This is a genomic window from Dechloromonas sp. H13, assembly GCF_009469615.1.
Taxonomy (GTDB): domain Bacteria; phylum Pseudomonadota; class Gammaproteobacteria; order Burkholderiales; family Rhodocyclaceae; genus Azonexus.
This window is the reverse complement of sequence record NZ_SSXX01000005.1, coordinates 166,611-222,244: the sequence shown is the minus strand read 5'-3', so window position 1 is coordinate 222,244 and position 55,634 is coordinate 166,611. Positions and strand designations below refer to the sequence as shown.

The 55,634-nt window shown below is 65.8% G+C and carries 58 protein-coding genes and 1 other RNA gene (2 of these 59 cut by a window edge); 29 read left to right on the top strand and 30 right to left on the bottom strand.

Annotated elements, in window-relative coordinates:
* Positions 1–976: the 5' portion of a threonine ammonia-lyase, biosynthetic gene (gene ilvA / locus GH660_RS13045; RefSeq protein WP_194266317.1), read on the bottom strand. It extends 557 nt beyond the left edge of the window; the window shows 976 of its 1,533 coding nt (coding positions 1–976); it begins with the start codon at positions 974–976; its stop codon lies beyond the left edge, outside the window.
* Positions 977–1,014: 38 nt separating this feature from the next.
* Between ilvA and GH660_RS13040 the strand changes: the two genes are divergently transcribed.
* The 7 genes from GH660_RS13040 to GH660_RS13010 all read left to right on the top strand — a co-directional run bounded on the left by GH660_RS13040 (position 1,015) and on the right by GH660_RS13010 (position 9,374).
* Positions 1,015–1,440, top strand: a complete 426-nt coding sequence (locus tag GH660_RS13040) for a YqaA family protein (protein ID WP_153147101.1) — start codon at positions 1,015–1,017, stop codon at positions 1,438–1,440.
* Positions 1,441–1,531: 91 nt separating this feature from the next.
* Positions 1,532–5,407, top strand: a complete 3,876-nt coding sequence (locus tag GH660_RS13035; RefSeq protein ID WP_153147100.1) for a DUF3683 domain-containing protein — start codon at positions 1,532–1,534, stop codon at positions 5,405–5,407.
* 116 nt (positions 5,408–5,523) lie between these two features.
* On the top strand, positions 5,524–5,958 hold the full coding sequence (locus GH660_RS13030) for an HIT family protein (protein WP_153147099.1): 435 nt from the start codon (positions 5,524–5,526) through the stop codon (positions 5,956–5,958).
* Between the two features lie 11 nt (positions 5,959–5,969).
* A complete protein-coding gene (locus GH660_RS13025) occupies positions 5,970–7,562 on the top strand; it encodes a hypothetical protein (protein ID WP_153147098.1) in 1,593 nt (530 codons plus the stop codon).
* A 62-nt stretch (positions 7,563–7,624) separates the two neighbouring features.
* The gene (locus GH660_RS13020; protein ID WP_153147097.1) at positions 7,625–8,044 is read left to right on the top strand and encodes a gamma-butyrobetaine hydroxylase-like domain-containing protein; all 420 of its coding nucleotides are present in this window, start codon (positions 7,625–7,627) and stop codon (positions 8,042–8,044) included.
* Between the two features lie 4 nt (positions 8,045–8,048).
* Complete coding sequence (gene ubiE / locus GH660_RS13015; protein WP_153147096.1) at positions 8,049–8,786, top strand: bifunctional demethylmenaquinone methyltransferase/2-methoxy-6-polyprenyl-1,4-benzoquinol methylase UbiE; 738 nt, start codon at positions 8,049–8,051, stop codon at positions 8,784–8,786.
* A 12-nt stretch (positions 8,787–8,798) separates the two neighbouring features.
* Positions 8,799–9,374: an SCP2 domain-containing protein gene (locus GH660_RS13010; protein WP_153147095.1), complete on the top strand. Its 576-nt coding sequence runs from the start codon at positions 8,799–8,801 to the stop codon at positions 9,372–9,374.
* 71 nt (positions 9,375–9,445) lie between these two features.
* On the opposite strand, the gene GH660_RS13005 is transcribed toward GH660_RS13010, so the two are convergent.
* From GH660_RS13005 to mnmG, 13 genes are all read right to left on the bottom strand, one after another.
* Positions 9,446–9,871, bottom strand: coding sequence for a F0F1 ATP synthase subunit epsilon (locus GH660_RS13005; protein WP_153147094.1), 426 nt, complete (start codon positions 9,869–9,871; stop codon positions 9,446–9,448).
* A 27-nt stretch (positions 9,872–9,898) separates the two neighbouring features.
* Positions 9,899–11,299: a F0F1 ATP synthase subunit beta gene (atpD, locus tag GH660_RS13000; RefSeq protein ID WP_153147093.1), complete on the bottom strand. Its 1,401-nt coding sequence runs from the start codon at positions 11,297–11,299 to the stop codon at positions 9,899–9,901.
* A gap of 31 nt (positions 11,300–11,330) precedes the next feature.
* Complete coding sequence (atpG, locus tag GH660_RS12995; RefSeq protein ID WP_153147092.1) at positions 11,331–12,191, bottom strand: F0F1 ATP synthase subunit gamma; 861 nt, start codon at positions 12,189–12,191, stop codon at positions 11,331–11,333.
* 14 nt (positions 12,192–12,205) lie between these two features.
* A complete protein-coding gene (gene atpA / locus GH660_RS12990; RefSeq protein WP_153147091.1) occupies positions 12,206–13,744 on the bottom strand; it encodes a F0F1 ATP synthase subunit alpha in 1,539 nt (512 codons plus the stop codon).
* A gap of 9 nt (positions 13,745–13,753) precedes the next feature.
* Entirely contained in the window at positions 13,754–14,290 is a 537-nt protein-coding gene (locus GH660_RS12985; RefSeq protein ID WP_153147090.1) for a F0F1 ATP synthase subunit delta, read from the bottom strand.
* 2 nt (positions 14,291–14,292) lie between these two features.
* Positions 14,293–14,763: a F0F1 ATP synthase subunit B gene (locus tag GH660_RS12980; protein ID WP_153147089.1), complete on the bottom strand. Its 471-nt coding sequence runs from the start codon at positions 14,761–14,763 to the stop codon at positions 14,293–14,295.
* A gap of 39 nt (positions 14,764–14,802) precedes the next feature.
* Positions 14,803–15,063 carry a F0F1 ATP synthase subunit C gene (gene atpE, locus GH660_RS12975; RefSeq protein WP_153147088.1) on the bottom strand — a complete coding sequence of 87 codons (261 nt, stop codon included), beginning with the start codon at positions 15,061–15,063 and terminating at the stop codon, positions 14,803–14,805.
* Positions 15,064–15,136: 73 nt separating this feature from the next.
* Positions 15,137–15,937 carry a F0F1 ATP synthase subunit A gene (gene atpB, locus GH660_RS12970; RefSeq protein WP_153147087.1) on the bottom strand — a complete coding sequence of 267 codons (801 nt, stop codon included), beginning with the start codon at positions 15,935–15,937 and terminating at the stop codon, positions 15,137–15,139.
* A gap of 16 nt (positions 15,938–15,953) precedes the next feature.
* Positions 15,954–16,310, bottom strand: a complete 357-nt coding sequence (locus tag GH660_RS12965; RefSeq protein WP_194266316.1) for an ATP synthase subunit I — start codon at positions 16,308–16,310, stop codon at positions 15,954–15,956.
* 119 nt (positions 16,311–16,429) lie between these two features.
* Positions 16,430–17,284 carry a ParB/RepB/Spo0J family partition protein gene (locus GH660_RS12960; protein ID WP_153147085.1) on the bottom strand — a complete coding sequence of 285 codons (855 nt, stop codon included), beginning with the start codon at positions 17,282–17,284 and terminating at the stop codon, positions 16,430–16,432.
* Entirely contained in the window at positions 17,281–18,042 is a 762-nt protein-coding gene (locus GH660_RS12955) for a ParA family protein (RefSeq protein WP_153147084.1), read from the bottom strand. The genes GH660_RS12960 and GH660_RS12955 overlap by 4 nt, the downstream gene beginning before the upstream one ends.
* Positions 18,039–18,656 (bottom strand): 16S rRNA (guanine(527)-N(7))-methyltransferase RsmG, encoded by a 618-nt coding sequence (rsmG, locus tag GH660_RS12950; protein ID WP_153147083.1) that lies wholly within the window; start codon positions 18,654–18,656, stop codon positions 18,039–18,041. The genes GH660_RS12955 and rsmG overlap by 4 nt, the downstream gene beginning before the upstream one ends.
* Complete coding sequence (gene mnmG, locus GH660_RS12945) at positions 18,653–20,551, bottom strand: tRNA uridine-5-carboxymethylaminomethyl(34) synthesis enzyme MnmG (RefSeq protein WP_153147082.1); 1,899 nt, start codon at positions 20,549–20,551, stop codon at positions 18,653–18,655. Before mnmG ends, rsmG begins: the two co-directional genes overlap by 4 nt.
* Before the next feature lie 223 nt (positions 20,552–20,774).
* Between mnmG and GH660_RS12940 the strand changes: the two genes are divergently transcribed.
* On the top strand, positions 20,775–22,661 hold the full coding sequence (locus GH660_RS12940; protein WP_153147081.1) for a DUF6600 domain-containing protein: 1,887 nt from the start codon (positions 20,775–20,777) through the stop codon (positions 22,659–22,661).
* Between the two features lie 47 nt (positions 22,662–22,708).
* Here the strand turns inward: GH660_RS12940 and GH660_RS12935 are convergent, their stop codons facing one another.
* From GH660_RS12935 to GH660_RS12915, 5 genes are all read right to left on the bottom strand, one after another.
* Positions 22,709–23,473, bottom strand: coding sequence for an ABC transporter ATP-binding protein (locus GH660_RS12935; RefSeq protein ID WP_153147080.1), 765 nt, complete (start codon positions 23,471–23,473; stop codon positions 22,709–22,711).
* Positions 23,470–25,230, bottom strand: coding sequence for an ATP-binding cassette domain-containing protein (locus GH660_RS12930; protein ID WP_153147079.1), 1,761 nt, complete (start codon positions 25,228–25,230; stop codon positions 23,470–23,472). The genes GH660_RS12935 and GH660_RS12930 overlap by 4 nt, the downstream gene beginning before the upstream one ends.
* A complete protein-coding gene (locus tag GH660_RS12925) occupies positions 25,227–26,264 on the bottom strand; it encodes a branched-chain amino acid ABC transporter permease (protein WP_153147078.1) in 1,038 nt (345 codons plus the stop codon). Before GH660_RS12925 ends, GH660_RS12930 begins: the two co-directional genes overlap by 4 nt.
* 60 nt (positions 26,265–26,324) lie before the next feature.
* Complete coding sequence (locus GH660_RS12920; RefSeq protein ID WP_153147077.1) at positions 26,325–27,464, bottom strand: ABC transporter substrate-binding protein; 1,140 nt, start codon at positions 27,462–27,464, stop codon at positions 26,325–26,327.
* Between the two features lie 91 nt (positions 27,465–27,555).
* Entirely contained in the window at positions 27,556–28,695 is a 1,140-nt protein-coding gene (locus GH660_RS12915) for an ABC transporter substrate-binding protein (protein WP_153147076.1), read from the bottom strand.
* A 125-nt stretch (positions 28,696–28,820) separates the two neighbouring features.
* Here GH660_RS12915 and GH660_RS12910 point away from each other — a divergent pair, with 125 nt between their 5' ends.
* Both GH660_RS12910 and GH660_RS12905 read left to right on the top strand, forming a co-directional pair.
* A complete protein-coding gene (locus GH660_RS12910; RefSeq protein WP_153147075.1) occupies positions 28,821–29,417 on the top strand; it encodes a riboflavin synthase in 597 nt (198 codons plus the stop codon).
* A gap of 50 nt (positions 29,418–29,467) precedes the next feature.
* Entirely contained in the window at positions 29,468–29,974 is a 507-nt protein-coding gene (locus GH660_RS12905; protein ID WP_153147074.1) for a hypothetical protein, read from the top strand.
* Here the strand turns inward: GH660_RS12905 and GH660_RS12900 are convergent.
* From GH660_RS12900 to GH660_RS12865, 8 genes are all read right to left on the bottom strand, one after another.
* Positions 29,971–30,243: a hypothetical protein gene (locus GH660_RS12900; RefSeq protein WP_153147073.1), complete on the bottom strand. Its 273-nt coding sequence runs from the start codon at positions 30,241–30,243 to the stop codon at positions 29,971–29,973. The genes GH660_RS12905 and GH660_RS12900 overlap by 4 nt on opposite strands.
* Positions 30,244–30,605: 362 nt before the next feature.
* Positions 30,606–30,911, bottom strand: a transfer-messenger RNA (tmRNA) gene (gene ssrA / locus GH660_RS12895).
* A gap of 68 nt (positions 30,912–30,979) precedes the next feature.
* A complete protein-coding gene (locus GH660_RS12890) occupies positions 30,980–31,660 on the bottom strand; it encodes an energy transducer TonB (protein ID WP_153147072.1) in 681 nt (226 codons plus the stop codon).
* Between the two features lie 52 nt (positions 31,661–31,712).
* On the bottom strand, positions 31,713–32,291 hold the full coding sequence (locus tag GH660_RS12885) for a Crp/Fnr family transcriptional regulator (protein ID WP_153147071.1): 579 nt from the start codon (positions 32,289–32,291) through the stop codon (positions 31,713–31,715).
* Between the two features lie 55 nt (positions 32,292–32,346).
* Entirely contained in the window at positions 32,347–34,665 is a 2,319-nt protein-coding gene (locus GH660_RS12880) for a TonB-dependent receptor (RefSeq protein ID WP_153147070.1), read from the bottom strand.
* A gap of 193 nt (positions 34,666–34,858) precedes the next feature.
* Positions 34,859–36,601 carry a phosphoenolpyruvate--protein phosphotransferase gene (gene ptsP, locus GH660_RS12875; protein ID WP_153147069.1) on the bottom strand — a complete coding sequence of 581 codons (1,743 nt, stop codon included), beginning with the start codon at positions 36,599–36,601 and terminating at the stop codon, positions 34,859–34,861.
* Between the two features lie 4 nt (positions 36,602–36,605).
* The gene (locus GH660_RS12870; RefSeq protein WP_153147068.1) at positions 36,606–36,875 is read right to left on the bottom strand and encodes an HPr family phosphocarrier protein; all 270 of its coding nucleotides are present in this window, start codon (positions 36,873–36,875) and stop codon (positions 36,606–36,608) included.
* A 2-nt stretch (positions 36,876–36,877) separates the two neighbouring features.
* Positions 36,878–37,267 carry a PTS sugar transporter subunit IIA gene (locus GH660_RS12865; RefSeq protein ID WP_153147067.1) on the bottom strand — a complete coding sequence of 130 codons (390 nt, stop codon included), beginning with the start codon at positions 37,265–37,267 and terminating at the stop codon, positions 36,878–36,880.
* 121 nt (positions 37,268–37,388) lie between these two features.
* Between GH660_RS12865 and GH660_RS12860 the strand changes: the two genes are divergently transcribed.
* Genes GH660_RS12860 through GH660_RS12845 form a run of 4 tightly spaced genes read left to right on the top strand, consistent with a single transcriptional unit; the run spans position 37,389 to position 41,110 of the window.
* Positions 37,389–38,474 carry an ABC transporter ATP-binding protein gene (locus GH660_RS12860; RefSeq protein ID WP_153147066.1) on the top strand — a complete coding sequence of 362 codons (1,086 nt, stop codon included), beginning with the start codon at positions 37,389–37,391 and terminating at the stop codon, positions 38,472–38,474.
* The gene (locus GH660_RS12855; protein WP_153147065.1) at positions 38,449–39,282 is read left to right on the top strand and encodes an ABC transporter permease; all 834 of its coding nucleotides are present in this window, start codon (positions 38,449–38,451) and stop codon (positions 39,280–39,282) included. Before GH660_RS12860 ends, GH660_RS12855 begins: the two co-directional genes overlap by 26 nt.
* Positions 39,279–40,055, top strand: a complete 777-nt coding sequence (locus GH660_RS12850; protein WP_153147064.1) for an ABC transporter permease — start codon at positions 39,279–39,281, stop codon at positions 40,053–40,055. The genes GH660_RS12855 and GH660_RS12850 overlap by 4 nt, the downstream gene beginning before the upstream one ends.
* Positions 40,052–41,110 (top strand): spermidine/putrescine ABC transporter substrate-binding protein, encoded by a 1,059-nt coding sequence (locus tag GH660_RS12845; RefSeq protein WP_153147063.1) that lies wholly within the window; start codon positions 40,052–40,054, stop codon positions 41,108–41,110. The genes GH660_RS12850 and GH660_RS12845 overlap by 4 nt, the downstream gene beginning before the upstream one ends.
* A 15-nt stretch (positions 41,111–41,125) precedes the next feature.
* Here GH660_RS12845 and GH660_RS12840 read toward each other — a convergent pair whose 3' ends face one another.
* Positions 41,126–42,088, bottom strand: coding sequence for a DMT family transporter (locus GH660_RS12840; protein ID WP_228276490.1), 963 nt, complete (start codon positions 42,086–42,088; stop codon positions 41,126–41,128).
* Positions 42,089–42,212: 124 nt separating this feature from the next.
* On the opposite strand from GH660_RS12840, the gene GH660_RS12835 reads away from it, so the two are divergent.
* Positions 42,213–43,130: a LysR family transcriptional regulator gene (locus GH660_RS12835; RefSeq protein WP_228276489.1), complete on the top strand. Its 918-nt coding sequence runs from the start codon at positions 42,213–42,215 to the stop codon at positions 43,128–43,130.
* Here the strand turns inward: GH660_RS12835 and GH660_RS12830 are convergent.
* A complete protein-coding gene (locus GH660_RS12830) occupies positions 43,114–43,680 on the bottom strand; it encodes a DUF3365 domain-containing protein (protein ID WP_153147062.1) in 567 nt (188 codons plus the stop codon). The genes GH660_RS12835 and GH660_RS12830 overlap by 17 nt on opposite strands.
* 205 nt (positions 43,681–43,885) lie before the next feature.
* The gene (locus tag GH660_RS12825) at positions 43,886–45,499 is read right to left on the bottom strand and encodes a helicase HerA-like domain-containing protein (protein WP_153147061.1); all 1,614 of its coding nucleotides are present in this window, start codon (positions 45,497–45,499) and stop codon (positions 43,886–43,888) included.
* A 67-nt stretch (positions 45,500–45,566) separates the two neighbouring features.
* Here GH660_RS12825 and GH660_RS12820 point away from each other — a divergent pair, with 67 nt between their 5' ends.
* From GH660_RS12820 to ybgF, 14 genes are all read left to right on the top strand, one after another.
* The gene (locus tag GH660_RS12820; protein ID WP_153147060.1) at positions 45,567–46,292 is read left to right on the top strand and encodes a YebC/PmpR family DNA-binding transcriptional regulator; all 726 of its coding nucleotides are present in this window, start codon (positions 45,567–45,569) and stop codon (positions 46,290–46,292) included.
* The gene (locus tag GH660_RS12815) at positions 46,289–46,774 is read left to right on the top strand and encodes a hypothetical protein (protein ID WP_153147059.1); all 486 of its coding nucleotides are present in this window, start codon (positions 46,289–46,291) and stop codon (positions 46,772–46,774) included. The genes GH660_RS12820 and GH660_RS12815 overlap by 4 nt, the downstream gene beginning before the upstream one ends.
* A gap of 31 nt (positions 46,775–46,805) precedes the next feature.
* A complete protein-coding gene (locus GH660_RS12810) occupies positions 46,806–47,660 on the top strand; it encodes a DMT family transporter (protein WP_153147058.1) in 855 nt (284 codons plus the stop codon).
* Positions 47,657–48,190: a crossover junction endodeoxyribonuclease RuvC gene (gene ruvC / locus GH660_RS12805; protein WP_153147057.1), complete on the top strand. Its 534-nt coding sequence runs from the start codon at positions 47,657–47,659 to the stop codon at positions 48,188–48,190. Before GH660_RS12810 ends, ruvC begins: the two co-directional genes overlap by 4 nt.
* Before the next feature lie 9 nt (positions 48,191–48,199).
* A complete protein-coding gene (gene ruvA, locus GH660_RS12800; protein WP_153147056.1) occupies positions 48,200–48,778 on the top strand; it encodes a Holliday junction branch migration protein RuvA in 579 nt (192 codons plus the stop codon).
* A 3-nt stretch (positions 48,779–48,781) separates the two neighbouring features.
* Positions 48,782–49,840: an AI-2E family transporter gene (locus tag GH660_RS12795; RefSeq protein WP_153147055.1), complete on the top strand. Its 1,059-nt coding sequence runs from the start codon at positions 48,782–48,784 to the stop codon at positions 49,838–49,840.
* Positions 49,837–50,895, top strand: a complete 1,059-nt coding sequence (gene ruvB, locus GH660_RS12790) for a Holliday junction branch migration DNA helicase RuvB (RefSeq protein WP_153147054.1) — start codon at positions 49,837–49,839, stop codon at positions 50,893–50,895. The genes GH660_RS12795 and ruvB overlap by 4 nt, the downstream gene beginning before the upstream one ends.
* A 100-nt stretch (positions 50,896–50,995) precedes the next feature.
* Positions 50,996–51,418, top strand: coding sequence for a tol-pal system-associated acyl-CoA thioesterase (ybgC, locus tag GH660_RS12785; protein ID WP_153147053.1), 423 nt, complete (start codon positions 50,996–50,998; stop codon positions 51,416–51,418).
* Positions 51,415–52,092, top strand: coding sequence for a protein TolQ (gene tolQ / locus GH660_RS12780; protein ID WP_153147052.1), 678 nt, complete (start codon positions 51,415–51,417; stop codon positions 52,090–52,092). Before ybgC ends, tolQ begins: the two co-directional genes overlap by 4 nt.
* A 4-nt stretch (positions 52,093–52,096) precedes the next feature.
* Positions 52,097–52,507 (top strand): protein TolR, encoded by a 411-nt coding sequence (tolR, locus tag GH660_RS12775; protein WP_153147051.1) that lies wholly within the window; start codon positions 52,097–52,099, stop codon positions 52,505–52,507.
* On the top strand, positions 52,504–53,352 hold the full coding sequence (locus GH660_RS12770) for an energy transducer TonB (RefSeq protein WP_153147050.1): 849 nt from the start codon (positions 52,504–52,506) through the stop codon (positions 53,350–53,352). Before tolR ends, GH660_RS12770 begins: the two co-directional genes overlap by 4 nt.
* 32 nt (positions 53,353–53,384) lie before the next feature.
* Complete coding sequence (gene tolB, locus GH660_RS12765) at positions 53,385–54,656, top strand: Tol-Pal system beta propeller repeat protein TolB (RefSeq protein ID WP_153147049.1); 1,272 nt, start codon at positions 53,385–53,387, stop codon at positions 54,654–54,656.
* A gap of 18 nt (positions 54,657–54,674) precedes the next feature.
* Positions 54,675–55,211 carry a peptidoglycan-associated lipoprotein Pal gene (pal, locus tag GH660_RS12760; protein WP_153147048.1) on the top strand — a complete coding sequence of 179 codons (537 nt, stop codon included), beginning with the start codon at positions 54,675–54,677 and terminating at the stop codon, positions 55,209–55,211.
* Between the two features lie 2 nt (positions 55,212–55,213).
* Positions 55,214–55,634 carry the 5' portion of a tol-pal system protein YbgF gene (ybgF, locus tag GH660_RS12755; RefSeq protein ID WP_153147047.1) on the top strand. Its footprint extends 323 nt past the window's final position, so the window shows 421 of its 744 coding nt (coding positions 1–421); the start codon lies at positions 55,214–55,216; its stop codon lies beyond the right edge, outside the window.

Below are 55,634 nucleotides of genomic sequence, written 5' to 3'. Positions count from 1 at the left end.
ATTCGGCGCGCTCGGCGACGAAGCGCAGGCGGTCGAAATTCATGTTGGCACCGGAGGTCACGGCGATCAGGTTCTTGTCCTTCAGCCGGTGCTGGCGGGCGTATTCCTTGGCGCCGGCGACAGCCAGCGCACCGGCCGGCTCGAGAATCGAGCGGGTGTCCTCGAAAACATCCTTGATCGCCGCGCAGATGGCGTCGGTGTCGACCAGGATCACTTCGTCGAGATACTCCTTGCACAGGCGGAAGGTTTCCTCGCCGACCAGCTTGACGGCAGTGCCGTCGGCGAACAGGCCGACCTGGTCGAGACGCACGCGATGGCCCTTGGCGATGGATTGCTTCATCGCGTCGGCATCGAAGGTTTCGACGCCGATGACCTTGATTTCCGGGCGCAGGCGCTTGATGTAGGCCGCCACCCCGGCGGCCAGCCCGCCGCCACCGATGGCGCAGAAGACGGCGGTGATCGGGCCGTTGTGGCGCGAGTGCTGGCGCAGGATTTCCATGGCCACCGTCCCCTGGCCGGCGATCACCTCGGGATCGTCGAAGGGATGGACGAAGGTCAGCTTCTCGGACTTTTCCAGCTCGAGCGCATGGGCGTAGGCCTCGTCGAAGGAATCGCCATGCAGCACCACTTCGCCGCCGCGCCGCCTGACCGCCTCGATCTTGATGCCCGGCGTCGAGGTCGGCATGACGATGACCGCCCGGCAGCCGACCTTGGCCGCCGACAACGCGACGCCCTGCGCATGGTTGCCGGCCGAGGCGCAGATGACGCCGCGCTTCAGCTTTTCGGCAGAGAGGCTGGCGATCTTGTTGTAGGCGCCGCGCAACTTGAAGGAGAACACCGGCTGCATGTCCTCGCGCTTCAGGCTGATCTTGTTGCCGACCCGGGCGGAAAGGTTGCCGGCCAGGTCGAGCGGCGTTTCGATCGCCACGTCGTAGACCTGTGCGTTGAGAACTTTTTCGAGATAATCCGGGTGCATTGCGCGCAACTCATTATGGCAAAAGGGGGATTCTACGGGTGGAGTGGCTAAACGTCACGGCAGAAAGCGGGTTGTGGGGGCTTTTGGCGGCCAGTTTCCTCTCGGCGACGATCCTGCCCGGCGGTTCCGAGGCCTTGCTGTGGGGTTTCCTGCAACTGCATCCCGGAGAACAGCAGGCGGCGCTGGCGCTGGCGACCCTCGGCAACACAGCCGGCGGCATGACCTCGTGGTGGTGCGGGCGCGTTCTCCCGAAATGGCAGCGCCTGGAGCGCATTCCGCACAAGGACAAGGTCGAACGCTGGGGCAGCCCGATCCTGCTGCTCGCCTGGGCGCCGCTGCTTGGCGACGCGCTGTGCGTCGCCGCCGGCTGGCTGCGCCTGCACTGGCTGCCGTGCTGTGCCTTCATGGCGATCGGCAAGTTGGCGCGTTACTGGCTGGTGGCGCAGGCCGCGGCAAGCATGTGAAACCTCGCCGGCGGCCGGCGGTCTACCTGAACCCGCGTGTTGCGCTGCAATACGCTAAAATCCACCTTTTGACGGACTTCCGGCCGCTTCCATGACTGCCCGCCTGCGCGAAATCCCCTACAACTACACCTCGTTCTCCGATCGCGAGATCGTCATCCGCCTGCTCGGCGCCGACAACTGGGCAGTGCTCGACGAACTGCGCAGCGAGCGCGTCACCGGCCGCTCGGCGCGCATGCTCTACGAGGTCCTGGGCGATATCTGGGTCGTGCAGCGCAACCCCTATCTCGAGGACGACCTGCTCGACAACCAGGAACGGCGGAACGCGCTGGTCAACGCCCTGCGCCACCGCCTGGCCGAAGTCGAGAAGCGCCGCACGGCGACCGAAAGCGAGGACCCCGAGCGCTCGGCCAAGGTCAGGCGCCTGGTCGAGGCGGCGCGTGGCGCGGTCGACCGCTTCGCCAAACGCTTTTCCGAAACCTACGACCTGCGCCGCAAGACCCTGCGCATTCTCGGCAAGCACACGCGCAAGGACAACATCGCCTTCGACGGCCTCGCCCGCGTCTCGCACGTCACCGACGCCACCGACTGGCGCGTCGAGTACCCCTTCGTCGTCCTCTATCCGGACACCGAGGAGGAAATCGGCCCCCTCGTGCGCGGCTGCATCGAGGCCGGACTGACCATCATCCCGCGCGGCGGCGGTACCGGCTACACCGGCGGCGCCGTGCCGCTGACGCCGTACTCGGCGGTGATCAACACCGAGAAGCTGATCGACATCGGCGCGGTCGAGGAACTGGTGCTGGCCGGCCACGAAACGCCCTACGCGACCATCCGCACCGGCGCCGGCGTCGTCACCGAGCGAGTTTCCGAAGCGGCTGCGGCCGCCGGGCGCGTCTTCGCCGTCGACCCGACGTCGGCCTCGGCCTCGTGCATCGGCGGCAACATCGCCATGAACGCCGGCGGCAAGAAGGCCGTCCTGTGGGGCACCGCGCTCGACAACCTGGCCTGGTGGAAGATGGTCGACCCGGACGGCAACTGGCTGGAAATCGAACGCGTCAACCACAACTACGGCAAGATCCACGAGCAGGAGAACGTCGAGTTCCGCCTCAAGCGCTTCGACCCGTCGGGGAATAAGCTGCTCAAGGAAGAAGTGCTGACCATGCCCGGCGCCGCCTGCCGCAAGATCGGGCTGGGCAAGGACGTCACCGACAAGTTCCTCGGCGGCGTGCCGGGGGTGCAGAAGGAAGGGACCGACGGCATCATCGTCGCCGCGCGCTGGGTGCTGCACAAGATGCCGCCGGTCACGCGCACCGTCTGCCTGGAATTCTTCGGTCAGGTGCGCGAGGCGGTGCCGGCGATCGTCGAGATCACCGACTATTTCAAGCCGGGCGGCGCCGGCCATGCGGCAGGCGTCCAGCTGGCCGGCCTCGAACACATGGACGAGCGTTACGTGAAGGCGGTCGGCTATGCGACCAAGGCCAAGCGCCACGGCCGGCCGAAGATGGTGCTGATCGGCGACCTCGTCGGCCACGACGAAAAGGCGGTGATGACCGCCGCCTCGGAAGTCGTCCGCATGTGCAACCGGCGCGCCGCCGAGGGCTTCATCGCGGTCGACGCCGAAACGCGCAAGAAATTCTGGCTCGACCGCTCGCGCACGGCGGCGATCTCGCGCCATACCAACGCCTTCAAGGTCAACGAGGACGTGGTGATCCCGTTGCCGCGCATGGGCGACTACTGCGACGGCATCGAACGCATCAACATCGAGCTGTCGACGCGCAACAAGCTGGCGCTGTGCGACGCGCTGAGCGAATTCCTCCGCGGTGACCTGCCGCTGCACCGCGGCGACACGACGCTCGACACCGACGTGCTGATCGGCGACCGCCGCCAGGCCGCGCTCGCTTACGTCGAGGCCGTGCGCCTGCGCTGGGAATGGCTGCTGGAAAACCTCGACCTGCCGCTGGCCGAGGCCGAGACGCGCTTCGCGTCCTACGGCGTGGTGGCCGGCGAGCTGACCAACAAGGCCGCCAACCCGACGCTGTTCCACCGCCTGCAGGACTACTCGGTGCGCACGTCGTGGAAGCAGGAACTGCACGCCCGCCTCTCCAAGATTTTCGACGGCGGCGTCTACCGGCCGATCATCGAGCGCATCGAGGCGATCCACAAGGAAGTGCTGCGCGGCCGCGTCTTCGTCGCCCTGCACATGCACGCCGGCGACGGCAACGTGCATACCAACATCCCGGTCAACTCCGACAACTACGAGATGCTGCAGACCGCCCACCAGGCCGTCGAGCGCATCATGCATCTCGCCCGTTCGCTGGACGGCGTCATTTCCGGCGAACACGGCATCGGCATCACCAAGCTCGAATTCCTGACCGAGGACGAGATCGGCCCCTTCCGCGCCTACAAGCAGAAGGTCGACCCGGAAGGGCGCTTCAACAAGGGCAAGCTGATGCCCGGCGGCGACATGGGCAATGCCTACACGCCGTCGTTCAGCCTGCTCGGCACCGAATCGCTGATCATGGAGCAGTCCGAAATCGGCAAGATTTCCGACATGGTCAAGGACTGCCTGCGCTGCGGAAAGTGCAAGCCGGTCTGCTCGACCCACGTGCCGCGCGCCAACCTGCTCTACTCGCCGCGCAACAAGATCCTCGGCACCTCGCTGCTGGTCGAAGCCTTCCTCTACGAGGAGCAGACCCGGCGCGGCATCTCGCTCAAGCATTTCGACGAGTTCAACGACGTCGCCGACCATTGCACGGTCTGCCACCGCTGCGTCAAGCCGTGTCCGGTCGACATCGATTTCGGTGACGTTTCGGTGGCGATGCGCAACTTCCTGCGCAAGCAGGGCAAGAAGCGGACGAGCCCCGGCACGCTGGCGGCGATGACCTACCTGAACCTGAAAGACCCGGCGACGATCAAGCTGATGCGCGGCGTCATGATGGATTTCGGCTTCAAGGCCCAGCGCCTGGCCCACAAGGCGGCCAAGGCCATCGGCCTGGTCCAGGAATCGCGCGCCCACCCGCCGGCGACGCTCGGCGCGCCGTCGGTGAAAACCCAGGTCATCCACTTCCTCAACCGGCCGATGCCGGGCAACCTGCCCAAGCGCACCTCGCGCGCCCTGCTCGACATCGAGGACGACAAGGTCATCCCAGTCATCCGCAACCCGCAGAAGACCACCGAGGACTCGGACGCCGTCTTCTACTTCCCGGGCTGCGGCTCCGAGCGCCTGTTCTCGCAGGTCGGCCTGGCGACCCAGGCGATGCTCTACGAAATCGGCGCCACCACCGTGCTGCCGCCGGGCTACCTGTGCTGCGGCTATCCGCAGACCGCGTCGGGCGACGAGGACAAGGGCGTCAAGATCACGACCGACAACCGCGTGCTCTTCCACCGCGTCGCCAACACGCTGAACTACCTCGACATCAAGACGGTCATCGTTTCCTGCGGCACCTGCATGGACCAGCTGCAGAAATACCAGTTCGAGAAGATCTTCCCCGGCTGCCGCCTGCTCGACATCCACGAATACCTGATGGAGAAGGGCGTCAAGCTGGAAGGTGTCAGCGGTACTCGCTACATGTACCACGACCCCTGCCATACGCCGATGAAAGCCTACGCGCCGCTCGCCGTGACCAAGTCGCTGATGGGCCAGGACGTGCCGCTGTCCGACCGCTGTTGCGGCGATGCCGGCTCCTTCGCCTACTCGCGGGCGGACATCGCGACCCAGGTCAAGTTCCGCAAGCAGCAGGAGATCGAGAAAGGCGCCGAGAAGCTACGCGGCGACGGCTTCGCGGGCGACGTCAAGATCCTGACCTCGTGCCCGGCCTGCCTGCAGGGGCTGTCGCGTTACGACGACGACGCCGGAACCACGGCGGATTACATCGTCGTCGAGATGGCCAGGCACCTGCTCGGCGAGAACTGGGCGGCGCAGTACGTGAACCGCGCCAACCACGGCGGCATCGAGCGCGTGCTGCTCTGATTTCCTGCCGTTTCGGGCAGTCGACCGCAACAGGGCGAAAGACGGCCAAGGAAGCACTTGCAGTATTTTTATGCAAGTGCAATCCTTGCAACCTTGTTTGAACCGGGAATGCAGGAATGGACGGCAAGCGCTGCGAACTGTGCGCCTCGGCAGGCGGAACGACCCTCTGGGAGTCGCCGACCTGCCGCGTGGTGCGCGTCGACGATCCGCATTATCCGGGTTTCTGCCGCGTCATCTGGACCACCCATGTGCGCGAGATGACCGACCTCGAGCCGGACGAGCGCCAGGGACTGATGAACGTGGTCTTCGCCGTCGAAAAGGTGGTCCGCGCCCTGTTCGCGCCGGACAAGATCAATCTCGCCAGCTTCGGCAACATGACGCCGCACCTGCATTGGCACGTCATCCCGCGCTGGCACGATGACCGGCACTTTCCCGAGCCGGTGTGGGGCGCGGTGCAGCGCGACGCGCCCCGCCCGCGCCCGGCGGTCGACGACAACACCCTGCGCCAGGCGCTGCGCAGGCAACTGCACCCGGACCAATACCAAGGCTGAAAATAATGAACATGGCCTCGCCCTCCCTGTCGATCCCCGATCTGCAAACCGGAGCCAACTACCTGGCCCAGTTGCCGCTGGCCAACCCGCCGCTGGCCGAGAAGCAGCTCGTCGCATTCGTCGATGCGCTGCTCGAGAACCCGCCCGAAGCCGGCGTCCTCCTGGCGCTGCTCGAGCAGACGCGGGTGCCGATGCATTTCGTCGAGGAGGAAATGGCCCGGCGCTATCACAACAAGCCGCTGGTTCTTTCGGATCCTGAGGACGAGGCCTTCCAGCAGGTTCTCGGCGCCTGGCGGCGCATGGGCAAGGCCTACGCGCTGTGCGCCCGCCTGCAGGAACCGGCCGCCGACAACCCGCTGTATTCGACCCTGGTGGCGACCATCCTGCACCGCTGCCTGTATTACACCGGGATGATCATCCTCGAGCACTACCGCGCGCGGCGCGAAGTGCCGGCCGGCATCTGGCACGACCTGCACGGCTATTACGAGACCGCCGAGCAGTGGGGGATTATCTACACGCCGGTCAACGATTCGCTGGAAAGCGACCTGCAGGCGACCCATTGCTCGGCCGCCTACGTGACGCTGTTGCTGATCGAGGTCGCCAGCCCCTACAGCAACACCGTGCGCAATCTCAACCTGATCCGCCGCTGGGCCGGCATGTGGGCGCCGCTGGTTTCGCTGCACCGCCTCGACGACGAGTACGAAGTGCCGCCCTACATCGTCGAACTGATGAAGGACCAGCCGATCCACCCCACCGGTTCGGCCGACAACATCGGCGCCGACGCCCGGCGCCTCGACACCAGTCGCCTCGGCCTGCAATTGAGCCACATGCTCGCCCAGCTGCGGCAGCGCATGACGCCGTCGCAGCTCGGCCTGGGCGAGGAAACCTCCGGGAACGTCATCCAGCTGCTCGAACATCTCTCGCGGCCATGGACCCAGACCGCGTCGCCGCGCCGCTTCCGCCGCTTCCCCTCGGAAGGCACGGCGAAGCTCGCCGTTGGCTTCGAGGCCATGCACTTTTTCATCGGCGGCGCCGAATTCGTCCAGCCGGACTCGGTCAGCGCCTATTCGCGCAACGAGTTCGACCAGCTGTTCACCTTCCGCGATCAGGCGATACCGGGCCAGGCCTTGAGCATCAAGCCGCAGACCAACTACCCGATCGACGAATGGAACGTCATCAATCATTCGGCCAACGGCTTCCGCCTGGCGCGCGGCCACTTCGGCGAACGGGTCGCCCACAGCCAGCTGCTCGCCGTCTGTCCGCATGACGGCGAGCAGTTCCTGCTCGGCCAGGCGAGCTGGCTGATGCAGGAAGCGGACGGTGGCATGGTGGTCGGGATTTCAGTGCTGCCCGGCTTGCCGGAAGCAGTCGGCGTCCGCCATGCGCCGACGAATGCCGGCCACGCCGACCGTTTCGTCCGCGGCTTCCTGCTGCCGCCGATCGCCGCCATCCACCAGGAAGGATCGGTCGTCCTGCCGAGCGGCATGTACCAGGCCAGCGGCACGCTGGAGGTGCATGTCGGAGAGGGATCCCTGCTACTGCGCATGAAGCACGTCCGGCAACGCGGCGTCGACTTCGACCGGGTCAGCTACGAGACGCTTTGACGCATCTCGTCTCGTAGCCGTGGCGAGTGCGCTAAACTAGCGCCCTCACTGTTGGAGGTCTTATGGCCGGCATCGAACGCGACACGCCAATTCCGAGCGAAATCAAGCTGCACCAGAAATCCCGCCTGCTGGAGATCGCCTACGCAAGCGGCGAGCGCTTCAAGCTGGATTTCGAGTACCTGCGGGTTTATACACCGTCGGCCGAAGCCCGCGGCCACGGTCCGGGACAGGAAACGCTGCAGACCGGCAAACGCAACGTGGAGATCGAACGCATCGAGCCGGTCGGCACCTACGCCGTCCGCTTCGTCTTCTCGGACGGGCACGACAGCGGCCTCTACTCCTGGGATCTGCTCTACAACCTCGGCAAACACCACGACGAACTCTGGCAGGAATACCTGAAGCAGATCGAAGCGCACGGGCTGTCGCGCGACATCGACACCACGTCGCGCCACAGCGGCGGCAGTTGCGGTCAACACCATTGAAACCATGAAAAACGAAACCACCCATTTCGGTTACGAAACCGTCGCGGAGCGCGAAAAGGCACGGCGTGTCGCCGATGTCTTCGACTCGGTCGCCAATCGTTACGACCTGATGAACGACCTGATGTCGGGCGGCCTGCACCGGCTCTGGAAGGCATTCACCATCCAGCGTAGCGGCGTCCGCGAAGGTTCGCGCGTCCTCGACGTGGCCGGCGGTACCGGCGACCTTGCACTGGCCTTCGCCCGCAAGGTCGGCAAGAGCGGGCAGGTCTGGCTGACCGACATCAACAACGCCATGCTGGCGCGCGGCCGTAACCGGCTGACCGACAAGGGGTTCATGGTGCCGGCCGCCCAGTGCGACGCCGAGAAGCTGCCTTTTCCGGACGATTGGTTCGATTGCGTCACCGTCGCCTTCGGCCTGCGCAACATGACCCACAAGGATGTCGCGCTGGCGGAAATGCATCGCGTCCTCCGTCCCGGCGGGCGCTTGCTGGTCCTCGAGTTCTCGCAGGTCTGGAAGCCGCTGGCGCCGGCCTACGATTTCTATTCCTTCCACGTCATTCCGCGCGTCGGCAAGCTGGTCACCAACGATGCCGACAGCTATCGCTATCTTTCCGAGTCGATCCGGGTGCATCCCGGGCAGGAGGAGCTCAAGCGGATGATGGAGGAGGCCGGACTGGAGAGGGTCGAATATTTCAACATGGCCCTCGGTGTCGTCGCCCTGCATCGCGGCTTCAAGTTCTAGCCCGGATCATCGATGCTGAACCCGGGCGCCGTCATCGTCCCCGTGCTGAATCATCTTCTCGACCGGGAAGATTGGGCGCGCGAGCGGCTTCTGTCCTATGTCGGACAGACTGCCCGGATCGAAGGTGGACTGCTGCGGCTGGCGATGACGGTCGATGAAAGGGGCTTTTTCCGTCCTGCCACCACGGATGATGCCCCCAGCGTGACCATCGCCTTTGCCGCCGACGCCCCGTTCCGGCTGCTCACCGATCCCGGTAGCGTATTCGCCACGGCACGCCTGAGCGGCGCGGCAAACTTTGCCGAAACGCTCGCTTTCGTCTTCCGCAATCTGCGCTGGGACTACGAAGCGGATCTCGCCGACGCGATCGGCGACATCCCGGCGCATCGCCTGGCGCAGCTGCTGACTGGCGGTATCGCCTGGCACCGGGCGGCAGCCCGTCGCTTGGGGGCGAATCTGGCCGAATACGCGACCGAGGAATCGGCGCTGGTGACGCCGGCCCGCGATACACGCTGCTTTGCGATTGAGGTCGATCAGCTGCGCGACGATGTCGCACGCCTTGAAAAGCGGATAGCGCGCCTGCCACCGTAGGCGGGCATTGCAACGACCGAAAGTAAAAAGGGGCAGCCGAAGCTGCCCCTTTTGCGTTTGCCGGTGACGGCTTAGTGAACCGACTTGCGCAGACGCTGGATGGCCTGCAGCTGGGCGATCGCCTGTGCCAGCTCGGATTCCGCGGCAGCGTAGTCCATTTCGGCGTTGCGGTTGGCAAGCGCTTCTTCGGCACGCTTCTTGGCCTCCAGGGCCTTGGCTTCGTCCAGATCGTGGGCACGGATGGCCGTATCGGCCAGCACGGTGATCATGGCCGGCTGAACTTCCAGCATTCCGCCTGACACGTACACCAGCTCATAGTCGCTCTGACCCTGCAGCTTCAGGCGAATGGTGCCCGGCTTGATACGGGTGAGCAGCGGCGTATGGTGCGGCAGGATGCCCAGCTCGCCGGATTCGCCGGGGAAAACGGCGAATTCGACCAGACCGGAGAAGATCGACTCTTCGGCGCTGACCACATCACAATGAACAGAAATTGCCATGACTGGCTCCTATGCTGGTGACGCCGGTTACAGCGTCTTGGCCTTCTCGAGAACTTCCTCGATACCGCCGACCATGTAGAACGCCTGTTCCGGCAGGTGATCGTATTCGCCGGCAACGATGCCCTTGAAGCCCTTGATGGTTTCCTTGAGCGGAACGAACTTGCCCGGGGAACCGGTAAAGACTTCGGCAACGTGGAACGGCTGCGACAGGAAGCGCTGGATCTTGCGGGCACGGGAAACGGCCAGCTTGTCTTCCGGCGACAGTTCGTCCATGCCCAGAATCGCGATGATGTCGCGCAGTTCCTTGTAGCGCTGCAGGGTCATCTGCACGGCACGGGCGACCGAATAGTGCTCTTCACCGACGACCTGCGGGTCGAGCTGGCGGGAAGTGGAGTCGAGCGGATCGACGGCCGGATAGATACCCAGCGAGGCGATGTCACGCGACAGCACGACCGTGGAGTCGAGGTGCAGGAAGGTGGTGGCCGGGGACGGATCGGTCAAGTCATCGGCAGGCACATACACGGCCTGGATGGAGGTGATCGAACCGACTTTGGTCGAGGTAATACGCTCTTGCAGACGGCCCATTTCTTCGGCCAGCGTCGGCTGGTAGCCCACGGCGGAAGGCATACGACCGAGCAGCGCGGACACTTCGGTACCGGCCAGGGTGTAGCGATAGATGTTATCGACGAAGAACAGGATGTCACGACCATCATCACGGAAACGTTCGGCCATGGTCAGGCCGGTCAGCGCGACGCGCAGACGGTTGCCCGGCGGCTCGTTCATCTGACCGAACACCATCGCAACCTTGTCGAGAACGTTGGAGTCCTTCATTTCGTGGTAGAAGTCGTTGCCCTCGCGGGTACGTTCACCGACGCCGGCAAACACGGACAGACCCGAGTGCTGCTTGGCGATGTTGTTGATCAGTTCCATCATGTTGACGGTCTTGCCGACGCCGGCGCCACCGAACAGACCGACCTTGCCGCCCTTGGCGAACGGGCAGATCAGGTCGATAACCTTGATGCCGGTTTCCAGCAGATCGACGGAAGACGACAGTTCGTCGAACTTCGGCGCCGGCTGGTGAATGACGCGCAGCTCGTTCGAATCGATCGGGCCGGCTTCGTCGATCGGACGACCGAGAACGTCCATGATGCGACCCAGGGTGCCCATGCCGACCGGCACGGAGATGCCAGCGCCGGTGTTGTTGACCTTCATGCCGCGGCGCAGACCGTCGGACGAACCCATGGCGATGGTACGGACGACGCCGTCACCCAGCTGCTGCTGCACTTCGAAGGTCAGGCCGTCTTCCGCCATGCCGTTCGACTCGGAAGCATCCAGCTTGAGCGCATCGTAGACCTTCGGCATCGCGTCGCGCGGGAAGTGGATGTCCACAACGGCACCGATGCACTGAACGATTGAACCTTGACTCATATTCAAATCCCCAAAAATAAAAATCTACGCGTCACACCGCGGCGGCGCCGCTGACGATTTCCGAGAGTTCCTTGGTAATCGCAGCCTGACGGGCCTTGTTGTAAACCAGCTTCAAGTCACCGATGACGGTCTTGGCATTGTCCGAAGCGGACTTCATGGCGACCATCCGTGCCGACTGCTCGGAGGCCATGTTTTCGGCCACTGCCTGATAGATCAGCGCTTCGACATAACGGATCAGCAAGTCGTCGATAACGGCCTTGGAATCCGGCTCGTAGACATAGTCCCATTTGGTCTTGGCGGAACCGACGGCCTCGCCGGACAGCGGGAGCAGCTGCTCGAAGACCGGCTCCTGCTTCATCGTGTTGATGAAGCGGGTGTAACCGATGTACAGCGCGTCGATCTCGCCCTTCATGTAGGCGTCGAGCTGGACCTTGACCGGTCCAATCAGCTTCTCCAGGTGCGGCGTATCGCCAAGATTCGTCACATGCGAAACGATCTTGCCGCCGGCGCGCTGCATGAAGCCGAAGCCCTTGTTGCCGATGCAGGTGGCCTGAAACTTCTTGCCCTGGCTCTCGAGCTCCTTCATCTTGGTCACGGTAAGACGCAGGATGTTGGAGTTGAGACCGCCGCACAGGCCCTTGTCCGAGGTGATCAGGATCACGCCGATGTTGGCTTGATCGCGGGAAACCAGGAACGGGTGCTTGTACTCGGTGAGGGCATGAGACAGGTTGGCCGCAACGCGCCGGATCTTCTCGCCGTAGGGGCGGGCGGCACGCATCCGGTCCTGCGCCTTGCGCATCTTGGATGCGGCCACCATCTCCATGGCCTTGGTGATCTTGCGCGTGTTTTCGACGCTCTTGATCTTGTTGCGAATTTCCTTGCCGCTAGGCATGGCGTTCTCCTAGATCAGGCCCAGCTGCTCTTGAAAGCGACGATGCCCGCGGCAAGTTGCTTCTCGGATTCGGCGCTCAGGTCTGCCGTCGACTCCATGGTGCTCATGAGGTCGGCACAGTTGGCCTTCAGGTAGCCGATCATCGCCTTTTCGCATTCCAGCGCGCGCTTGACTTCGACGTCGTCGAAGTAGCCCTTGTCGGCAGCGTACAGCGTGACAGCCATTTCGGAGATGCTCATCGGCGAATACTGCGGCTGCTTCATCAGCTCGGTCACCAGACGGCCGCGCTCCAGCTGCTTGCGGGTCGCTTCGTCGAGGTCGGAAGCGAACTGGGCAAACGCGGCGAGTTCGCGGTACTGGGCGAGGGCCAGACGGACACCGCCGCCGAGCTTCTTGATCAGCTTGGTCTGGGCAGCGCCACCGACGCGGGACACCGAGATACCGGCGTTGATCGCGGGACGGATGCCGGCGTTGAAGAGGTCGGTTTCCAGGAAGATCTGACCGTCGGTAATCGAGATCACGTTGGTCGGAACGAAGGCGGAAACGTCACCGGCTTGTGTTTCGATGACCGGCAGGGCGGTCAGCGAACCGGTCTTGCCCTTGACTTCACCGTTGGTCAGCTTCTCGACCCAGGCCGCGGAAACGCGAGCAGCGCGCTCGAGCAAGCGGGAGTGGAGATAGAACACGTCGCCCGGGTAGGCTTCGCGGCCCGGCGGACGGCGCAGCAGCAGGGAAACCTGACGGTAGCCCCAAGCCTGCTTGGTCAGATCGTCATAAATGATCAGCGCATCTTCGCCGACATCGCGGAAGTACTCACCCATCGTACAGCCGGCATACGGAGCCAGGTACTGCAGGGCAGCCGTTTCGGAAGCAGAGGCGGCGACGACGATGGTGTATTCCATCGCGCCATGCTCTTCGAGCTTGCGCACGACGTTGGCGATGGTGGAAGCCTTCTGGCCGACGGCGACATAGACGCAGAAGAGGTTCTTGCCCTTCTGGTTGATGATGGCGTCGACGGCGACGGCGGTCTTGCCGGTCTGGCGGTCGCCGATGATCAGCTCGCGCTGGCCGCGGCCGACCGGCACCATGGAGTCCACGCACTTGAGGCCGGTCTGCACCGGCTGCGACACCGATTGACGCCAGATGACGCCCGGCGCGACCTTTTCGATCTTGTCGGTCAGCTTGGCGTTGATCGGGCCCTTGCCGTCGATCGGCTGACCGAGGGAGTTGACCACGCGGCCGAGCAGTTCGCGACCGACGGGAACTTCGAGAATGCGACCGGTGGTCTTGACCACGTCGCCTTCGGAGATGTGCTCGTATTCACCAAGAACAACGGCGCCGACGGAGTCGCGCTCGAGGTTGAGCGCCATGCCGAAGGTGTTGCCGGGGAATTCCAGCATTTCGCCCTGCATGACATCCTGCAGGCCATGCACGCGGCAGATGCCGTCGGTCACGGAAACCACAGTACCCTGCGTGCGCACTTCCGATGCGCCTTGCAGGTTCTGGATCTTGCTCTTGATCAGTTCAGAAATTTCGGAAGGATTCAACTGCATGAAATTCTCCTAGTTGTTCAGCGCCGTAGCCATGGCGTCGAGCTTGCCGCGGACTGAAGCATCCAGCATCTGGTCGCCAACGATAACCTTGATACCACCAATCAGTTCCGGATCGACCGTAACCGAAGCCTCGAGCCTGGATTTGAAAATCGCCTCGAGTTGGGGAACAAGGGACTTGACCTGAGTAGCGTCGATCGGAAAAGCCGAGACGATTTCGGCCTGCTTGGTGCCTTCCTCGGCCTGCTTGTAGCTCTCGTACAAGCCGGCGATCTCCGGCAACAGCCCCAGACGGTTGTTTTTGGACAGCAGCTGGATGAAGTTCGACAGCTCCGCCCCTACCGCCGTACCGCAGGCAGACCGGAACAGGTCGACCAGTTGCGGGGCCGCCACATTGGGATCGCCGATGGCCGCGCGGGCCTCGGGATTGGCAGCCACCTGGGCGAGCAGTGCGAGCTGCTCGGCCCACTTGGCCAGATTGCCGCTTTCCTTGGCCGCGCCAAACAGGGCTTCGGCGTAAGGGCGGGCGATAGTGACGGATTCGGCCATGCTTACAGGTCCTGTTTCAGGGCGACCAGCATGTCGGCATGCGCGGACGCGTTGATTTCCTTGCGCAGGATCTTCTCGGCACCGGCAACCGCCAGTTCGGCGACACGCTCACGCAGTTGCTGCTTGGCGCGTTCGACTTCCTGTTCGATTTCTGCCTTGGCGCCGGCGACGACCTTGTCCGCCTCGACCTTGGCATTGCCCTTGGCTTCTTCGACGATCTGTTGCGCACGCTTTTCGGCTTGAGCGACGAGATCCGCGGATTTCTCCTTGGCTTCACGCAGCGCATCGGCGGAACGCTTGGCAGCGAGCTCCTGCTCGTGCTTGCCGCGCTCGGCCGCAGCCAGGCCCTCGGCGATCTGTGCTTGACGGTCGGCCATCGCCTTTTGCAGCGGCGGCCAGACGTACTTCATCGTGATCCAGATGAAGACTGCAAACCAGATTGCCTGGCCAATCAGTGTCGCGTTGATATTCACGCTAACCTCCTGGTAATTAGGGTTACAGGCGCGTGGAGATTACTTGACCAGAGCGATGAACGGATTGGCGAAGAGCATGAACAGGGCGATACCGACACCGATCATGGTCACCGCGTCGAGCAGACCGGCAACGATGAACATCTTGACCTGCAACGTCGGGATCATTTCCGGCTGACGGGCAGCGCCTTCCAGGAAGCGGCCGCCGAGGATACCGAAGCCGATGGCGGTGCCCAGAGCACCAGCGCCGATCAGGATGGCAACAGCGATAGCGGTGTTGGAGAGAACGGTTGCGAGTTCCATGTTTACTCCTCAGTAAGGTAGGTTGTTACGGTTAAAGTTAAAAGCTAAAAACTACGGGAAACTGCCAAAACGCTTAGTGCGACTCTGCGGCCATGGACATGTACACGATGGTCAGCATCATGAACACGAAGGCTTGCAGGGTGATGATCAGGATGTGGAACAGCGCCCAGGGCAAGGCCAAGGGAAGCTGCCAGATCCCGAGCAGGGCGATCAGGATGAACACCATTTCGCCGGCATACATGTTGCCGAAGAGACGCAGAGCCAGCGAAATCGGCTTGGCGATGTCCTCGACGACGCGGAAGATGAAGTTCACCGGCGCCAGCTTGATACCGAACGGGGCGGAGAAGACTTCGTGCAGGAAGCCGCCGACGCCCTTAACCTTGAGGTTCATCCAGATCATGATGCAGAAGACCGTGATCGACATGGCGAAGGTCAGGTTGGGGTCGGTGGTGGGCACCGCCTTCAGATAATGGATGCCTACCGCACCGGCAGCGAGCGGCAGGAAGTCGACCGGGATCAGGTCCATGGCGTTCATGACGAACACCCAGACGAAAATGGTGATCGCGAGCGGGGTGACCAAGGCGCTCTTGCCGTGGAAGGTGTCCTTGACCTGCTGGTCGACGAGACCGACGACCATTTCGATGAAGTTCTGCAGACCGCCCGGGACGCCGGAAGTCGCCTTGCCGGCGACCTTGGCCATCAGGCCGAAGAAGACGATACCGAGCAGGCCGGAAATGACCAGGGTATCGAGGTGAAAACTCCAGAATCCGTGACAGTGACCCGCCGCATCCCTGGCCGCGTCCGAACAGACAGTCAGGTTGGTCAGGTGGTGTTGGATATAACCTGTTGTGGTCAGGCCGCCTTCAGCGCTCATGATTTCTCCAGTCAGCTCAACGTTGCTTCAAGAGTGCCACCCAGAAGATGACAAAAGTTGATGCATAGCCAAGAAAGAGCGGCAACGCCGAAACTTCCTTGTACCCCCAAAACACCAGCGCAAACCCGGCGAAGGTCAGAGCAAACTTCAGCCCTTCTCCGGCCGACTGCGCCCGATAAAGCTTGAGCGGGTCACCCCCCGTCGTCATCCGCATGGCCCTCAGGACGTACCCGAGATTTGCGATGATGCCGACTGATCCCCCGATCAGAACCGAGACTGCCGCGTTGTTGCCGACGAACATCCAGGCGACTGTCGCCAGGATGATTGCCAGCGCCGCTTGCCGGCTGATTATCCAGCTTACATGCGGATGCAAGGCAGGCCCCGGTTGAAAACTGCGCGAGTGTAACGAAGTCTTATACATGAGTCAAATGCTGCAACGCACAAAACAAGGGTTTTCCCGAATTCGCGAAGCATTTTTCATTGTGCCATGAATCATCCACGCAGACGCGCGATCAGCCCGTCGAGCTGGTCGAGACTGCCGAACTCGATCGTGACCTTGCCCGCCCCCTTCTTGTTGGAGCGGATGGCGACGCTGGCGCCGAGACCGTCCGACAGTTCCTCCTGCAGGCGGAGGAGGTCGCGGTCGACCGCCTGTTCGGCCGCCTTCTTCGGCGGATTCAAAAGATGCTGCACCAGCCGTTCGGCCTCTCGCACCGACAGGTCCTTCTGCACGATGCGCTGCGCCACCGCCGCCTGCTGCGCCCCGCCTAGCGGCAGCAGCGCCCGCGCGTGGCCCATGTCGAGCTTGCCGCTCATCAGCATGTCCTGGACGGTTGCGGTCAACTGCAAAAGACGGAGCAAATTGCTCGCCGCCGGGCGCGAACGCCCGACGGCATCGGCCGCCTGCTGGTGGGTCAGGCCGAATTCGTCGATCAGGCGCTGCAGTCCCTGGGCTTCCTCCAACGGATTGAGGTTCTCGCGCTGGATGTTCTCGATCAGTGCCATCGCCAACGCCTGCTCGTCCGGGATGCTGCGCACCAGCACCGGCACTTCGCTCAATCCGGCCAGCTGCGAAGCACGCCAGCGGCGCTCGCCGGCGACGATCTCGTAGCGCTCGGCGCCCGGCGTGTTGTCGATGGCGCGCACCAGGATCGGCTGCATGACGCCCTGCGCCCGGATCGAGGCCGCCAGTTCGCCGAGCGAGGTTTCGTCCATGTGCGTGCGCGGCTGGTATTTGCCCGGTTTAAGTCGGTCGACCGGCAGGTTGCGCTGCTCGTCGCCCTGCGGCTTGTCGCTGCCGGCAAGCAGGGCGTCGAGGCCGCGGCCGAGTCCTTTCATCTTGATCATGGGGCGACCCTTTCGAGAATTTCTTTGGCCAGCGCGCTGTAGGCCTGCGCGCCCTTGGAGCTCTTGTCGAAGGCGATGACCGGCTTGCCGTAGGACGGCGCTTCGGCCAGCCGGACGTTGCGCGGCACGATGGTCTGGTAGACCTTGTTGCCGAAATGGCTTTCCAGTTCGCCGGACACTTGTTGTGTCAGCGTGCTCTGGGGGTTGTACATGGTGCGCAGCAGACCTTCGATTTCGAGACGCGAATTGAGGTGGGTGCGCACCTTGCGCAGGGTTTCGACGAGATCGGAGAGGCCTTCCAGCGCGTAGTATTCGCACTGCATCGGGATCAGCACCGAATCGGCCGCGACCAGGCCGTTGACCGTCAGCATGTTGAGCGCCGGCGGGCAGTCGATCAGGATGTAGTCGTAAGTGGCATGGCCGGCCTGCAACGCGTTCTTCAGACGGTACTCGCGCTCGCTCAGTTCGATCAGCTCGACTTCGGCGCCGGCCAGTTCGCGGTTTGCCGGCAGTACGTCGAAGCCGAAATCGGTCGCGATGCAAACCTCGGACAGTGTCGCGGCACCGATCAGCAGCTGGTACACCGTCGGCAGCGCTTCCTTCTTGGTGATGCCGGCGCCGGTCGTCGCGTTGCCCTGCGGATCGAGGTCGATCAGCAGGACGCGCTGGCCTTCGGCTGCCAGGCAGGCGGCCAGATTGACCGCCGTCGTCGTCTTGCCGACGCCGCCCTTCTGGTTGGTGATGGCGAGTGCTTTCATGAGCCCGCTTTCAGGATGATCAAATGTCGTTCGGCGGCCAGCCCCGGCACGGCCAGCGGAATGACCGCTTCCACCGCGACGTCGGCGGGCAGCGCCGCAATTTCCGCATCCGGCCGCACGCCCTTCATCGCCAGCCAGCGCCCGTCCGGCGCCAGCAGATGCCGGGTGAGGGCGACGAACTGGGCAAGTTCGGCGAAGGCGCGCGCCGTGATCCGGGAATACTGCCCGGCCAGTTCCTCGACCCGCGCATGGTGGACCGTAACATTCTTCAGGCCGAGTTCGATGACCGCCTGCTGCAGGAACGTGGCTTTCTTTTGCACCGTATCGACCATGCTCACCACCAGATCGGGGCGAGCGATGGCCAGCGGGATGCCGGGCAGGCCGCCGCCCGAACCGACATCGAGCAATGGGCCGGCGCCGACGTGCGGCAGGATGGCCAGCGAGTCGAGCAGGTGGTGCGCAACGGCCTGTTCCGGGTCGCGCAGGGCGGTCAGATTGTAGGTCTTGTTCCACTTGAGCAGCAGGTCGCGGAAGGCGAGCAGCTTCTGCTGCGCATCTGCGGGCAGTTCGAGGCCGAGTCCGGCAAGACCGGCGGACAGGCTGATCGCGCTCATGCCGCCTGCGACAGGTTGAAACGCTTGAGGTGGATCAGCAGCAGCGAGATCGCCGCCGGCGTGACGCCCTGGATGCGCGAGGCCTGGCCGATGGTCTGCGGCCGGTGCAGCGCGAGCTTCTGCCTGACCTCGTTGGACAGCCCAGCGACCGTCGCATAGTCGAGATCGGCCGGCAGCAGCGTGCTCTCGTAGCTGGCCGACCGGGAAACCTCCTCGGCCTGACGGTCGATGTAGCCTTGGTACTTGGCGGAAATCTCCAGTTGCTCGACGACGGCGGCGTCGATTTCGGGCGAACTTTCCGGTCGACCGCAACCGGGCAGGGTCAGCAGCGCTTCATACGCCACTTCCGGCCGGCGCAGCAGTTCGAACAGGTTGTATTCGTGGTCGATGGCCTTGCCGAGCACGCGGACGCAATCTTCGGCCGGCGTGATTTTCGGGTTGATCCACGTCGACTTGAGGCGCTCCTGCTCGGCGGCGATGGCGTCGCGCTTGCGGCAGAAGGCTTCCCAGCGCACGTCGTCGACCAGGCCGAGGGCGCGGCCCTGTTCGGTCAGGCGCAGGTCGGCGTTGTCCTCGCGCAGGCTCAGGCGATATTCGGCGCGGCTGGTGAACATCCGGTAGGGATCGGAGACGCCGCGCGTGATCAGGTCGTCGACCAGCACGCCGAGGTAGGCCTCGTTGCGCTTCGGGCACCAGCCTAGGCGACCCTTGACGTAATTGACCGCATTGATGCCGGCGAGCAGGCCCTGGGCGGCGGCTTCCTCATAGCCGGTCGTGCCGTTGATCTGGCCGGCGAAGAAGAGGCCGGCGATGGCCTTGGTTTCCAGCGTGTTCTTGAGACCGCGCGGATCGTAGAAATCGTATTCGATGGCGTAGCCGGGGCGCAGGATGTGGCAGTTTTCCAGCCCGCGGATCGAACGCACCAGCGCCAGCTGGATGTCGAAGGGCAGGCTGGTCGACACGCCGTTCGGGTAGATCTCGTGCGTCGTCAGGCCTTCCGGTTCGAGGAAGACGTTGTGGCGATCCTTGTCGGCGAAGCGGTGGATCTTGTCCTCGATCGACGGGCAGTAGCGCGGACCGACGCCCTCGATGACACCGGTGTACATCGGCGACCGGTCGAGGCCGCTGCGAATGATATCGTGGGTGCGTTCGTTGGTCTCGGTAATCCAGCAGGGCAGCTGCTTCGGGTGCTGGGCGGCGCTGCCGAGGAAGGAGAACACCGGCAGCGGATCGTCCGAGTGCTGCTCCTCCATCACCGAGAAATCGATGGTCTTGCCGTCAAGGCGCGGCGGCGTGCCGGTCTTCAGGCGACCTTGCGGCAGGTTCAGCTCCTTGAGGCGTGCCGCCAGCGAGACCGAGGGCGGATCGCCCATGCGCCCGCCGGTGTAGTTCTCCAGCCCGACGTGAATCTTGCCGTTGAGGAAGGTGCCTGCGGTCAACACCACGGAAGAGGCCATAAAGCGGATGCCGAGCTGGGTCTTTGCCCCCGCCACGCGCTCGCCCTCGACGATCAGGTCGTCGCAGGCCTGGGCGAAGATGGTCAGATTGGGCTGGTTTTCCAGGCGCGAGCGGATCGCCTGCTTGTACAGCACGCGGTCGGCCTGGGCGCGCGTCGCGCGCACCGCCGGGCCCTTCGAGGCGTTCAGGATGCGGAACTGGATACCGGCCTCGTCGGTAGCCGCCGCCATCGCCCCGCCCAGCGCATCGACCTCGCGCACCAGGTGGCCCTTGCCGATGCCGCCGATCGACGGGTTGCAGCTCATCGCCCCCAGCGTGTCGAGGTTGTGCGTCAGCAGCAGCGTGTTCGCCCCCGCCCGTGCCGCGGCGAGCGCGGCCTCGGTGCCGGCGTGGCCGCCGCCGACAACGATGACATCGAAACGGGTGGGATAAAGCATGGGGACGGGGTTGTTGCGGCGCAGTATCGGGAGGCGGATTTTACGTCAGGCCGCTGAAAAATCACAGTTTTTCCCGACCTGCCGGGCTTCGCCTGCACGCCCGGTGCCGGCGCCGGCAACATCCTGAAACGATTTTTTGTGACCGCGATTCATCCGAAGCGGCTCTAATAACGTTATTGGAGCACGCTGCCGAATGTTCGGGCAGCGACAGACGGAGTTGATGATGTTCGGACGGTTTCGCCATTTTCTCGGGCTGACGGCCCTGATCGCTTTCCTCGCCCCGGCGCTGGCCGCCGGCGACCCGCCGGCGCGCGTCGGCCGTCTGGCGCTGGTCGATGGCGGGGTCACCCTGCGCGCCGACCGTCAGGATCCCGGCACGCCCGCGGTGGCCAACTGGCCGCTCAGCAGCGGCGCCATCATCGATACCGAGCGGCGCGGACGGGCCGAAGCCTGGGTTGGCTCCACCGCCTACCGGCTGGCCGGCAACAGCCGCGCCGAATTCGTCACCATCGACGACCGCAGCGTGGACCTCCAGCTGGCGACCGGCACGCTGGCCGTCACCATTCGCGACCGCGAACAGGCCGACGATCTCGAAATCGAGACGCCGGAAGGGCGGGTCCGTTTCGCCGACGCCGGCCGCTACCGGATCGAGGCGCGGCCCGGCCTGACCACCGTCGCCGCCCAGTCGGGCAGCGCCGAGGTGTTTGCCGACGGGCGTCCGCTGGCCGTGCGTGCTGGCGAAATGGCGTCGATCGACGGGCGCGGCGTCGTCACCATCGATGCGGCGCCCTACGGCGACGATTTCGACAACTGGGTGTCGGCCCAGGACAACCGGGCGAAGGCGGCGTACGCCCGGCGCAACGTTTCACCCTACATGACCGGCTACCAGGATCTCGACAACTACGGCGACTGGGGTACGGCGGAAGACTACGGCAATGTCTGGTATCCGCGGGCGGTGGCCGCCGACTGGGCGCCCTACCGCGACGGACGCTGGGCCTGGATCGAGCCCTGGGGCTGGACCTGGGTCGACGCCGCGCCCTGGGGCTTCGCCCCCTTCCACTACGGGCGCTGGGTGCAGATCGGCGGGCGCTGGGGCTGGGCCCCGGGCGCCTACAGCGCGCGGCCGGTCTATGCGCCGGCGCTGGTCGGCTGGTATGGCAATCCGGGCTGGAGCGTCAATTTCCGCTATGGCGCCGCCCCGGCGGTCGGCTGGTTCCCGCTGGCGCCGCGCGAAGTCTATGTGCCGGCCTATCGCGCCAGCCCGAACTACGTGCGCCAGATGAACGTCACCCACGTCCACAACGTCCGGGAAATCGAGCGCGCCACGCGCCCCGACTATCGCCCGGAATACCGGCACGGCGGCCAACCGCAGGCCGTCACCGTGGTGCCGGCCGACCGGATGCGCGAGGGCAAGCCGATCAAGGGCAACGCGCTGCGTCCGCGCGACATGCAGGAAATCGGCCAGGCGCCGATGGCTAGCCGGGCGCCCAGCCGCAACTGGCTGCCGCCGGCCGGCGATGCCCGGCCCGGCCCGCGGAACGAGCCGGACGGCCGCGCGCCGCGCCAGGAAATGCCGCCCGCCGCCGGCCGCCAGCGCGACCCCGGCGACTACCAGCGCGGCGCGCCGGAACCGCAGCGCGGCATGTCCGCCTACCCGAACCGTCCACCCGATGGCGGCGGGCGTCAGGGCCTTGAGCGGCAACCGCCGATGAATCCGCGCCATGACGACAACCGAGCATTCGGCGCCCCGCAGGTCGACGAGCGGGCGATGCGCATGGAACAGCGCGAGTACCGGCAAGCGCCGGCCGCCGTCCAGGCACCGCCGCGCCCCGAACCACGCCCGGAACCGCGCTACCAGGCGTCGCCGATGCGCGAATTCCAGCAGCCGGCGCAGCAACCCCGGGACAACCGGCCGGCGTATCGCGAAGCGCCGCACGAACGGCCCGCGCCGATGGTGCGCGAGGCGCCGCGGCAGATGCAGGCGCCGCCGATGCCGGCTGCCCAGCCGCGCGAAATGCCGCGCAGCGAACCGCGGCCGCCGCCGGGCGACGGCCAACGCGGCGGCAACCCGGGGCGCCACGAGCGCCGGGACGAACGCGGTCCACGCTGAGGCAGCGCTGATTCGTTCGGCGCCCCGGCAACGGGCCGGGGCGGCGCTCAGTGCTTGTGCCCGAGCCCGAGGTAGCTTTCGATGACGCGCGGGTCGGCAGCCAGTTCTTGGCTGGGGCCGGCCAGCGAAACCTCGCCGGTTTCCAGGACGTAGCCGTAGTCGGCGATTTGCAGCGCGGCGCGGGCGTTCTGTTCGACGAGCAGGATGGCGACGCCGGTCTGCTTGAGTTCGCCGATGATGCGGAAGATTTCCTTGATGATCAGCGGCGCCAGGCCGAGGCTGGGTTCGTCGAGCATCAACAGCTTCGGCTTGGCCATCAGGGCGCGACCCATCGCCAGCATCTGGCGCTCGCCGCCGGACAGCGTGCCGGCCAGCTGGGCGCGGCGCTCCTCGAGGCGCGGGAAGAGCTCGAAGACCTCGTCCATGGTTTCCATCTGGTCGCGGTGGCCGCTGCGATAGCGGTCGAAGGCGCCGAGCAGCAGGTTGTCCTCGACGCTCATTTCGGCGAACAGCTCTCGCTTCTCGGGGACCAACGTCATGCCGTGGCGGACCAGCGCCTCGACCTCGCGTTCGCGCCCCTGGGCATGGCCCATGTAGACGATGTCGCCGGTCGCCGGCAGCAGGCCCATCAGCGCCGCCAGCAGCGTCGTCTTGCCGGCGCCGTTGGGGCCGATGACCGTGACGATCTCGCCGCGCCGGATGGTCAGGCTGACGTCGTGCAGCGCCTCGACCTTGCCGTAGGCGACGCCCAGATGCCGGACGTCGAGAATGACCTCGTGGTCATGCAGGTGCGGATGCTTGCTCATGCTCATTCGACCCCGCCGAGGTAGGCTTCGAGCACCTTCGGGTCGCGCTGGACGGCTTCCGGCGCGCCTTCGGCGATCTTCTCGCCGAATTCCATGACCACTACCCGGTCGGCGAGGCCCATGACGAAATCCATGTCGTGCTCGACCAGCAGGATGCCCATGCCTTCGCCGCGCAGGCGGCGCAGCAGCTCGGCCAGGGCCTGCTTCTCGCGGTAGCGCAGGCCGGCGGCCGGCTCGTCGAGCAGCAGCAGGCAGGGGTCGGAACAGAGGGCGCGAGCGATCTCGACGATGCGCTGCTGGCCGAGCGCCAGACTGCCGGCCGCGTCGAACATGTGCTCGGCGAGGCCGACGCGCTCGATCTGGCGCGCCGCCTCGGCCAGCAGACGCTGCTCCTCGGCGCGGTCGAGGCGCAGCGCGGCGGCCAGCGCGCCCCTGCTGCCGCGCAGGTGGGCGCCGATGGCGACGTTTTCCAGCACCGACATCTGGCCGAGCAGGCGCACGTGCTGGAAGGTGCGGCTCATCCCGCGGCTGGCGATGTCGCGCGCCGCGAGGCTTGCGGTCGACGCGCCGAGGAAGGCGATTTTGCCCTCGCTGGCCGGGTCGACCGCGGAAATGCAGTTGAACATCGTGCTCTTGCCGGCGCCGTTCGGGCCGATCAGCGCCATCACCTCGCCGGCCCGGACGGTCAGCGACATGTTGTTGTTGGCGACCAGGCCGCCGAAGCGCTTGGTCACGCCGTTCGCTTCCAGCAGCAGGGTGCCGGCGGGCGGCGCCGGACGCCGGTCCAGTGCCGGTGCCTGCGGCACCGCCCGCTGCCGCGAAGGGGCCGGGAGCAGCCGGAGGATCACCGGCCACAGGCCGTCGCGCGCCTTCTGCAGGATCAGCACGACGGCGACGCCGAAGACGATGATCTCGAAATTGCCGCTCTGGCCGAGGATCTGCGGCAGCCAGTCCTGCAACCACTGCTTGAGCACGGTGATCAGGCCAGCACCGAGGACCGCACCCCAGACGTGGCCGATGCCGCCGACGACGGCCATGAACAGGTATTCGATGCCCTGCGTCAGCGAAAACGGCGTCGGGTTGACGAAGCGCTGCAGGTGCGCGTAAAGCCAGCCGGAAATGCTGGCCAGCAGGGCGGCGATCAGGAAGATGACGATCTTGGCGCGCGGCGTGTTGATGCCCATCGCCTCGGCCATCACGGCGCCGCCCTTGAGCGCGCGGATGGCGCGCCCCTCGCGCGAATCGAGCAGGTTGCGGAGGGCCAGGATGGCGAGCAGGACGACCAGCCAGATGAGGTAGTAGAAGTCGCGGCCCGACTTCATTTCCCAGCCGAACAGGCTGACCGGTGGAATGCCGGTGATGCCGGTATGGCCGCCGAGGAACTCGACGTTGCCGAACAGGAAGTAGAGGCTGATGCCCCAGGCGATGGTGCCGAGCGGCAGGTAGTGCCCGCCCATGCGCAGGGTGATGAAGCCGAGGAAGAGGGCGACGGCGGCGGTGACGACGAGGCCGATGCTCAGCGTCAGCCATGGCGAGACGCCGTGGGCCGTCGTCATCCAGGCGGTCGTGTAGGCGCCGATGCCGACGAAGGCCGCCTGCCCGAACGAGGTCAGCCCGCCGACGCCGGTCAACAGCACGAGGCCGACGGCGACGATGGCGTAGAGGCCGATGTAATTCAGCAGGGTGATCGAGAACTCGGGCAGCAGCAGGGGCCCCGCCGCGAGCAGGGCGATGAAGACGGCGAGGGGAAGCTGGCGCCTCATTCCTCCTCCTCGACGTGCTTCGTGGTCAGCGAGCGCCACAGCAGCACCGGGATGATCAGCGTGAACACGATGACTTCCTTGAAGGCGCTGGCGTAGAAGGAGGAATAGGATTCGAGCAGGCCGACCAGCGCGGCGCCGAGGGCGGCGACCGGGTAGGAGGCGAGGCCGCCGATGATGGCGCCGACGAAGCCCTTGAGGCCGATCAGGAAGCCGGAATCGTAGTAGATGGTGGTGATCGGCGCGATCAGGATGCCGGAAAAGGCACCGATCGCCGCCGCCAGCGTGAAGCACAGCTGGCCTGCGAGCGCCGGCGGGATGCCCATCAGGCGGGCGCCGGTGCGGTTCATCGCGGTGGCGCGCAGCGCCTTGCCGTAGAGGGTGCGCTCGAAGAAGAAATAGAGCCCGATGATGAGCAGCGCCGAGGCGACGATGACCAGGATCGTCTGCCCCTGCAGCGGCGCGCCGGCCAGTTCGAAGCTGATTTCGGTGAAGGCCGGGGTCCGCGAGCCTTCGGCGCCGAAGAACAGCAGGCCGAGGCCGATCAGGGCCAGATGGACGGCGACCGAGACGATCAGCAGCACCAGCACCGAGGCGCTGGCCAGCGGCTGGTAGGCGACGCGGTAGATCATCGGCCCGAGCGGCACGACCAGCAGCATCGACACCGCGACCTGCGCCCACAGCGGCAACTGGGTCGGCGGCACGACGAACAGCCCGCCGGCGCAGAGCAGCGGGATGCCGACGTTGAAGATGAGCAGCGGCGGCAATTTGCGAAACCGCCCTTCGCGCAGCAGGCGGACGCCGTCGAGCAGCGCCACCGTCGTACCCAGCGCCAGCAGCAGCCAGACCGTTCCCGGCACCTTGCCGGCCTGCAGCGCAGCCAGGGTCAAGGCACCGTAGGCAACGAATTCGCCCTGCGGAATGAAGATGACGCGGGTGACTGCGAAGACCAGCACGAGGGCGAGCGCCAGCAGGGCGTAGATGGCGCCGTTGGTGACGCCGTCCTGGCCGAGGAGAAGGAGGATTTGCAGATCCATGGACTAAGGCGAAATGGTGGTCGGCCCTGACGCAGCTCTCTGGTCAGCGCGAGCGTGCGCTCACTTCACGAGTTTCCAGTTGCCGTTCTCGATGGTCACCATGACGCGCGCGCGCTGGTCGAAGCCCTGATGGTCGTTCGGCGTCATGTTGAAGATACCGTGCGCGGCCGGCAGGTCCTTGGTGGACTCGAGCGCATCGCGCAGCGCCTTGCGGAATTCCTTCGTGCCCGGCTGGCCCTTCTTCAGCGCCTGCGGGATGGCGGCCTGGAGCAGCACGCCGGCATCCCAGGCATGGCCGCCGAAGGAACTGACGCTACCCTTGCCGTGCGCCGCCTCGTACCTGGTGACGTACTCCAGCCCCGATTTCTTGACCGGGTTGTCGGCCGGCAGCTGGGCGGCGACGACCATCGGCCCGACCGGCAGGAAGGCGCCCTCGACGTCCTTGCCGCCGACGCGCAGGAAATCGTTGTTGGCGACGCCGTGCGTCTGGTAGATCAGGCCCTTGTAGCCTTTTTCCTTGAGCGTCTTCTGCGGCAGCGCGGCCGGCGTGCCGGCGCCGCCGATCAGCACGGCATCCGGCTTGGCGGCCATGATCTTGAGGATCTGGCCGGTCACCGAAGTGTCATTGCGCTGGTAGCGCTCACTGGCGACGATCTTCAGCTTGCGCGCCTCGGCGATCCTGGCGAACTCCTTGTACCAGCCTTCGCCGTAGGCGTCGGCGAAGCCGATGAAGGCGACCGTCTGCACCTTCCTGTCGGTCATATGCTGGACGATCGCGGTCGCCATGTGGGCATCGTTCTGGGCGGTCTTGAACACCCACTGCCGCTTGGCGTCCATCGGCTCGACGACGATCGCCGAGCCGGCCATGGAAATTAGGGGGGTTTCGCTGTCGACCGCAACATCCATCATCGCCAGCGAATTCGGCGTCGTGGTCGACCCGATCATCACATCGACCTTGTTCTCGCCGATCAGCTTCCTGATGTTCTTGGTCGCCGCCGTCGGGTCGGTGGCGTCGTCGAGGACGATGTAATTGACCTTCTGCCCGGCGATGGTCGTCGGCAGCAGGGCGATGGTGTTCTTCTCCGGGATGCCGAGCGAGGCCGCCGGGCCGGTGGCGGAAACCGAAACGCCGACGTTGATGTCGGCCAGCGCGGCGGTGGACAGGGCAGCCAGAACAGCCAGCGTCAGCTTCTTGAACACGGGTTAGATCTCCGGAAGGCAGCGGCAAAGGCCGCAGTCTACCACGCAGCACGCGCCCCCTCCGGGCGCGGCGGCGGGCAGGGGGACGGGCTTACTTGACGAGTTTCCAGGTGCCGTTCTCGACCTTGACCATGACCCGGGCGCGCTGGTCGAAGCCGAGGTGGTCGTTGGGACTCATGTTGAAGACACCATGCGAGGCCGGCAGATCCTTGGTCGACTCGAGGGCATCGCGCAGGGCTGCGCGGAACTCTTTGGTGCCCGGCTGGCCCTTCTTCAGGGCCTCGGGCACGGCGTTGGCGAGCAGCAGGCCGGCATCCCAGGCGTAGCCGCCGAACGCCGTCACGCTGCCGCGGCCGTAGGCGGCTTCGTAGCGGTTGACATACTCGGTGGCCGATTTCTTGACGGGGTTGTCGGCCGGCAGTTGGGCGGCGACCAGCACCGGCCCGGTGGGCAGCACGGTGCCCTCGCAATCCTTGCCGCAGACGCGCAGGAAGTCGTTGTTGGCGACCCCGTGCGTCTGGTAGACGATGCCCTTGTAGCCCTTTTCCTTGAGCGAGCGCTGCGGCAGGGCGGCCGGCGTGCCGGCGCCGCCGATCAGCACCGCATCCGGCTTGGCGGCGAGAATCTTGAGCGTCTGGCCGGTGACCGTGGTATCGGTGCGGTTGAAGCGTTCGTTGGCGACCACCTTGATCTTGCGCACCTCGGCCAGCTTCGAGAATTCGTTCCACCAGCCTTCGCCGTAGGCGTCGGAAAAGCCGATGTAGGCGACGGTCTTCACGTTGTTGCTGGTCATGTGCTCGAGGATCGCCGTCGACATCTGGGCGTCGTTCTGCGGCGTCTTGAACACCCACTTGCGCTTGGCGTCCATCGGCTCGACGATGCGCGCCGCCGCCGCCATCGCGATCATCGGCGTCTCGCTCTCGGCGGCGACGTCGATCATGGCCAGCGAATTGGGGGTCGTCGTCGACCCGATCAGCACATCGACCTTGTTCTCGCCGATCAGCTTGCGGGCATTCTTGACCGCCGTCGTCGTGTCGGAGGCATCGTCGAGCACGATGTAATTGACCTTCTGCCCGGCGATGGTCTTCGGCAGCAGGTCGATGGTGTTCTTCTCGGGAATGCCGAGCGAGGCGGCCGGGCCGGTGGCCGACAGCGTCACGCCGACGTTGAGGTCGGCGAGGGCGCTCGCGGCCAGCGTCGACAGCAGCATGGCGAGGGCGGTTTTCTTCATGTTTCTCTCCCTTTGGTGAATCGATTATGCAAAGGTGAAAACCCTATTACCATCCGGGCGTCCCCGCAAGCTGCCTGATCAAGGGAGCATGATAAAGTCCGCATTTTGAACGAACGGTACTTGCCATGTTCTCCGGAATCATTGCCGCAGTCGGCCGCATCACCCATCTCACCACGCGCGAAGCGGGCTTTCGTCTGCATGTCGAGGCCGGCAACCTCGGCCTCGACGACGTCGCCCTCGGCGACTCCATCGCCTGCAACGGCGTCTGCCTGACCGTGGTGGCGAAGGAAGGCAACCACTTCATGGTCGACGTCTCACCCGAGACGCTCTCATGCACCATCGGCCTCGACGCGCCCGGCGAGATCAACCTGGAAAAGGCGCTGCGCCTGGCCGACCGGCTCGGCGGCCACCTCGTTTCCGGGCATGTCGACGGCGTCGGCGTCGTGCTGCGCTTCGACCCGGTCGGCGACAACCGCCTGCTGGAAATCCAGGCGCCGCAGGACCTGGCGAAATACATCGCGCGCAAGGGCTCGGTCACCGTCAACGGCACCAGCCTGACGACCAACGAGGTTGCCGGCGAAATCTTCACCATCAACCTGATCCCGCACACGCTGGAAAACACCACGCTGAAACACCTCGCCGCCGGCAGCCGGGTCAACCTGGAGGTCGACCTGATCGCCCGCTATTGCGAGCGGCTGCTCAGCGCCGAACGCGATAGCTGAACGCGCCACCGCCCGCCGGTTTCCACGCTGCATTCCTCCTGGGGAGTCCAATGAAAATCATCATCGCCCTGATCTTCGCACTCCTGATGGCCGCCTGCGCCTCCTATGACGGACGCGGACTCAAGCCGGGCATCAGCACCGGCGACGAGGTCGTGAAGCTGATGGGCGAGCCCGCCATGCGCTGGCGCGAACCCGACGGCAGCGAACTCCTGGCCTACCCGCGCGGCCCGGCGGGCTTCAACACCTTCATGGTGAGAATTGACAGCAAGGGAACGCTGGCCAGCATCGAGGGCGTTCTCGACATGAAGCATTTCTCGCTGATCCGCCCGGACATGAGCCAGGACGACGTGCTGCGCATCCTCGGTCCGTCACAACCGCAATGGACCGTCTACTTCGAGCGGCGCGACGAGCTGGTCTGGGAATGGCGCTACTGCGACGACTGGAACGAACCGGCGCGCTTCAACGTGCTGTTCGACAACACCAGCGGCAAGGTCCGCTCGACCCAGAGCTACACCGAAAGCATGCTCCGGCGCTTCCGCCAGGTCTGCAGCCGCTAGCTGCCCTCGCCGGCCTGAGCGGCAAGCCAGGCGTCGAGGTCGGCCCGCGCGACGAAGGTCCGCATGCGGTCGATGTTGCCTTCGAGGCGTTCGCCCTCCCACTGTTCGGTCGCCCAGCGCAGGATATTCGCCGGCAGTTCGCCGCGGTCGATCGCCAGTGCCAGCCGGACCTCGGCATCGCGCACCGAGAGCGAGGCGGAAGCCAGCAGCTGGGCAGCCTGATGGAGGCTCAGGGGGGCGCCGGACGGTGCCGGTTGCGATTGGTCCATCTTCATTCCTCCGCTTCATGTTCGGCAGACAGCACATTCAAGCAGGGAAAGCGCGGACAGGCAATGCGGCGGAACGAAATTTCCGCCCACCCTCGAACGCGATCCCGGGAACTTTGCGCGGCGAACCTGTCTAAACGCGCTCAAAATTCTCAACCTACCTTTTGCGGGGCAACTATGGACGAACTCTCCTACCTGGGCATCGGATTTGCTGCGGTCATTTTCAGCCTGGCCTGTTTATTGGCCAGAAAGCTGTCCAGCAGGACCGCCTATCACTGAGAGCGAGCCGGGGAAACCCGGCTTTTTCATGTTCGTCGCGCCTTTTTCCGGGCGCCTTGCTCGCCCCTTGCGGACAGCATCGGAAATGACGACGGGGACCGAAGTCCCCGCCGGCTGTCTTGGATAATAAGGCTTCAGCGGCCCCAGCTATGCCGTTTAGGCGGCGATAGCAAATTGCTCATCGTTGGCAATTATGGATTTGCGCGGATTACGTCCGTCGCCTTTCGAGCTGCCTGCTCATCCTCATTCACCCCGTCGAAACCAGTACACCCCCCCTGTGGTGGAGGTGGCGGGAATCGAACCCGCGTCCGAAGCGCTTCCGACTCGCCGGAATTACAGCCATGAAAGCATTATGGGGACGACCTTCCGAAAATTCAACCCGAAGGAACATCAATCCGAATCCGACTCGACGATGCCGCCTGACGCCCGACAGCGCATTTACGGGTTCGATGCGATGGCTTCACTCGTCAAGCCGGAAGACGATGGGCACAACGACCAGTCCTTCGACCGGCTCGTCGGCACGTCGGGCGGGAACGAAACGCCAGCGCGCAACGGTGGCGCGTGCCGCTTCATCGAGGCGCTCGAAATTGCTACCTTTTTCGACGTCGACCGCAACCGGCCTGCCATCGGGGCCAACCCGCACGCGCAGATGCACCCGCCCCTCTTCGCCCAGGCGGCGGGAGGCCGGCGGGTAAGACGGAGCCGGATTGTGCAGGTAGGCGGCGTCGAAACGCGGCGCGCTGGTCGCTGATGGTGCCGCTGGCGGCGACCCGTCGCCGCCGGCAGGGGTTGACGCTGGCGCTGCGGCGACTGGCGCTGCGGGAACAGCGAACGGGGTGTCATTGCGGCTGACTGCGACGACAGCCGAACGCGGGGTGTGCGCGGCACGCGCACGTGGCGGTGGCGGGACGGCCAGGGGCGCGACAGACGGAACTGCGGCGCTGGCGGCCGGCAGTGGTGTCGGCGCGGTGACGAGAGTAACCGCCAGGATATCGACCGGCGGCGGTGTCGCCCTGCGGTAGGCGCCAAGGCTCGGCCAGGCAAGCAGCAGCGCGTGCAGCAACAGGGAAAACGACAGGTAAGGCAGGCCGCGTCCGAACAGGCGGGCCGGTTCGGGAGCGGCAGGAAGTTCGGCCATCATCGGCGCATTCTAATCTTTACGGCGCAGCCAGGCGTGTCATGCGCCGCCATGCCTACACTGCGAGCCGGCGGAAATCCACGGTGAAACTGCGCGTCGCGTGCACGCCGTCAACACGCACCGGTTGCAACAAACCATCTCGCTCCAGGCGCTTGATGATGCGCGAGACCGTTTCCATGCGTAACGCCGTGATGTCGGCGATGTCCTGACGCGTCGGCAGGACGACAGGGTCGTCGGTTCCATCCCCGCCGGCAGCCATCATGCGGATCAGGCCGATCACCCGGCGGACGGCTTCACCGCCGCGCAGCGCGACGAGGTCGGCGGCCCGCCGCTGGGCAGTGGCCAGCGAACGCAAGAGCGAACCGCTGCGCGCCGTCGCGGCGCCTTCCGGCCACGGTGAAAGTTCGCATTCGGTCAGGGCGCTGGCGGCGAACGCATAGGTGCCAAACAACATCGCCTCGCTGCCGATGATGTCGCCCGGCAGCGCCAGGCTGGCAAAACGAGCTTCGCCCGGTGCCCCGTGGCCGTCAAGGCGAACCGAGCCGCGTTCGACGCGCCACGCCAGCCCGGCGACGCCGATCCTGTAGATCGGCGCGCCCGGCCGGAAGGACTGCACGCTACGTAACTCACTCATCAGTTGCAGGTTAAGGTGTTGCCCCGTCCATTCGTTACGCACTCACATTTCACGATCAAAACTTGAGGTTCAACCCCGTGTAGATCGTGCGTCCGGCGCCTGGCACGCCGGTTCCCCAGGCCGGATTGCCTGGGTTGAGCATCATGGTCGACCCTTGTCCGACATAGGCACCGCCTAGCGGCATGTAGTAGAACTTGTCGAACAGGTTTTCAACGCCGAAGTCGATGCGGGCCTGCTTCCACGAATAGCTGAGGCGCAGGTTGGTCAACCCGTAGCCTGGTGTTTCGAGTTCGTTGCGCACTTCCGAGACATCGTCCTTGCGGGTGACGCCGATGACTTCGAGAACGTTGTCCCAGCCGCCAAGCCGGTGGGTAAGCGCAATGCGGGCATTGAGCGGCATGATGTTGTACAGACCGTCTCCGGTATCGCGGTTTTCGCCATGAACATAACCGATCACGCCACGCAGGCCGAAAGCGCCGGCGGTAGTCTGAGCCAGCGCTGCCTGACCGGAAATGTCGATACCGTAGAGTTCCGCGGAGGCGTTGGCATATTGCAGGACAACGAACTGATTGGTCGTGGTCGTGTTGTTTCGGGTGCAGGCAGCGCCGCTGGTACAGCGGATGGCATCGATGTAATCGGTTACGCGCGAATAATACGGCGTTGCCTTGATTTCCCACGAGCGGTCTGCCGCGTGCCAATCAAAAGTCGCGGCGATGGTATTCGCCTTTTCCGGCTTGAGATCGATATTGCCGATGTAGCCATTGCCGTCACCCACGGTATTGTTCATGACCGCGGCCATCGACCAGGTTGACCAGGTATAGCGCTCGTAGAGGTTGGGCGAACGAACCTTGCGCGCAGCGCCGAACTCAATATCGGCCATCTCCGACGGCGTGTAGCGGGCAAGTGCGGTCAGGTTCCAGTTGTCGTCGGTACGCTTGCGATCCTGGGCATTGAAGGCGGCAGCGTCCTTTTGCTGGTTGTTCACCATCATCCCCATGCCGTTGGTGTTCGGGTTGTACCCCTGGACATTGCCGGTATCCATCTGCACGTTCTCATAGCGGGCGCCGAGCAGCGTCTTCCACTGGGCATTCAAACGCGACTCCCATTCCCCGAACAGCGCGAACCGGTTACGCTCGCCGTCATTGATGTTGTAGAAGGTGCCTGGCCACATGCCGCCGCCCGAGGGCGGCCACCAGTCGTCAAGCGTGTAGTGCTGGTAGAGGCCACCGACGCGCAGCAGGTCCTTTTCGCTCAGCTCGATGTCGGCAGCGACCGTGCCGCCGGTGTTCCTGCTGGCGGTGTACATCGGCATGCCGGCGGCACAGGTGGCGCTGATCGGCGAGCACGGCATGCCGACCGAGGTCATCATTCCGCCACCGTACCAGAAGCGCTTGTCGGGCCCGAAATCCATGTAGTGGTCGACGGTTTCATGGTAGATCCGCGCGTCTAGCTTGCCCCAGGCGAACTGGCCGACATAGTTCAGGTTGAAGCGTTGCTGCTCGTTGTCGAGCATGTCCATGCGCTGGTTCGGGTAAAGCTGCTCCGGCGTCTTGACGAAGGTGTACTTGAACTCGACGAGGTTTCCGTCCCCCTGGAGGCCGATGGCCAGTTGCTGGGTCCAGGTCTTGTACGCACTCGATCCGACCTCGTTGAGGGGAATCGATTGACCCGGATTGCCGGTCGCCGTCGTCGTCTTGAAGTTGCCGCCGGCCTTGTAGTTCTCGGATTCAGCGTAGGAACCGGTGTACGCGATGCTGAACGATTCGTTGGCTGCCGCGGCATAAATGTTGCCACCCCAGGCATCGCCGTTGCTGCGATAGAACGCCCCCAGTTCACCCGTGGTCAGCAGACCCTGTCCGGCCGAGGCGAAGGGCAACGGGCGCCCCCCGGCGATGATCGTGCCGCCGATGCTGTCGCCGCCAACACTGACCGGACCGATGCCGGGATAGACCTTGAGCGTCGCCACATTGCTTGGGTCGAGGTACGACAGCGGCGAATTCATGTGGTTGGGACAGGAGGCGATCAGATCCATGCCATCGACCAGGATGCGATTGCGGTCGTCGGCAAGGCCGCGGATCACCGGCAGGCTCGAAGTACCGCCGGCGCTCTGGAACTGCATGCCGGGTACGTCACGCATCAGGGTGGCGGTATCGCTGGTCGCCGGACGCAAGATGCGCAGCTCGGGCTTGTCGACCGCGGACGGGTTGCCGAAACCGCTCGTCGCCGGAACCGACGGCTCACGCGCGCCGCGTACGACGACCTCGTCGAGCACGGTCGCCGGGACGTCCGATGTCTGCGCGACGGCGACGGGAGATGCCGCGCCGGAAAAAATGACGGCCACGGCAGCCGCCAATGGACGAATGTGGTACCCCATGAAACCTTCCCCTGGATCGGTGCTTTCTCTGCTGACCGGAAATTATTTTTTTGGCGGGCCGGATTTTCAGCCATTGGGGCAGTTCATGGAATGCGACAAATTGCCGCGCGGCATTTTGCCTACGGCGAGGGAAGGGGGTGGCCGGGTGCCGGATTTAGGCCTTTTTCGGGGGTCGACCGCAACCAGCCGCGACTCAGCCGTTGAGCTTTTCCAGCGCTTCCTGCAGCTTGCCCGGCTCGTCCAGGCGCAGCATGCGGCGCACGGTGGGGGCGAGGTCGGCGACATCGGCCTTCAGCACGCGGCTCTTGACCTCGAGGATCTGCGACGGGTGCATCGAGAAGTTGCGCAGCCCCATGCCGAGCAGGAGGCGGGTCAGCTTCGGGTCGCCGGCCATTTCGCCGCACAGCGAAACCGGGATATTCACCTTCTCGGCGCTGGCCAGGGTGTGAGCGATCAGCATCAGCACCGCCGGATGCAGCGGGTCGTAGAGGCTGGAAACCTGTTCGTCGGAGCGGTCGATTGCCAGCGTGTACTGGATCAGGTCGTTGGTGCCGACCGACAGGAAATCGAGACGGCGCAGGAAGAGGCCGATGGCCAGCGCGGCGGCAGGAATCTCGATCATGCCGCCGACCGGGATGTTTTCGTCGAAGGCGACCTTCTCGCCGCGCAGGCTGGATTTGGCCTGCTCGAGCGCGGCCAGCGTCTGGTCGATCTCGTGCGCATGCGCCAGCATCGGGATCAGCAACTTGATCGGCCCGTGCTTCGAGGCGCGCAGGATGGCGCGCAGCTGGGTCTGGAACATGCGCGGCTCGGCCAGCGACAGGCGGATGGCGCGCCGCCCGAGGGCCGGGTTGGTCTTGACGCGGTCGCCGGACATGCCGTCCGGGCGGAGGTCCTTGTCGTTGCCGAGGTCGAAGGTGCGAATGGTAACGGGGCGCCCGGCCATACCCTTGACCACCTTGCGGTAGGCTTCGTACTGCTCCTGTTCGTCGGGCATGTCGCCGCGGTCGAGGAAGAGGAACTCGGTGCGGAACAGGCCGATGCCCTCGGCGCCGGCATCGAGCGCTCCCGGCACGTCGCCCGGCAGTTCGATGTTGGCGTAGAGCTGCACATCGACGCCGTCGAGCGTCTGCGACTTTGCCGTTTTCAGGCGCTTGAGCTTGGATTTCTCGAGCTCGATCTGGTTCTTGCGAAGCTGGTATTCCTCCAGCACGCGCACGTCGGGATTGACGATGACGACGCCGCGCTTGCCGTCGACAATTAGCTGTTCACCGTCGCGGATCAGCGCGCGGGCGTTCTCCATGCCGACCACCGACGGAATCGCCAGGCTGCGCGCGAGGATCGCGGTGTGCGAGGTGGCGCCGCCGACGTCGGTGATGAAGGAGGCGAAGCGGTGCTCCTTGAAGGTGATGACGTCGGCCGGCGACAGGTCGTGGGCGACGACGATCAGCATTTCCTCGGTGACGCCCTTGGCCGCCTTCATCACGGCGCGCCCGGGATGGCCGAGCAGTTCCTTGATCACCCGCTCGACGACCTGGACGACGTCGAACTTGCGTTCGCGCAGGTAGGGATCCTCGAACTGCTCGAACTGCTCGACGAGGTCCTCCATCTGCTGCACCAGCGCCCATTCGGCGTTGCAGCGGCGCTCGCGGATGATCGCGCGCGGCTTGTCGACCAGTTCCGGGTCTTCGAGGAACATGGTGTGGATGTCGATGAAGGCGGCGAGCTCGGCCGGCGCGTGCTCGGTCGTTTCCTTCATCGTTTCCAGCTCGCCCTTGACTGCCTTGATGGCGGCGTCGAAGCGGGCGATTTCCTTGTCCACCATGCGCTGCGAAATGGTCAGGTGCGACACCTCGAGCGTCGCGTGCGACATGAGCATGGCCCGCCCGATGGCGATGCCGCCGGAAACGCCGAGGCCATGCAGGGTGAAGCTCATGTCGCTACTCTCCCTCGCCGAAATAGTCGGCGATCAGCGCCAGCAGGGCGTCCATCGCTTCCTGTTCGTCGGCGCCGTCGGTTTCCAGCGTCACCTTCGAGCCCTTGCCGGCGGCCAGCATCATGACCCCCATGATGCTCTTGGCGTTGATGCGGCGCGTTCCCTTGGCCATCCACACTTCGCACTTGAACTTGCCGGCCAGCTGGGTCAGCTTGGCCGAGGCCCGCGCATGCAGGCCGAGCTTGTTGATGATTTCGGTTTCTCTGGTCAGCATCGTCAGTGGTCCTGCATGTTGAGCACGCCGTCGCGCCCGCCGGAGACGGCGCGCGTGAGCAAGGTTTCCATGCCGCGTTCGCGATAGGTCAGGGCGCGCAGCAGCATCGGCAGATTGACGCCGGCAACGCCCTCGACGCGGCCCGGTTCGAGCAGCTTGAGCGCCAGGTTGGACGGCGTGGCGCCGAAGATGTCGGTGAGCACCAGCACCCCCTTGCCGTTGTCGACCAGGCGCAGCATCTGGCGGGCGAGCGGCAGCAGGTCGAGCGGGTCGTCCTGCGCCGACACGCCGAGCTGGTTGAGCTGGACGGGACGCTTGTTGAGCACGTGGCAGGCGTTCTGCACCAGCGCCTCGCCGTAGCTGCCGTGGGTGATGAGGAGGATTCCGATCATGCGCCGGATTCTAACCCAGAGGACAGGCGCGCGACTGCTGCGCAAGCGCACAATCCGCCGCGTGCGGCGGATGCCTATAATGAAATCCGGATAAGCGGAATCCGGCGCCCGCCGGCTCATCATGGCCCTACTGGAAATTCGCAACATCACCCGCCGCTTCGGCAGCCTCGAAGCGGTCAAGGACGTCACGCTCGACATCGAGGCCGGCGAGTTCTTCACCCTGCTCGGCCCCTCCGGCTGCGGCAAGACCACCATCCTGCGCATGATCGCCGGCTTCGACGCGCCGGACGCCGGCGAACTCTACCTCGACGGCCGGCCGCTGGCCGGCATGCCGCCCGAGAAGCGGCCGGTGCATACGGTCTTCCAGAGCTACGCGCTGTTCCCGCACCTGACGGTGGCCGGCAACATCGCCTTCCCGCTCGAAATGGCCGGTCGTTCGCGCGACGAGATCCGCCGGCGGACCACCGAGACGCTGGCCCTGGTGCACCTGGAAGACAAGGGCGACGCCTTCCCGCACGAGCTTTCCGGCGGCCAGAAGCAGCGCGTGGCGCTGGCCCGCGGGCTGGTCAACAAGCCGCGCCTGCTGCTGCTCGACGAACCGCTCGGCGCCCTCGACGCCAAGCTGCGCGAGCGCATGCAGGGCGAGCTGATCGCCCTGCAGCGCGAGGTCGGCGTCACCTTCGTCTTCGTCACCCACGCCCAGCAGGAGGCGCTCGCCCTATCGCACCGCATCGCGGTAATGAACGAGGGGCGCATCGAGCAGCTCGACGTACCCGAGGCGCTCTATTCGACGCCGAAGAACCGCTTCGTCGCCGATTTCATCGGCACCATCAACCTGATCGCCGCCGCGGTCGTCGAGGCCAGCCGCCACGGGCTGCGCCTGGCTGCCCCCGGCCTCGGCGAGATCGCCGCGCCGGTGCACGGGGCGGTCGCCGTCGGCAGCAACGGGGCGCTGGCGATCCGCCCCGAGCACCTGCGCATTTCAGGGCACGCCGACCGGGCCGGGCTCAAGAACCACTTCGCCGGGGCGGTCGTCGAGTACCTCTTCCTCGGCGACGTCACGGTCTACAAGGTCCGCCTCGACAACGGACTGCTGCTCGAGGCGCTGGCCACCAACGCCGGGCCGGGGCGAGCGCGTTTCCACGAGATCGGCGACCGGGTGAGCGTCGAATGGAGGCATGATGCCGGCGTCTTCCTCCCGGACTGACCGGAGCGCCCGCCTGACCCGCTGGCTGGTGACACTGCCGCCGGCGCTCTTCCTCGTCGTCTTCTTCCTGATCCCGGCGCTGATCATGGCCGCCGCCAGCTTCCGCGAACCGGGCGAGTTCGGCGGCCTGGCCCCGCTCGCCGAACGCGGCTTCAGCCTCGACGCCTACCGCTTCGTCCTCGACGACGTCATCTATGCCTGGATCCTCGCCAAGTCCTTCGCCGTCGCCGGCCTGACGACGCTGCTCTGCCTCGTCCTCGCCTACCCGCTGGCGGTGCTCATCGTGCGCAGCCCGAAGCGCCGGCGCGACCTCCTCGTGCTGCTCGTCATCCTGCCCTTCGCCAGCAACTTCCTGATCCGCATCTACGCCTGGATGATCATCCTCGGCCCGCTCGACCTGCTCTACAGCCCGGTCGCCGTGATCGTCGGCATGGTCTACGTGCACCTGCCGTTCATGATCCTGCCGCTCTATACCAACCTGGAAAAGCACGACCCGGCGCTGCTCGAGGCGGCGCAGGACCTCGGCGCCGGCGGCTGGGCGCGCTTCTGGTGCGTCACCTGGCCGCTCTCGCTGCCCGGCGTGCTGTCCGGCTCGGCGCTCGTCTTCATTCCCGTCCTCGGCATGTTCGCCGTCCCCGAGCTGCTGGGCGGCACCGGCGACCTGCTGATCGGCAACCTGATCAAGGAGCAGTTTCTCGACAACCGCGACTGGCCGCTCGGCGCCGCCCTGTCGCTGCTGCTGACGCTGGCGGTGCTGGCCGTGGCCGGCCTGTCCTCGGCGCTGACGCGCAACCGGGGGCAGATGTGAAGCGCGGCTTCTGGCTGTGGGCGGCCGGCCTGGCGACCTACGCCTTCCTCTACGTGCCGCTGGCCGTCGTCGTCCTCTTCTCGTTCAACGATTCCGAACTGAACGCCTCGTGGGTCGGTTTCACGACGCGCTGGTACGGCAAACTGCTGGGCGACGCCGACCTGCTGCAGGCCGCCGCCAATTCACTGCTGATCGCCATCGTTTCGAGCACGATCGCCACCGTTCTCGGCACGATGGCCGGCATCGCCCTGCACCGCTGGCGGCCGCCCCTGCTGCCCTTCCTGGTCCTGACGCCGGTGGCGATGCCGGAAATCCTGCTCGGCGTCTCGTTGCTGCTGTTCTTCCGCCAGGTGCTCGACCTGACCCTCGGCCTGTTCTCCATCCTCGCCGCCCACATCACCTTCTCGCTCGGCTTCGTCGCCATCATCGTCCGCGCCCGGCTGGCCGGCATGGACGAGAGCATCTTCGAGGCCGCCCGCGACCTCGGCGCGACACCGTGGCGCACCTTCACCCGGGTGACCTTCCCGCTGATCGTACCGGGGATCGTCGCCGGCTTCCTGATGAGCTTCACGCTGTCGATCGACGATTTCGTCATCACCTTCTTCGTCGCCGGTGTCGGCGTGACAACCCTGCCGCTGCAGATCTACTCGCTGATCAAGGTCGCCGTGACGCCCGAGGTCAATGCCATTTCGACCCTTCTGATGGCGTTGACCCTGACGCTGATCGCGCTGGCCCTGCGTTTCGCCCCGGAAACGCTGAGGAAATCGGCATGAGACTGGCGCTGCTCGTGCTGCTCCTCGCACTGGCCGCCCCCGCCCGGGCCGACGACACCCTGCACCTCTACATCTGGAACAACTACATCTCACCCGAGACGGCGGCGCGCTTCGAGGCCTGGTGCGGCTGCCGCCTGAAGCAGGACTACTATTCCGACAACGAGGAGATGCTGGCCAAGCTGGAAGCCGGCGCCGCCGGCTACGACCTGCTGGTGCCGACCGGCAACGCGGTGCACACACTGATCCGCAAGAACGAACTGCAGGCGCTCGACCACCAGCGCCTGCAGCACCTCGCCAACATCGCCACGGCCTTCGCCGATCCCTGGTACGACCCCGGCCTGCGCCATGCGGTGCCCTACGCGACGACGGTCACGCTGCTCGGCTTCAACGCGACGAAACTTGCCGAACTCGGGCTGCCGACCGACAGCTGGGCGCTCATCTTCGAACCGGCCCACCTGCAAAAGCTCAAGGGCAAGGTCACCGTCCTCAACAGCCAGCGCGAACTGATGGCGGCGGCGCTGCGCTATCTCGGCCATCCGGTGAACGACACCGACCCCGACCACTGGCGGGCGGCGCGCGACCTGATCCTGCGCGCCAAGCCCTACTGGGCGACCTTCTCCAACAGCACCTACATCAAGGACCTGGCGATCGGCAACATCTGGGTCGCCCACGGCTACTCGAACGACATGTTCCGCGCGCGCGCGGACGCCCGGGCCGCCGGCCGGCCGTTCGCCATCGGCTTCGCGATCCCCAGGGAAGGCGCGGTGCTGGCGGTCGACAACTTCGTCATTCACAAGTCGGCGCGCCGCCCGGACCTCGCCCACCGCTTCATCGACTTCATGCTGCGCGGCGAGAATGCCGCCGACGTCTCCAACCTGATCGGCGCCGGCAATCCCAACCGCGCCGCGCTGCCCTACATCCGTCCGGAAGTGGCCGGCGAGACCGCGCTCTTCCCGCCGCCGGAAACCTTGCAGCGCCTGGAAATGCTGCGCGACCTCGAACCGCAGCAGCGCCGCCTGATGTCGCGGCTGTGGACCGAGATCAAGGTCAAGTGAACGGCTGGGCGTCGCTCAGCGCCGCGAGACGAGCAGGACGCCGACCAGCACCAGCCCGGTGCCGGCGATCTGTGCCAGCGAGATCGGTTCGGCGAGCAGCCACCAACCGAAAAAGATGGTCAGCATCGGGCCGATGGTGCCGATCAGCACCGCCCGTGCCGAGCCGATGCGGCGGATCGCCGCCGACTGCATGAAGACCGGCAGGACGGTCGAGAACAGGGCCATCGCCGCACCATAGGCATAGACCGGCAGCGGCTGGACGAGCGCGGTCAACGGCTGGGTGGCGAAGAAATGCAACTGCGTGGCGCCGGTCGACACCAGCATCGCCAGCGCCGTGAAGCGCGCCGCGCCAAGGCGCTGGATCATCGGCGCGCTGCCGGCCAGGTAGAAGGCGTAGGACAGCGACGAGGCGAAGACGAAGGCGGCGCCGAGCAGCACGACCCGCGTTTCGCCGGCGAACTCGAGGTCGTGGGCGAAGGCGAGGCCGATCCCGGCATACGACAGCACCAGCGCCGCCACCTCGCGGCGCGACAGCTTCTTGCCCATGAACAGGACGCCGATCATCACGGTCAGGGTCGGGTAGGTGAACAGGATCAGCCGTTCCAGCCCGGCGGTGATGTAGCGCAGCCCGACGAAATCGAGGATGCTGGCGCCGTAGTAGCCGAGCAGGCCGAGCGCCGTCAGCAGCAGCCAGTCGCGGCGCGCCAGCGGCGGCGCGGCGCGGCTCGACTGGAAGCCGACCCAGAGGAAGACCGGCAGCGCGAAGACCATGCGCAGCGAGAGCAGGGTGACGGCATCGACCGGCACCGCCTGCGGCACGGAATAGGCCAGCTTGACGAAGATGGCCTTGAACGAAAAGCCGAAGGCGGCGCCGAGCGCCAGCCACAGGCCGAGGCGATGGCCGTGCCGCTCAAGCATGGCGGCACCCGACCAGGCGCGGCGGATGCCGAAAAGCGGGAATCTTTCCCCTGCGTTCAAGACTTCGCCCGTTCGATTCATGCCAATCCACCCGATTCCGCCAATCAATAAAAGCTCGCTGAACGCTATTGAATACGCGAAACCCGGTGTCGACAATTGGTATTATCGGAAGCGAGCATTCGATATGGACGAATCCATGCGCTATGACCTTCCCGACCTGCGGCTGGTCGCCGCCATCGCCGACAGCGGCAGCCTGACGCGCGCCGCCGACCTCGTCCACCTGGCGCCGTCGTCGGCCAGCCATCGCCTGACGCAGTTCGAAACGGCGCTCGGCGTGCCACTGTTCGCCCGCCACGCGCGCGGCCTGACGCCGACGATGGCCGGCGAATCGCTGCTGCGCCACGCCCGTCAGGTCTTCGCCCAGCTCGAACAGATGCACGCCGACCTCGCCCCCTACGCCAGCGGCGTCGCCAGCCAGGTGACGGTGTTCGCCAACACCAACGCGATCAACTGCTTCCTGCCGGAAGACCTCGGCGACTTCCTGCGCGAGCGGCCGCAGATCCGCGTCAGCCTCGAGGAACAGCCGAGTCCGGCGATCATCCAAGCGGTGGCGGCAGGGCAGGTGGAAATCGGCGTCGTCGCCGCCGAAGCCGGGCTCGGCGGCCTGGAAACCCGTCCCTACCGGCGCGACCGCCTGATTCTCGCGGTGCCCGCCGGGCATCCGCTGGCCGGGCGCGGCGCCGCCGCCTTCGCCGACGTCCTTGGCGAACCCTTCGTCTGCCTGCACGCCGGTAGCGCCATCCACACCTTCATGATGAACCACGCGGCGCGCCTCGGTGGCCGGCTCGACGTGCGCATCCAGGTCCGCAGCTTCAACGCGGTCTGCCGCATGGTGGCGGCCGGCGTCGGCATCGGCATGGTGCCACGCTCGTCGGTGGTTGCGGTCGACGGGATAAAAACGGTCGAAATCAGCGACGCCTGGGCGCCGCGCGACCTGCAGCTGTGCGTGCGCTCGCGGGCCGCACTGGCGCCGGCCGCCGCCGCCCTCTTCGACCATCTCGCCGAAAAGGGCGGGGCGCAGGCGCCTACAGCGGGCGCTTGACGGTCAGCGCGCCGCGGATCTGGCCCTGCGAATAGCCGGTCGCCAGGTCGTGCGGGTAGTTTTCCTTGAGCTTCGCCTTGAGCCCTGCGTCGAGCCCGTCGGCCGGGCCGTGGCACTTGAGGCAGACCTCGCCGGCCGGCAGCGCCTTCATGTAGCGGAAGACCGGCTTGCCGTCGATGGTGACGATCTCGGCCTTTTCCAGCGTCTCCGGCTTCTCGCCGTTCGCCGCGCGAATGTCGAAGTCGGCCAGCACACGGGCTTCCCAAAGGTCGGGCGTGCCACGCTCGGCGTTGCGCGTCTTGAGGCTGACGCGGCGGATCGACCAGCCGGTGCTGTCGCGGACTTCCTTGATCAGCTTCGGCGCCTGGTCCTTGCAGACGGGAATCGCCTCCGCCACGCCTTTGGTCGCCACCGCCTCCTGCATGGCATTGACCACTTTGGGCACGACCGGCAGCACCGTCTTCTTCGTTTCGGCGGTCAACGCGGCGACGTCCTGCGCCACGGCAGGCAGGGCGGCGAGCAGCAGGGTGATCGGGAGAAATGCTTTCATGGCCGGCTCCTTCGTAAATTAGAAAACGCTTATTTTACGCCAACCGACGGAATATTCACCCATGTCGTGCGGCAGCCCGTTTCTCCGGCGATCGCTGCGGTCGACCGGCCCGCAAGGCCGAAAATGAAAATGGCGCCGCGGATGCCGGCGCCATTTGCCCGCCGGCAGCGCCCAGAGCGGGCCGCCGCGCCGTTGCCGACTTCGCCTAGCGGCGCCCGCCGAGGATCGACCCCAGCACGCCGCGCAGGATCTGCTTGCCCAGTTCGCGCCCCACCGTGCCGGCCATGCCGCGGGCGGCGCTCTTGGCGGCGGCTTCGATCATGCCTTCGCGCTTGCCGCCGCGCGGGCCGGTGCTGCCGCCGAGCAGGTCGCCGAGGCCGTCGAGGATGCCGCCGCCTGACGGTTGCGGGGCGGGGGCGCTCTGGCGCGGCTGCGGCGCCGGGCGCGGCGCCGGCTGCGCCGTGTGGTTGCCCCAGTCGTTGGCGTCCAGCCCGCCGCCGGCCGGCGGTGCGGGAATGGCGCCGGGTGCCGGCTGGGCGGCGGCCGGCTTGCCGCGCAGGATTTCGAAGGCCGATTCGCGGTCGACGGTCTGGCCGTAGGTCGCGAGCAGCGGCGAGGCCTGGATGACGGCCCGGCGCTCGTCGGCGGTCAGCGGGCCGAGGCGGGAGGCGGGCGGGAAGATGGTGCTGCGGTCGACGACGTTGGGACGGCCCTTTTCGTCGAGGAAGGAGACCAGCGCCTCGCCGACGCCGAGTTCGGTGATGACGGTGGCGGCATCGAACTTGGGGTTGGCGCGCATGGTCTGCGCCGCGGCCTGGACGGCCTTCTGGTCGCGCGGGGTGAAGGCGCGCAGGGCGTGCTGGACGCGGTTGCCGAGCTGGCCGAGGATCTTTTCCGGCACGTCGAGCGGGTTCTGCGTGACGAAATAGACGCCGACGCCCTTGGAGCGGATCAGGCGCACGACCTGTTCGACCTTGTCGGTCAGCGCCTGCGGCGCGTCGGTGAACAGCAGGTGGGCTTCGTCGAAGAAGAAGACCAGCTTGGGCTTGTCGAGGTCGCCGGCTTCCGGCAGCTGCTCGAAGAGCTCGGACAGCAGCCAGAGCAGGAAGGTGGAGTAGAGCGCCGGCGACTGCACCAGCTTTTCGGCGGCCAGCACGTTGATGACGCCGCGGCCGTTCGCGTCCGTCTGCATCAGGTCGTGGATGTCGAGCATCGGTTCGCCGAAGAAGAGATCGCCGCCCTGTTCATCGAGCGTCAGCAGGCCGCGCTGGATGGCGCCGATCGAGGCGGTCGTCACGTTGCCATACTCGGTCTTGTACTGCGCGGCATTGTCGCCGACGTGCTGGACCATCGCCCGCAGGTCCTTGAGGTCGAGCAGCAGCAGGCCCTGGTCGTCGGCGATCTTGAACACCAGCTGCAGGACGCCGGTCTGCGTGTCGTTGAGGTTGAGCAGGCGGGCGAGGAGCAGCGGGCCCATGTCGGACACGGTGGCGCGCACCGGGATGCCGCCCTGGCCGAAGACGTCCCAGAAGGCGACCGGGTTGGCGTAGGGCGCGAAGCCTTCGAGCCCGAGATCCTTCAGGCGCGCCTCCAGCTTGGGGGTGAGGACGCCGGCGGCGCCCATGCCGGAAAGGTCCCCCTTGACGTCGGCCATGAAGACCGGCACACCGGCATACGACAGGCGCTCGGCCATCGACTGCAGGGTGACCGTCTTGCCGGTGCCCGTCGCCCCGGTGATCAGGCCGTGGCGGTTGGCCATCTGCGGCAGCAGGGCGGGGTAGCCGTCTTCGGACTTGGCGAGATAGAGGGGTTCGGACATGGCGGCAAACTCCGGCGTGATAAAATTCTTCGATTCTATCAATGCTGTGCATCTGTCGAGGTAAACCATGGCCGGACACTCCAAATGGGCCAATATCCAACATCGTAAGGGCCGTCAGGACGAGAAGCGCGGCGCCGCCTTCTCCAAGATCGCCAAGGAAATCACCGTCGCCGCCAAGCTGGGCGGCGGCGACGTCAGCTTCAACCCGCGCCTGCGCGTCGCGGTCGACAAGGCCAAGGGCGTCAACATGCCCAAGGACAAGATCGACACCGCGATCAAAAAGGGCACCGGCGAGCTGGAAGGCGTCGATTACGTCGAGATCCGCTACGAGGGCTACGGCATCGGCGGCGCGGCGATCATGGTCGACTGCCTGACCGACAACAAGACGCGCACCGTCGCCGAAGTCCGCCACGCCTTCAACAAGCACGGCGGCAACATGGGCACCGACGGCTGCGTGGCCTTCCAGTTCAAGCACTGCGGCCAGCTGATCTTCGCCCCCGGCACCGACGAGGCGGCACTGATGGATGCCGCCATCGAGGCCGGCGCCGACGACGTGGCGACCAACGACGACGGCTCGATCGAGGTGATCACCGCGCCGACCGAATTCATCGCCGTCAAGGACGCGCTGGAAACCGCCGGCTTCAAGCCGGAATTCGCCGAGGTGACGATGAAGCCGGAAAGCGAGAACGAGTTCACCGGCGACGACGCGGTGAAGATGCAGAAGCTGCTCGACGCGCTGGAAAACCTGGACGACGTGCAGGAAATCTACACCACCGCGGTGATGGACGAGTGAGTCCGGCCGCCATGCGGACCGGCATTTTCGGCGCCTTCCTCCTGGCGTTCGGCGGGGCAGCCGGCGCCGCCGAGCTGGCCTGTCCGGACCTCGCGACGCTGGTCCAGGTCAACGCCTGCCCAAGCGAGGAAGAGCTGCAGTACACCTACACCGGCTATTGCAGCGACAACGCGATGGCCTACGGCAACAAGACCGATCCCTGTGTCCGCTACGCCGATTACCGCAAGCTGAAGAACCTGGCGCTGTGGGAATCCCCGGACGGCCGGTTCGACGGCTACGTGTCGTGCGACCTGCCGCTGGCGCAATGGCGCGGCGCGCGGCCGACCGGCATCGCCCTGGCCGGCCAGGGCAAGGTCACGCGACTGGTCTGCAGCTACCCGAACGGCATCAACCTGACCTACCGGACGCACGAGACCTGCACCCTGCAGGACCCCAGGGCTTGCGCCTCCAACGCCGCGGCCTGCGCCGCCACCTGCAACTGAGCGCCGCGGCCCAGCCCCGGCCCGCCGCCTGATGCAGCGCGTCTACCCGCTGCTCTTCGTCTTCCTGTGGAGCACCGGCTTCATCGGCGCCAAGTACGGGCTGCCGTATGCCGCGCCGCTGTCCTTCCTGCTGACGCGCTACGGGCTGGTCATCGCGCTGATGACGGTCATCGCGCTGGCGACCCGCGCACCATGGCCGAAGTCGCCGCGCCAATGGCTGCACATCGGGGTGTCCGGGTTGCTGGTGCATGCCGTCTATCTCGGCGGCGTCTTCGTCGCCATCGCCCACGGGCTGCCGGCCGGCGTCACGGCGCTGGTCGTCGGCATGCAGCCGTTGTTGACGGCGCTGGGCGCCGGCTGGCTACTCGACGAGAAAGTGAGCGCTCGCCAATGGGGCGGCCTGGCGCTCGGCTTCGTCGGCGTCGGCCTGGTCGTTTCCGGCAAGTTCGGCGACGCGGCGCTGGGGCCGATGCTGATCCCGGCGCTCGTCGCGCTGCTCGGCATCACGGCCGGGACGCTTTACCAGAAGCGCTTCTGCGCCAGCTTCGACCTGCGCACCGGGTCGGTGATCCAGTTCGTGCCGACCGCCTTGCTGACCGCCGTGGCGGTGGCACTGGTCGAGGGTTACCAGGTCGCCTGGACGGGCGATTTCATCTTCGCGCTGGGCTGGCTGGTGCTGGTCCTCTCGATCGGTGCCATCAGCCTGCTCAACCTGCTGATCCGCAACGGCAGCGCGGTGAACGTGGCCAGCCTGTTCTACCTGACGCCGCTGTCGACGGCGCTGATCGCCGGGCTCGTTTTCGGCGAAAAACTGACGTCGACCGCAACCGTCGGCATGGCGCTGGCGGTCGGCGGCGTCTATCTGGTGGCGAGGCCGGCGAAATGAGCGCGCCCCGCATTCTGGGCATCGATCCGGGTTTGCGCGTGACCGGCTTTGGCGTCATCGAGAAGCACGGCAACCAGCTGGTTTATGTCGCCAGCGGCTGCATCAAGTCGAACGACCGGCAGTCGCTGCCCGAGCGCATCGCCACGCTGTTCGCCGGCCTCGGCGAGGTGATCGCCACCTATGCGCCGAACCAGGCGGCGGTCGAAAAAGTGTTCGTCAACGTCAATCCGCAATCGACCCTGCTGCTCGGCCAGGCGCGCGGGGCGGCACTCAGCGCGCTGGTCCATGCCGGCCTGCCGGTGGCCGAATACACCGCCCTGCAGGTCAAGCAGGCGGTGGTCGGGCACGGCAAGGCGGCCAAGGACCAGGTGCAGCACATGGTCGTCCGCCTGCTCGGCCTGCCGGCGGCGCCGACGGCGGATGCGGCCGACGCGCTGGCCTGCGCCATCTGCCACGCGCACGGCGGGCAGGGGCTGGGGGCGCTGGCGACGGCGGGCTATCGCGTTCGCGGCGGACGGCTGATCGGTTAACATGGCGCCATGATTGGACGACTCACCGGCCTACTGGCCGAAAAAAATCCCCCGCAGATCGTGGTCGACGTCAATGGCGTCGGCTACGAGCTCGACGTGCCGATGAGCAGCTTCTACAACCTGCCCGCCGCCGGCGAGAAGGTGACCCTGCTGACTCATTTCGCGGTGCGCGAGGATGGCCATTTCCTCTACGGCTTCCTGAGCGAGGGCGAGCGCTTTGCCTTCCGCCAGTTGCTGAAGATTTCCGGCATCGGCGCCCGTACCGCCTTGTCGGTGCTGTCCGGCCTGTCGGTCGGCGATCTCGCCGCCGCCGTGGCGCGCCAGGAAGTCGGGCGCCTGGTCAAGATTCCCGGCATCGGCAAGAAGACGGCCGAACGTCTGCTGCTCGAATTGAAGGGCAAACTGGCGGAAACCACCGGCGCCGCGCTGCCTGCTACGGTCGACGACGCCAAACAGGACATTTTGAACGCGCTGCTCGCCCTCGGTTACAACGAAAAGGAAGCAGCATCGGCAATGAAGTTGCTGCCGCCGGATGTCGGCACGTCCGATGGCATCCGCCAGGCGCTCAAGCTGCTCTCGAAGGTCTAGGGCGTGTTCACCGAAGAGAACCCCAAACGCCTCGCCCAGATCGCCCTCGTCGCGCTGCTGATCATCGGCTGCATCGCGGTGCTGCTGCCGATGATCGGCGCCATCCTGTTCGCCTTTGTGCTGTGGATCTGTACCTGGGGTGTCTATTCGGAAAGACTGCTGCCGCGCATCGGCGGGCGCCATACCCTGGGCGCCTCGCTGATGACCCTGCTGCTCGTGCTGATCATGCTGCTGCCGATGATCTTTCTGGTCGGCAGCCTGGTCAACGGCGCCGAAGCACTGATCGGCGAGATCCGCCCGCACTTCGAGGAAGGCTTGCCGGCCGAACCGCCCAAGTATCTGGGTGACCTGCCGCTGGTCGGCAGCGAAATCAAGGCCAACTACCATCGCATCGCCAGCAACCGCGCCGAACTCAACGCCGTTCTCAAGCAACTGATCGACCCCGCCCGCCGCCTGGCACTGGCGACCGGCAAGATCGCCGGCAACGGCCTGCTTCAGCTGGCGCTGGTCATCTTCGTCCTCTTCTTCCTTTACCGCGACGGCGAGAAGATCGCCCACGCCCTCTACGTCGGCGCCCGCAAGCTGGGCGGCGACCTTGGCGAGGAAATGATCGAACGGGCACGCGGCACGGTGATCGGCGTCATGCTGGGCATCGTCGGCACGGCGGCCGCCCAGGGTACGGTGGCGATGCTCGGTTTCCTGATCGCCGGCGTGCCGAGCGCCGTGCTGCTCGGCTTCGCCACCTTTTTCCTGTCGATGATTCCGGTCGGCCCGCCGTTGATCTGGGGCGGCGCCGCCGCCTGGCTCTACAATCAGGGCGAAACCGGCTGGGCAATCTTTCTCGTGCTCTACGGCATCTTCGTCATCAGCAGCATCGACAATTTCCTGAAGCCCATCCTGATGGCGCGCGGTGCCGGCATCTCGATCCTGCTCATTGCCCTGGGCGTGATCGGTGGCGTGCTCGTCTTCGGCTTCATCGGCATCTTTCTCGGCCCGGTGCTGCTGGCCCTCGGCCACATGCTGCTCGGCCGCTGGACGCGAGAAGAGGAACAGCCCGCATGATCGAAACCGACAAGCTTGCTGCGGTCGACCGCATCATCGCCCCCAATTCCCGGTCGGCGCAGGAAGAAGCGCTCGAACGCGCGTTGCGCCCCAAGCGCCTGGCCGACTACACGGGCCAGGCCAAGATCCGCGAACAGCTGGAAATCTTCATCGAAGCCGCCCGCAAACGCGGCGATTCGCTCGACCACGTGCTGCTCTTCGGCCCGCCCGGCCTGGGCAAGACGACGCTGGCCCACATCGTCGCCCACGAAATGGGCGTCAACCTGCGCCAGACCTCGGGCCCGGTGCTCGAACGCGCCGGCGACCTCGCCGCCATCCTGACCAACCTCGAACCGCACGACGTGCTGTTCATCGACGAAATCCACCGCCTCAGCCCGGTGGTCGAGGAAATCCTCTACCCGGCGCTCGAGGACTTCCAGATCGACATCATGATCGGCGAAGGCCCGGCCGCGCGCTCGGTCAAGCTCGATCTGCCGCCGTTCACGCTGGTCGGCGCCACGACGCGCGCCGGCATGCTGACCAACCCGCTGCGCGACCGCTTCGGCATCGTCGCCCGGCTGGAGTTCTACACCGCCGATGAGCTCAAAAGCATCGTCAGCCGCTCGGCGAGCCTGCTCAACGCGCCGGTCGACCCTGACGGCGCGCTGGAAATCGCCCGCCGCTCGCGCGGCACGCCGCGCATCGCCAACCGCCTGCTGCGCCGCGTGCGCGACTACGCCGAGGTCAGGGCGGACGGCCAGATCACCCGCGCCGTCGCTGATGCCGCCCTGGCGATGCTCGACGTCGACCCGGCCGGTCTCGACATCATGGACCGCAAGCTGCTCTCGGCCGTCATCGACAAGTTCGGCGGCGGTCCGGTCGGCGTCGACAACCTCGCCGCCGCCATCGGCGAAGCGCGCGACACCATCGAGGACGTCCTCGAACCCTACCTGATCCAGCAAGGCTACCTGCAGCGCACCCTGCGCGGGCGCATCGCCACCCCGGCGATCTACCGCCACCTCGGCCTGGCCGAACCGAACAGCGCCGTCGTGCGTGACCTGCTTTCCGAGGAATAACGGGGCGTCGCGGGCGTTTTTCGGTGATTGAAAAAGGCCAGAATTAGCATGGAAACAAACCGTTACAAATGATTCCTGCGAAGTCAGGTAAAATCGCCCGATGAAGTTCGAGCCGAAACCCAACGCCTTCTCAATCCCCGTGCGCGTCTATTACGAGGATACCGATGCCGGCGGGGTCGTCTATTACGCCAATTACCTGAAGTTCTTCGAACGCTGCCGCACCGAATGGATGCGCCAGGTCGGCCACGACCAGTCGCAGCTCGCGGCGGAGGCCGGCATCGCCTTCATGGCGCGCAAGGCCAGCTGCGAATACCTCAAGCCGGCGCGGCTCGATGACCAGCTGACGATCGGCCTCGAAGTCGAAAAGCTGACCCGCGTCCGCGTCGTCTTCCGCCAGCACGTGCGGCGCGGCGACGAGGAACTAGTCACCGGCACCGTCGAGATCGCCTGCGTCGACATCGGCAAGATGGCGCCGGCGCCGATTCCCGAATTCCTGCACAGCAAACTGGAAGCACTGAAATGAACGTCACCCAGGATCTTTCCATCCTCCACCTGATCCTCAACGCCAGTGCGGTGGTGCAGGCCGTCATGGCCTTGCTGGCCGGCGTCTCCTTCATGTCCTGGTACTACATCTTCATGAAGTGGTACGCGGTCACGCAGGCGCGCGCCAAGACCGAGACCTTCGAGCGCGATTTCTGGTCGGGCGGCGACCTCACCAATCTCTACAATAGCGCAGTCAACGACCGCCACCACGCCGGTTCGATGGAGCGCATCTTCGAGTCGGGCTTCCGCGAGTTCGCCAAGCTCAAGGGCCAGAAGAACCTCGACCCGAAGGACGTCATCGACGGATCGCGGCGCGCCATGCGCGCCACCTACCAACGCGAGATGGACGCCCTGGAAGCGCACCTCGCCTTCCTCGCCTCGGTCGGCTCGGTCTCGCCCTACATCGGCCTGTTCGGCACCGTCTGGGGCATCATGCATTCCTTCCGCGGTCTCTCGAACGTCGGCCAGGCAACGCTGTCCGCCGTCGCCCCGGGCATCGCCGAGGCGCTGGTCGCCACCGCCATCGGCCTCTTCGCGGCGATTCCCGCCGTGCTCGCCTACAACCGCTTCTCGCACGACATCGACCGCCTCGCCGTGCGCTACGAGTCGTTCATGGAGGAGTTCTCCAACATCCTCCAGCGGCAGATGAGGTAAAGCGATGCGCCAGCGCCGCCTCAAGAACGAGATCAACGTCGTTCCCTACATCGACGTCATGCTGGTGCTGCTCGTCATCTTCATGGTGACGGCGCCGATGATGACGACCTCGACCATCGACGTGCCCTCGGTCGGCAAGGCCAACACCGCCCCGGCGATGCCGCTGGAAGTGGCGATCAAGGCCGATCAGAGCATGACGCTGACCGACCGCGCCGGAAATGGCCGGGAAATCCGCGTCGACCGCAGCGAACTCAAGTCGCGCATCCTGGCGGCGCAGCAGAAGAACCCGGAGCAGCCGGTGCTGATCGCCGGCGACAAGAACGTCAAATACGAGGCGGTACTGTCCGTGATGGACGAATTGCAGCGTGCCGAGGTCAAGAAAATCGGCCTCCTGGTGCAAACCACCGGCAAATGATTCTCGAACGGCGCGAAGAACCCGGCAGGAAGTACGCGCTGACGTTCACCATCCTGGTGCACGTCGGCCTGCTCGCCTTCCTGTTCTTCGGCGTGCAGTGGAAGCGCAGCCAGCCGGACGTGGTCGAGGTCGAACTGTTCTCCAGCCGCCCGGTGCCGGCCGTCCAGGCGGCGGCACCACCGCCGCCACCGCCCCCGGAAACGAAGCCGGAGCCGCCCCCCGAACCGAAACCGTTGCCCAAGGCCGAGCCGAAACCCGAACCGCCCCCGCCGAAGAAGCCGGACATTGCGATCAAGGAAGAAAAAAAGCCGCCCAAGCCCGAGCCGAAAAAGCCGGAACCGGAACCGAAGAAACCCGAACCCAAGCCCGAGCCGAAGAAACCGGAACCCAGGCCCGAACCCAAAAAGCCCGAGCCGAAGCCGGAGGCCAAGCCGGAACCGAAGGCGCCCGACTTCAGCGACATGCTCAAGCGCGAGGCCGCCGAGCGCAGCCCGCGTCCGAACGCTTCGCAGCAGATGGCCAAGGCCGCTGCCGCCGAAGCCGAGCAGCGGGCGGCGGCGGGCAAGAAAGGGCTGCAGGACTACGCCAACAAGATCCGCAACAAGGTGCGCGGCAACATCGTCCTGCCGCCGAACATCCAGGGCAATCCGGAAGCGATCTTCGAGGTGAACCAGCTGCCGTCCGGCGAGGTGCTCGACGTCCGGCTCAAGCGTTCGAGCGGCAATCCCGGCCTCGACGCCGCCATCGAGCGGGCCATCCTGAAATCCTCGCCGCTGCCCAAACCCGACGATCCCGCCCTGTTCCGGCGCGACCTGGAAATCAAATACAAGCCATTTGAAGAGTAGAATCGCGCGAACCCATGACGAAATCGAGTCCCATGCCCCAGATTTTCCACAAAATCCTCTTCGCACTGTCGCTTTTGGCCGCCGTAACGGCCCAGGCGCAGCTTTCCGTCGAAATCACCGGCGCCGGCGCCAACCGCATCCCGGTGGCGATCGCCAATTTCGCCGGCGATGCGGCGGCCGCCCAGGTCGTCACCGCGACGGTGCGCGCCGACCTCGAACGCAGCGGCCTGTTCAAGCTGATCGACCCGGCCGGCGCGACCCTCGACGAAAACGCACAGGTCAGTTTCGCCGACTGGAAGGGCCGCGGCGCCGACGCACTGGCTGCCGGCAGCGTCACGCGCGGGCCGGACGGCCGCATGCAGGCGCGCTTCCGTCTCTACGACACGCAAAAGCAGGCGGCGCTGGGCGGTGCCGTCTACGTCACTGGCAACGACCAGTTGCGCGCCGCCGGCCACCGCATCGCCGACTACATCTACGAGAAGCTGACCGGCGAGAAGGGCGTCTTCTCGACGCGCATCGCCTACGTCGTCAAGTCCGGCGGCCAGTTCCGCCTGCAGATCGCCGACGCAGACGGGCAGGGCGCCGTGACGGCGCTGAGCTCGACCGAACCGATCATCTCGCCGGTCTGGTCGCCGGACGGAAGCAAGCTGGCCTACGTCTCGTTCGAGAAAAAGAAGCCGGTCATCTACGTGCATGCGCTGGCCAGCGGCCAGCGCCAGGTGGTGGCCAACTTCAAGGGCTCCAATTCCGCCCCGGCCTGGTCGCCCGACGGCCGCAAGCTGGCCGTCGTCCTCTCCAAGGACGGCAATTCGCAGATTTATTCGGTCAATGCCGACGGCACCGGCCTCCAGCGCCTGACCCAGTCGGCCGGCATCGACACGGAGCCGCGCTATTCGCCCGACGGCGGCAGCATCTACTTCACCTCGGACCGCGGCGGCAGCCCGCAGATCTACCGGATGGGCGCCAACGGCGGGGACGCCCAGCGCATCACTTTCGAAGGCAGCTACAACGTGTCGCCGCGCCCATCGCCCGACGGCAAGAGCCTGGCCTTCATCAGCCGCCGCGACGGTCGCTTCCAGCTCGCCGTGATGGACCTCGCCAGCAAGCAGGTGCAGATCCTGACCGACTCGAACAAGGACGAATCCCCGAGTTTCGCCCCCAACAGCCGCATGATCCTGATCGCCACTGAAACCGGCGGCCGCGGCGTCCTTTCCGCTGTTTCCAGCGATGGCAGGATCAAGCAGCGCCTCTCGATTGCCGCCGGCGACGTCCGCGAGCCGGCCTGGGGCCCCTTCATTCAATAATCTTCAACGGAGAACACCATGAATAAACTGCTCGTACCCGCCCTGCTCGCCGCCCTGATCGTCGGTTGCAGCTCGACCCCGGTCGATGAAACCTCCGGCGCGCCGGTCGAATCGCGCAGCGGCTCCGGCGTCACGCCGGTCACCGCCGGCGGCCTCGACTCGCGCGGCCTGCCGCGCGAGCTGACCGATCCCAAGAGCCAGCTGTCGCAGCGCAGCATCTACTTCGACCTCGACAAGTACGAGGTCAAGGCCGAGTATCAGGATCTGGTCGCCGCCCATGCCAAGTACCTTATCGCCAACCGCGGCTTCAAGGTGCTGATCCAGGGCAATACCGACGAGCGCGGTAGCCGCGAGTACAACCTGTCGCTCGGCCAGAAGCGTTCCGACGCGGTCAAGCGTTCGCTGGTCCTGCTCGGCGCCAAGGAAGATCAGGTCGAATCGGTCAGCCTCGGCGAGGAAAAGCCGAAGAACCCCGGCCACGACGAAGCGGCCTGGGCGGAAAATCGCCGCGCCGACATCCTCTACCGCGCACCCGACGGTCGCGGCGAGTTCTGAGCATGCGTGCCCTGCGCATCGCCCTCCTGCTTTCCGCGCTCGGCGCCGCCTCGGCCCAGGCCGGCATGTTCGACGACGAAGAGGCGCGCCGCCAGATCAAGGATCTGACGATCAAGAACGAGGCGCGCTTCGATCAGCAGGGCAAGACCCAGCTCGACCTCGCCAACCAGCTTTCGCGCCAGTCGGAGGAAATCGCCCGCCTGCGCGGCCAGGTCGAAACACTGACCTACGAGCTGGAAACCGCCAAGAAGCGCCAGCAGGACTTCTATCTCGACCTCGACACCCGCCTGCGCAAGCTCGAACCGCAGGGCGCCGGCGGGTCTGCTGCGGTCGACGGCGGAAATGCGGCAAATTCGGCGGGCGCCGGCGACCCGGCCAGGGAATCGCGCGACTACGAGGCCGCGCTGAACAACTTCAAAGCCA

Coding starts and splice junctions, on each gene's coding strand:
- GH660_RS12880 (WP_153147070.1), bottom strand. CDS start 34,665: ATGGGGTACCACATTCGTCCATTGGCGGCTGCCGTGGCCGTCATTTTT.
- GH660_RS12835 (WP_228276489.1), top strand. CDS start 42,213: ATGGACGAATCCATGCGCTATGACCTTCCCGACCTGCGGCTGGTCGCC.
- GH660_RS12820 (WP_153147060.1), top strand. CDS start 45,567: ATGGCCGGACACTCCAAATGGGCCAATATCCAACATCGTAAGGGCCGT.
- GH660_RS12925 (WP_153147078.1), bottom strand. CDS start 26,264: ATGGATCTGCAAATCCTCCTTCTCCTCGGCCAGGACGGCGTCACCAAC.
- GH660_RS12830 (WP_153147062.1), bottom strand. CDS start 43,680: ATGAAAGCATTTCTCCCGATCACCCTGCTGCTCGCCGCCCTGCCTGCC.
- GH660_RS12810 (WP_153147058.1), top strand. CDS start 46,806: ATGCAGCGCGTCTACCCGCTGCTCTTCGTCTTCCTGTGGAGCACCGGC.
- GH660_RS12910 (WP_153147075.1), top strand. CDS start 28,821: ATGTTCTCCGGAATCATTGCCGCAGTCGGCCGCATCACCCATCTCACC.
- GH660_RS12940 (WP_153147081.1), top strand. CDS start 20,775: ATGTTCGGACGGTTTCGCCATTTTCTCGGGCTGACGGCCCTGATCGCT.
- atpG (WP_153147092.1), bottom strand. CDS start 12,191: ATGCCTAGCGGCAAGGAAATTCGCAACAAGATCAAGAGCGTCGAAAAC.
- tolQ (WP_153147052.1), top strand. CDS start 51,415: ATGAACGTCACCCAGGATCTTTCCATCCTCCACCTGATCCTCAACGCC.
- rsmG (WP_153147083.1), bottom strand. CDS start 18,656: ATGAGCGCGATCAGCCTGTCCGCCGGTCTTGCCGGACTCGGCCTCGAA.
- GH660_RS12890 (WP_153147072.1), bottom strand. CDS start 31,660: ATGATGGCCGAACTTCCTGCCGCTCCCGAACCGGCCCGCCTGTTCGGA.
- GH660_RS12960 (WP_153147085.1), bottom strand. CDS start 17,284: ATGATCAAGATGAAAGGACTCGGCCGCGGCCTCGACGCCCTGCTTGCC.
- atpB (WP_153147087.1), bottom strand. CDS start 15,937: ATGAGCGCTGAAGGCGGCCTGACCACAACAGGTTATATCCAACACCAC.
- GH660_RS13020 (WP_153147097.1), top strand. CDS start 7,625: ATGGCCGGCATCGAACGCGACACGCCAATTCCGAGCGAAATCAAGCTG.
- GH660_RS12955 (WP_153147084.1), bottom strand. CDS start 18,042: ATGAAAGCACTCGCCATCACCAACCAGAAGGGCGGCGTCGGCAAGACG.
- GH660_RS12855 (WP_153147065.1), top strand. CDS start 38,449: ATGCCGGCGTCTTCCTCCCGGACTGACCGGAGCGCCCGCCTGACCCGC.
- ubiE (WP_153147096.1), top strand. CDS start 8,049: ATGAAAAACGAAACCACCCATTTCGGTTACGAAACCGTCGCGGAGCGC.
- tolB (WP_153147049.1), top strand. CDS start 53,385: ATGCCCCAGATTTTCCACAAAATCCTCTTCGCACTGTCGCTTTTGGCC.
- GH660_RS12935 (WP_153147080.1), bottom strand. CDS start 23,473: ATGAGCATGAGCAAGCATCCGCACCTGCATGACCACGAGGTCATTCTC.
- atpA (WP_153147091.1), bottom strand. CDS start 13,744: ATGCAGTTGAATCCTTCCGAAATTTCTGAACTGATCAAGAGCAAGATC.
- GH660_RS12905 (WP_153147074.1), top strand. CDS start 29,468: ATGAAAATCATCATCGCCCTGATCTTCGCACTCCTGATGGCCGCCTGC.
- tolR (WP_153147051.1), top strand. CDS start 52,097: ATGCGCCAGCGCCGCCTCAAGAACGAGATCAACGTCGTTCCCTACATC.
- GH660_RS12865 (WP_153147067.1), bottom strand. CDS start 37,267: ATGATCGGAATCCTCCTCATCACCCACGGCAGCTACGGCGAGGCGCTG.
- ptsP (WP_153147069.1), bottom strand. CDS start 36,601: ATGAGCTTCACCCTGCATGGCCTCGGCGTTTCCGGCGGCATCGCCATC.
- ruvC (WP_153147057.1), top strand. CDS start 47,657: ATGAGCGCGCCCCGCATTCTGGGCATCGATCCGGGTTTGCGCGTGACC.
- GH660_RS13010 (WP_153147095.1), top strand. CDS start 8,799: ATGCTGAACCCGGGCGCCGTCATCGTCCCCGTGCTGAATCATCTTCTC.
- ruvB (WP_153147054.1), top strand. CDS start 49,837: ATGATCGAAACCGACAAGCTTGCTGCGGTCGACCGCATCATCGCCCCC.
- GH660_RS12870 (WP_153147068.1), bottom strand. CDS start 36,875: ATGCTGACCAGAGAAACCGAAATCATCAACAAGCTCGGCCTGCATGCG.
- atpE (WP_153147088.1), bottom strand. CDS start 15,063: ATGGAACTCGCAACCGTTCTCTCCAACACCGCTATCGCTGTTGCCATC.
- atpD (WP_153147093.1), bottom strand. CDS start 11,299: ATGAGTCAAGGTTCAATCGTTCAGTGCATCGGTGCCGTTGTGGACATC.
- GH660_RS13035 (WP_153147100.1), top strand. CDS start 1,532: ATGACTGCCCGCCTGCGCGAAATCCCCTACAACTACACCTCGTTCTCC.
- ruvA (WP_153147056.1), top strand. CDS start 48,200: ATGATTGGACGACTCACCGGCCTACTGGCCGAAAAAAATCCCCCGCAG.
- pal (WP_153147048.1), top strand. CDS start 54,675: ATGAATAAACTGCTCGTACCCGCCCTGCTCGCCGCCCTGATCGTCGGT.
- GH660_RS13005 (WP_153147094.1), bottom strand. CDS start 9,871: ATGGCAATTTCTGTTCATTGTGATGTGGTCAGCGCCGAAGAGTCGATC.
- GH660_RS12985 (WP_153147090.1), bottom strand. CDS start 14,290: ATGGCCGAATCCGTCACTATCGCCCGCCCTTACGCCGAAGCCCTGTTT.
- GH660_RS13030 (WP_153147099.1), top strand. CDS start 5,524: ATGGACGGCAAGCGCTGCGAACTGTGCGCCTCGGCAGGCGGAACGACC.
- GH660_RS12825 (WP_153147061.1), bottom strand. CDS start 45,499: ATGTCCGAACCCCTCTATCTCGCCAAGTCCGAAGACGGCTACCCCGCC.
- GH660_RS12930 (WP_153147079.1), bottom strand. CDS start 25,230: ATGAGGCGCCAGCTTCCCCTCGCCGTCTTCATCGCCCTGCTCGCGGCG.
- GH660_RS13025 (WP_153147098.1), top strand. CDS start 5,970: ATGGCCTCGCCCTCCCTGTCGATCCCCGATCTGCAAACCGGAGCCAAC.
- GH660_RS12845 (WP_153147063.1), top strand. CDS start 40,052: ATGAGACTGGCGCTGCTCGTGCTGCTCCTCGCACTGGCCGCCCCCGCC.
- GH660_RS12915 (WP_153147076.1), bottom strand. CDS start 28,695: ATGAAGAAAACCGCCCTCGCCATGCTGCTGTCGACGCTGGCCGCGAGC.
- GH660_RS12860 (WP_153147066.1), top strand. CDS start 37,389: ATGGCCCTACTGGAAATTCGCAACATCACCCGCCGCTTCGGCAGCCTC.
- mnmG (WP_153147082.1), bottom strand. CDS start 20,551: ATGCTTTATCCCACCCGTTTCGATGTCATCGTTGTCGGCGGCGGCCAC.
- GH660_RS12770 (WP_153147050.1), top strand. CDS start 52,504: ATGATTCTCGAACGGCGCGAAGAACCCGGCAGGAAGTACGCGCTGACG.
- GH660_RS12885 (WP_153147071.1), bottom strand. CDS start 32,291: ATGAGTGAGTTACGTAGCGTGCAGTCCTTCCGGCCGGGCGCGCCGATC.
- ybgC (WP_153147053.1), top strand. CDS start 50,996: ATGAAGTTCGAGCCGAAACCCAACGCCTTCTCAATCCCCGTGCGCGTC.
- GH660_RS12900 (WP_153147073.1), bottom strand. CDS start 30,243: ATGGACCAATCGCAACCGGCACCGTCCGGCGCCCCCCTGAGCCTCCAT.